Annotated in this window: 56 protein-coding genes and 2 pseudogenes (1 of these 58 running past the window's edge); 34 read left to right on the plus strand and 24 right to left on the minus strand. The window is 70.5% G+C overall.

Going from position 1 to position 56,169, the window contains the following annotated elements; all coding sequences use genetic code 11:
* Positions 1-136: 136 nt before the first annotated feature.
* Complete coding sequence (argG, locus tag AC07FT_RS10870; RefSeq protein WP_471197028.1) at positions 137-1,585, minus strand: argininosuccinate synthase; 1,449 nt, start codon at positions 1,583-1,585, stop codon at positions 137-139.
* A 310-nt stretch (positions 1,586-1,895) separates the two neighbouring features.
* On the opposite strand from argG, the gene AC07FT_RS10875 reads away from it, so the two are divergent.
* The 4 genes from AC07FT_RS10875 (at position 1,896) to AC07FT_RS10890 (ending at position 5,302) form a co-directional block, all read left to right on the plus strand.
* Positions 1,896-2,924 (plus strand): methyltransferase, encoded by a 1,029-nt coding sequence (locus AC07FT_RS10875; RefSeq protein WP_479175744.1) that lies wholly within the window; start codon positions 1,896-1,898, stop codon positions 2,922-2,924.
* 581 nt (positions 2,925-3,505) lie between these two features.
* Positions 3,506-4,009, plus strand: coding sequence for a lamin tail domain-containing protein (locus AC07FT_RS10880; RefSeq protein WP_479176196.1), 504 nt, complete (start codon positions 3,506-3,508; stop codon positions 4,007-4,009).
* Positions 4,010-4,210: 201 nt separating this feature from the next.
* The gene (locus tag AC07FT_RS10885) at positions 4,211-4,441 is read left to right on the plus strand and encodes a hypothetical protein (RefSeq protein ID WP_471197023.1); all 231 of its coding nucleotides are present in this window, start codon (positions 4,211-4,213) and stop codon (positions 4,439-4,441) included.
* Positions 4,442-4,669: 228 nt separating this feature from the next.
* On the plus strand, positions 4,670-5,302 hold the full coding sequence (locus AC07FT_RS10890; protein WP_479175746.1) for a DUF4232 domain-containing protein: 633 nt from the start codon (positions 4,670-4,672) through the stop codon (positions 5,300-5,302).
* A 31-nt stretch (positions 5,303-5,333) separates the two neighbouring features.
* Here the strand turns inward: AC07FT_RS10890 and AC07FT_RS10895 are convergent, their stop codons facing one another.
* The 10 genes from AC07FT_RS10895 to AC07FT_RS10940 all read right to left on the minus strand — a co-directional run bounded on the left by AC07FT_RS10895 (position 5,334) and on the right by AC07FT_RS10940 (position 16,817).
* Positions 5,334-6,350, minus strand: coding sequence for a lactonase family protein (locus AC07FT_RS10895; protein WP_479175748.1), 1,017 nt, complete (start codon positions 6,348-6,350; stop codon positions 5,334-5,336).
* Between the two features lie 110 nt (positions 6,351-6,460).
* The gene (locus AC07FT_RS10900) at positions 6,461-8,860 is read right to left on the minus strand and encodes a glycosyl hydrolase family 28-related protein (protein WP_479175750.1); all 2,400 of its coding nucleotides are present in this window, start codon (positions 8,858-8,860) and stop codon (positions 6,461-6,463) included.
* Between the two features lie 42 nt (positions 8,861-8,902).
* Positions 8,903-10,138 carry an enolase C-terminal domain-like protein gene (locus AC07FT_RS10905; protein ID WP_479175751.1) on the minus strand — a complete coding sequence of 412 codons (1,236 nt, stop codon included), beginning with the start codon at positions 10,136-10,138 and terminating at the stop codon, positions 8,903-8,905.
* Positions 10,139-10,239: 101 nt separating this feature from the next.
* The gene (locus tag AC07FT_RS10910; RefSeq protein ID WP_479175753.1) at positions 10,240-11,040 is read right to left on the minus strand and encodes an SDR family NAD(P)-dependent oxidoreductase; all 801 of its coding nucleotides are present in this window, start codon (positions 11,038-11,040) and stop codon (positions 10,240-10,242) included.
* Between the two features lie 85 nt (positions 11,041-11,125).
* Positions 11,126-12,019: an aldose epimerase family protein gene (locus AC07FT_RS10915; protein WP_479175755.1), complete on the minus strand. Its 894-nt coding sequence runs from the start codon at positions 12,017-12,019 to the stop codon at positions 11,126-11,128.
* On the minus strand, positions 12,016-12,711 hold the full coding sequence (locus tag AC07FT_RS10920; RefSeq protein WP_479175757.1) for a bifunctional 4-hydroxy-2-oxoglutarate aldolase/2-dehydro-3-deoxy-phosphogluconate aldolase: 696 nt from the start codon (positions 12,709-12,711) through the stop codon (positions 12,016-12,018). The genes AC07FT_RS10915 and AC07FT_RS10920 overlap by 4 nt, the downstream gene beginning before the upstream one ends.
* Positions 12,708-13,553: an NAD-dependent epimerase/dehydratase family protein gene (locus tag AC07FT_RS10925; protein WP_479175759.1), complete on the minus strand. Its 846-nt coding sequence runs from the start codon at positions 13,551-13,553 to the stop codon at positions 12,708-12,710. Before AC07FT_RS10925 ends, AC07FT_RS10920 begins: the two co-directional genes overlap by 4 nt.
* A gap of 5 nt (positions 13,554-13,558) precedes the next feature.
* A complete protein-coding gene (locus tag AC07FT_RS10930) occupies positions 13,559-14,467 on the minus strand; it encodes a carbohydrate ABC transporter permease (protein ID WP_479175760.1) in 909 nt (302 codons plus the stop codon).
* Positions 14,464-15,468, minus strand: coding sequence for a carbohydrate ABC transporter permease (locus AC07FT_RS10935; protein WP_471196996.1), 1,005 nt, complete (start codon positions 15,466-15,468; stop codon positions 14,464-14,466). Before AC07FT_RS10935 ends, AC07FT_RS10930 begins: the two co-directional genes overlap by 4 nt.
* Positions 15,469-15,479: 11 nt before the next feature.
* Positions 15,480-16,817, minus strand: coding sequence for an ABC transporter substrate-binding protein (locus tag AC07FT_RS10940; protein ID WP_479175762.1), 1,338 nt, complete (start codon positions 16,815-16,817; stop codon positions 15,480-15,482).
* 182 nt (positions 16,818-16,999) lie between these two features.
* On the opposite strand from AC07FT_RS10940, the gene AC07FT_RS10945 reads away from it, so the two are divergent.
* The 3 genes from AC07FT_RS10945 (at position 17,000) to AC07FT_RS10955 (ending at position 20,194) form a co-directional block, all read left to right on the plus strand.
* The gene (locus AC07FT_RS10945) at positions 17,000-17,809 is read left to right on the plus strand and encodes an IclR family transcriptional regulator (RefSeq protein WP_479175764.1); all 810 of its coding nucleotides are present in this window, start codon (positions 17,000-17,002) and stop codon (positions 17,807-17,809) included.
* Between the two features lie 125 nt (positions 17,810-17,934).
* A complete protein-coding gene (locus AC07FT_RS10950) occupies positions 17,935-18,894 on the plus strand; it encodes a sugar kinase (RefSeq protein ID WP_479175765.1) in 960 nt (319 codons plus the stop codon).
* Positions 18,895-18,898: 4 nt separating this feature from the next.
* Positions 18,899-20,194, plus strand: a complete 1,296-nt coding sequence (locus AC07FT_RS10955; RefSeq protein ID WP_471196985.1) for an enolase C-terminal domain-like protein — start codon at positions 18,899-18,901, stop codon at positions 20,192-20,194.
* 45 nt (positions 20,195-20,239) lie between these two features.
* Here AC07FT_RS10955 and AC07FT_RS10960 read toward each other — a convergent pair whose 3' ends face one another.
* The gene (locus AC07FT_RS10960) at positions 20,240-20,923 is read right to left on the minus strand and encodes an SDR family oxidoreductase (protein WP_479175768.1); all 684 of its coding nucleotides are present in this window, start codon (positions 20,921-20,923) and stop codon (positions 20,240-20,242) included.
* A 29-nt stretch (positions 20,924-20,952) separates the two neighbouring features.
* On the minus strand, positions 20,953-21,996 hold the full coding sequence (locus AC07FT_RS10965; RefSeq protein WP_479175770.1) for a zinc-dependent alcohol dehydrogenase family protein: 1,044 nt from the start codon (positions 21,994-21,996) through the stop codon (positions 20,953-20,955).
* A gap of 108 nt (positions 21,997-22,104) precedes the next feature.
* On the opposite strand from AC07FT_RS10965, the gene AC07FT_RS10970 reads away from it, so the two are divergent.
* The gene (locus tag AC07FT_RS10970) at positions 22,105-23,022 is read left to right on the plus strand and encodes a LysR family transcriptional regulator (protein WP_479175771.1); all 918 of its coding nucleotides are present in this window, start codon (positions 22,105-22,107) and stop codon (positions 23,020-23,022) included.
* A 120-nt stretch (positions 23,023-23,142) separates the two neighbouring features.
* Here AC07FT_RS10970 and AC07FT_RS10975 read toward each other — a convergent pair whose 3' ends face one another.
* Positions 23,143-23,424, minus strand: coding sequence for a DUF1272 domain-containing protein (locus AC07FT_RS10975; protein WP_479175773.1), 282 nt, complete (start codon positions 23,422-23,424; stop codon positions 23,143-23,145).
* Between the two features lie 124 nt (positions 23,425-23,548).
* Positions 23,549-23,938: a hypothetical protein gene (locus tag AC07FT_RS10980; protein ID WP_479175774.1), complete on the minus strand. Its 390-nt coding sequence runs from the start codon at positions 23,936-23,938 to the stop codon at positions 23,549-23,551.
* A gap of 301 nt (positions 23,939-24,239) precedes the next feature.
* Here AC07FT_RS10980 and AC07FT_RS10985 point away from each other — a divergent pair, with 301 nt between their 5' ends.
* Positions 24,240-24,632 carry a hypothetical protein gene (locus tag AC07FT_RS10985; RefSeq protein ID WP_479175775.1) on the plus strand — a complete coding sequence of 131 codons (393 nt, stop codon included), beginning with the start codon at positions 24,240-24,242 and terminating at the stop codon, positions 24,630-24,632.
* Positions 24,633-24,668: 36 nt separating this feature from the next.
* On the opposite strand, the gene AC07FT_RS10990 is transcribed toward AC07FT_RS10985, so the two are convergent.
* Positions 24,669-25,871, minus strand: coding sequence for an MFS transporter (locus AC07FT_RS10990; RefSeq protein WP_479175777.1), 1,203 nt, complete (start codon positions 25,869-25,871; stop codon positions 24,669-24,671).
* 47 nt (positions 25,872-25,918) lie between these two features.
* Between AC07FT_RS10990 and pdxR the strand changes: the two genes are divergently transcribed.
* The 6 genes from pdxR to AC07FT_RS11020 all read left to right on the plus strand — a co-directional run bounded on the left by pdxR (position 25,919) and on the right by AC07FT_RS11020 (position 32,391).
* A complete protein-coding gene (gene pdxR, locus AC07FT_RS10995; RefSeq protein WP_479175779.1) occupies positions 25,919-27,322 on the plus strand; it encodes a MocR-like pyridoxine biosynthesis transcription factor PdxR in 1,404 nt (467 codons plus the stop codon).
* Between the two features lie 241 nt (positions 27,323-27,563).
* Positions 27,564-28,463 (plus strand): alpha/beta fold hydrolase, encoded by a 900-nt coding sequence (locus tag AC07FT_RS11000; protein ID WP_479175780.1) that lies wholly within the window; start codon positions 27,564-27,566, stop codon positions 28,461-28,463.
* A gap of 685 nt (positions 28,464-29,148) precedes the next feature.
* Complete coding sequence (locus AC07FT_RS11005; RefSeq protein WP_479175782.1) at positions 29,149-29,922, plus strand: CPBP family intramembrane glutamic endopeptidase; 774 nt, start codon at positions 29,149-29,151, stop codon at positions 29,920-29,922.
* Positions 29,923-29,936: 14 nt separating this feature from the next.
* Entirely contained in the window at positions 29,937-31,220 is a 1,284-nt protein-coding gene (locus AC07FT_RS11010; protein WP_479175784.1) for a sensor histidine kinase, read from the plus strand.
* Positions 31,172-31,816 (plus strand): response regulator transcription factor, encoded by a 645-nt coding sequence (locus AC07FT_RS11015; protein WP_471196941.1) that lies wholly within the window; start codon positions 31,172-31,174, stop codon positions 31,814-31,816. The genes AC07FT_RS11010 and AC07FT_RS11015 overlap by 49 nt, the downstream gene beginning before the upstream one ends.
* Positions 31,817-31,962: 146 nt before the next feature.
* Positions 31,963-32,391, plus strand: coding sequence for a DUF6003 family protein (locus AC07FT_RS11020; RefSeq protein ID WP_479175786.1), 429 nt, complete (start codon positions 31,963-31,965; stop codon positions 32,389-32,391).
* A 74-nt stretch (positions 32,392-32,465) separates the two neighbouring features.
* On the opposite strand, the gene AC07FT_RS11025 is transcribed toward AC07FT_RS11020, so the two are convergent.
* Positions 32,466-32,810 carry a hypothetical protein gene (locus AC07FT_RS11025; RefSeq protein ID WP_479175787.1) on the minus strand — a complete coding sequence of 115 codons (345 nt, stop codon included), beginning with the start codon at positions 32,808-32,810 and terminating at the stop codon, positions 32,466-32,468.
* 369 nt (positions 32,811-33,179) lie between these two features.
* Here AC07FT_RS11025 and AC07FT_RS11030 point away from each other — a divergent pair, with 369 nt between their 5' ends.
* The 3 genes from AC07FT_RS11030 to AC07FT_RS11040 all read left to right on the plus strand — a co-directional run bounded on the left by AC07FT_RS11030 (position 33,180) and on the right by AC07FT_RS11040 (position 37,671).
* Positions 33,180-33,497, plus strand: a complete 318-nt coding sequence (locus tag AC07FT_RS11030) for a DUF6204 family protein (protein WP_471196932.1) — start codon at positions 33,180-33,182, stop codon at positions 33,495-33,497.
* A 413-nt stretch (positions 33,498-33,910) separates the two neighbouring features.
* Entirely contained in the window at positions 33,911-36,511 is a 2,601-nt protein-coding gene (rph, locus tag AC07FT_RS11035) for a rifamycin-inactivating phosphotransferase (RefSeq protein WP_479175788.1), read from the plus strand.
* Between the two features lie 293 nt (positions 36,512-36,804).
* Positions 36,805-37,671, plus strand: coding sequence for an HD domain-containing protein (locus AC07FT_RS11040; RefSeq protein WP_479175790.1), 867 nt, complete (start codon positions 36,805-36,807; stop codon positions 37,669-37,671).
* A 75-nt stretch (positions 37,672-37,746) separates the two neighbouring features.
* Here the strand turns inward: AC07FT_RS11040 and AC07FT_RS11045 are convergent, their stop codons facing one another.
* The 3 genes from AC07FT_RS11045 to AC07FT_RS11055 all read right to left on the minus strand — a co-directional run bounded on the left by AC07FT_RS11045 (position 37,747) and on the right by AC07FT_RS11055 (position 39,087).
* Entirely contained in the window at positions 37,747-38,115 is a 369-nt protein-coding gene (locus AC07FT_RS11045) for a DoxX family protein (RefSeq protein ID WP_479175792.1), read from the minus strand.
* Positions 38,116-38,222: 107 nt separating this feature from the next.
* On the minus strand, positions 38,223-38,885 hold the full coding sequence (locus AC07FT_RS11050; RefSeq protein ID WP_479175794.1) for a TetR/AcrR family transcriptional regulator: 663 nt from the start codon (positions 38,883-38,885) through the stop codon (positions 38,223-38,225).
* Between the two features lie 37 nt (positions 38,886-38,922).
* On the minus strand, positions 38,923-39,087 hold the full coding sequence (locus tag AC07FT_RS11055) for a hypothetical protein (protein WP_479175796.1): 165 nt from the start codon (positions 39,085-39,087) through the stop codon (positions 38,923-38,925).
* Between the two features lie 112 nt (positions 39,088-39,199).
* On the opposite strand from AC07FT_RS11055, the pseudogene AC07FT_RS11060 reads away from it, so the two are divergent.
* The 8 genes and pseudogenes from AC07FT_RS11060 to AC07FT_RS11095 form a co-directional block, all read left to right on the plus strand.
* Positions 39,200-39,583, plus strand: a pseudogene (locus AC07FT_RS11060) (amidohydrolase family protein); the annotation flags it as partial.
* Positions 39,584-39,686: 103 nt separating this feature from the next.
* Positions 39,687-40,142: an amidohydrolase family protein gene (locus tag AC07FT_RS11065; protein WP_479175797.1), complete on the plus strand. Its 456-nt coding sequence runs from the start codon at positions 39,687-39,689 to the stop codon at positions 40,140-40,142.
* Positions 40,139-40,342 (plus strand): annotated as a pseudogene (locus AC07FT_RS11070) (FAD-dependent monooxygenase); the annotation flags it as partial. The gene AC07FT_RS11065 and the pseudogene AC07FT_RS11070, both read left to right, overlap by 4 nt.
* Before the next feature lie 41 nt (positions 40,343-40,383).
* A complete protein-coding gene (locus AC07FT_RS11075) occupies positions 40,384-40,572 on the plus strand; it encodes an aromatic-ring hydroxylase C-terminal domain-containing protein (RefSeq protein ID WP_479175799.1) in 189 nt (62 codons plus the stop codon).
* A 126-nt stretch (positions 40,573-40,698) separates the two neighbouring features.
* Positions 40,699-41,802 (plus strand): VOC family protein, encoded by a 1,104-nt coding sequence (locus AC07FT_RS11080; RefSeq protein WP_479176198.1) that lies wholly within the window; start codon positions 40,699-40,701, stop codon positions 41,800-41,802.
* Entirely contained in the window at positions 41,799-42,776 is a 978-nt protein-coding gene (locus AC07FT_RS11085) for a fumarylacetoacetate hydrolase family protein (RefSeq protein ID WP_479175801.1), read from the plus strand. The genes AC07FT_RS11080 and AC07FT_RS11085 overlap by 4 nt, the downstream gene beginning before the upstream one ends.
* Complete coding sequence (gene mhpA / locus AC07FT_RS11090; protein WP_479175803.1) at positions 42,773-44,320, plus strand: bifunctional 3-(3-hydroxy-phenyl)propionate/3-hydroxycinnamic acid hydroxylase MhpA; 1,548 nt, start codon at positions 42,773-42,775, stop codon at positions 44,318-44,320. The genes AC07FT_RS11085 and mhpA overlap by 4 nt, the downstream gene beginning before the upstream one ends.
* A gap of 52 nt (positions 44,321-44,372) precedes the next feature.
* Entirely contained in the window at positions 44,373-46,337 is a 1,965-nt protein-coding gene (locus AC07FT_RS11095; RefSeq protein ID WP_479175805.1) for an acetoacetate--CoA ligase, read from the plus strand.
* Positions 46,338-46,371: 34 nt separating this feature from the next.
* On the opposite strand, the gene AC07FT_RS11100 is transcribed toward AC07FT_RS11095, so the two are convergent.
* Positions 46,372-47,358, minus strand: coding sequence for an ArsR/SmtB family transcription factor (locus AC07FT_RS11100; protein WP_479176200.1), 987 nt, complete (start codon positions 47,356-47,358; stop codon positions 46,372-46,374).
* Between the two features lie 70 nt (positions 47,359-47,428).
* Between AC07FT_RS11100 and AC07FT_RS11105 the strand changes: the two genes are divergently transcribed.
* The 3 genes from AC07FT_RS11105 to AC07FT_RS11115 all read left to right on the plus strand — a co-directional run bounded on the left by AC07FT_RS11105 (position 47,429) and on the right by AC07FT_RS11115 (position 49,354).
* On the plus strand, positions 47,429-48,337 hold the full coding sequence (locus AC07FT_RS11105; protein ID WP_479175806.1) for an aldo/keto reductase: 909 nt from the start codon (positions 47,429-47,431) through the stop codon (positions 48,335-48,337).
* A 64-nt stretch (positions 48,338-48,401) separates the two neighbouring features.
* On the plus strand, positions 48,402-48,911 hold the full coding sequence (locus AC07FT_RS11110; RefSeq protein WP_479175808.1) for a DinB family protein: 510 nt from the start codon (positions 48,402-48,404) through the stop codon (positions 48,909-48,911).
* An 83-nt stretch (positions 48,912-48,994) separates the two neighbouring features.
* Positions 48,995-49,354, plus strand: a complete 360-nt coding sequence (locus tag AC07FT_RS11115) for a hypothetical protein (protein ID WP_479175810.1) — start codon at positions 48,995-48,997, stop codon at positions 49,352-49,354.
* 31 nt (positions 49,355-49,385) lie between these two features.
* On the opposite strand, the gene AC07FT_RS11120 is transcribed toward AC07FT_RS11115, so the two are convergent.
* Entirely contained in the window at positions 49,386-50,384 is a 999-nt protein-coding gene (locus tag AC07FT_RS11120; RefSeq protein WP_479175812.1) for a hypothetical protein, read from the minus strand.
* Positions 50,385-50,616: 232 nt separating this feature from the next.
* Positions 50,617-51,594, minus strand: coding sequence for an SGNH/GDSL hydrolase family protein (locus tag AC07FT_RS11125; RefSeq protein WP_479175814.1), 978 nt, complete (start codon positions 51,592-51,594; stop codon positions 50,617-50,619).
* Positions 51,595-51,808: 214 nt separating this feature from the next.
* Between AC07FT_RS11125 and AC07FT_RS11130 the strand changes: the two genes are divergently transcribed.
* Positions 51,809-52,549, plus strand: a complete 741-nt coding sequence (locus AC07FT_RS11130) for a DUF6193 family natural product biosynthesis protein (protein WP_479175816.1) — start codon at positions 51,809-51,811, stop codon at positions 52,547-52,549.
* Between the two features lie 54 nt (positions 52,550-52,603).
* Here the strand turns inward: AC07FT_RS11130 and AC07FT_RS11135 are convergent, their stop codons facing one another.
* Positions 52,604-53,494 carry an NAD-dependent protein deacetylase gene (locus tag AC07FT_RS11135; RefSeq protein WP_479175817.1) on the minus strand — a complete coding sequence of 297 codons (891 nt, stop codon included), beginning with the start codon at positions 53,492-53,494 and terminating at the stop codon, positions 52,604-52,606.
* Between the two features lie 313 nt (positions 53,495-53,807).
* Between AC07FT_RS11135 and AC07FT_RS11140 the strand changes: the two genes are divergently transcribed.
* The 4 genes from AC07FT_RS11140 to AC07FT_RS11155 form a co-directional block, all read left to right on the plus strand.
* The gene (locus AC07FT_RS11140; protein ID WP_479175819.1) at positions 53,808-54,461 is read left to right on the plus strand and encodes a hypothetical protein; all 654 of its coding nucleotides are present in this window, start codon (positions 53,808-53,810) and stop codon (positions 54,459-54,461) included.
* A gap of 84 nt (positions 54,462-54,545) precedes the next feature.
* Positions 54,546-54,944: a cupin domain-containing protein gene (locus AC07FT_RS11145; RefSeq protein ID WP_479175821.1), complete on the plus strand. Its 399-nt coding sequence runs from the start codon at positions 54,546-54,548 to the stop codon at positions 54,942-54,944.
* A 65-nt stretch (positions 54,945-55,009) separates the two neighbouring features.
* Entirely contained in the window at positions 55,010-55,885 is an 876-nt protein-coding gene (locus tag AC07FT_RS11150) for an alpha/beta fold hydrolase (protein ID WP_479175822.1), read from the plus strand.
* 100 nt (positions 55,886-55,985) lie between these two features.
* Positions 55,986-56,169, plus strand: the start of a protein-coding gene (locus AC07FT_RS11155; protein ID WP_479175823.1) for a helix-turn-helix transcriptional regulator. Its footprint extends 683 nt past the window's final position; only the first 184 of its 867 coding nucleotides appear in the window; it begins with the start codon at positions 55,986-55,988; the stop codon falls past the right edge of the window.

The following is a 56,169-nucleotide window of genomic DNA, read 5'->3' on the forward strand; positions in this document are numbered from 1 at the left end:
TACCCCCCCCCCCCCCCCCCCCCCCCCCCCCCCCCCCCCCCCCCCCCCCTCCCCCCCTCCCCCCTCCCCCCCCCCCCCCCCCCCCCCCCCCCCCCCCCCCCCCTCTGCGGTGGTGCGTTCCGCTCGACGTGGCGGGTCAGTCCGTGCCGGACTCCATGGCGGCGCGGTCGAGCACCTCGTCGTCTTCGGTGGACCCCTCACCGCGGGAGGCGATGGCTTCGGCGCCGCCTTCGGGCATGGTGCCGATGAGTCCGGTCGCGGCGGCCTGGGCGGCACCGATGGTGGGTTCGGCGGTGCCGATCAGACCGAGTCCGGCGTACTGCTCCAGCTTGGCGCGCGAGTCGGCGATGTCGAGGTTGCGCATGGTGAGCTGGCCGATCCGGTCCATGGGGCCGAATGCCGAGTCCTGGGTGCGCTCCATCGACAGCTTGTCCGGGTGGTAGCTGAACGCCGGGCCGGTGGTGTCGAGGAGGGAGTAGTCCTCACCGCGCCGCAGTCGCAGTGTCACCTCGCCGGTGACGGCCGCGCCCACCCAGCGCTGCAGCGACTCGCGCACCATGAGCGCCTGCGGGTCCAGCCAGCGCCCCTCGTACATCAGCCTGCCGAGGCGCCGTCCCTCGTCGTGGTACTGGGCGAGGGTGTCCTCGTTGTGGATCGCGTTGACCAGGCGCTCGTAGGCCGCGTGCAGCAGGGCCATGCCCGGTGCCTCGTAGATGCCGCGGCTCTTGGCCTCGATGATCCGGTTCTCGATCTGGTCCGACATGCCCATGCCGTGGCGGCCGCCGATGGCGTTCGCCTCCATCACCAGGGCGACCGGAGAGGCGAACTCCTTGCCGTTGATCGTCACCGGACGGCCCTGGTCGAAGCCGATCGTCACATCCTCGGGAGCGATCTCGACCGAGGGGTCCCAGAACCGTACGCCCATGATCGGCTGTACGGTCTCCACGCCCGTGTCCAGGTGTTCCAGCGTCTTGGCCTCGTGCGTGGCACCCCAGATGTTGGCATCGGTGGAGTACGCCTTCTCGGCACTGTCGCGGTAGGGGAGATCGTGGGCGAGGAGCCACTCCGACATCTCCTTGCGGCCGCCCAGTTCATGGACGAAGTCCGCGTCCAGCCAGGGCTTGTAGATCCGCAGGTGCGGGTTGGCGAGCAGGCCGTACCGGTAGAACCGCTCGATGTCGTTGCCCTTGAACGTCGAGCCGTCGCCCCAGATCTGTACGTCGTCCTCGAGCATCGCCCGGACCAGGAGCGTTCCGGTGACGGCGCGGCCGAGCGGGGTGGTGTTGAAGTAGGAGCGCCCTGCCGAGCGGATGTGGAACGCCCCGCAGGTGAGAGCGGCCAGGCCCTCCTCCACCAGCGCCGCGCGGCAGTCGACCAGGCGCGCGATCTCGGCCCCGTAGGTCTTGGCCCGCCCGGGCACCGAGGCGATATCCGGCTCGTCGTACTGACCGATGTCGGCGGTGTAGGTGCACGGGATGGCGCCCTTGTCGCGCATCCACGCGACGGCGACCGAGGTGTCGAGGCCGCCGGAGAAGGCGATGCCGACGCGCTCGCCGACGGGAAGGGAGGTGAGGACCTTGGACATGGCAATAGTATGCAGAGAATTGCATGATCATGCAATGCCCGGATCATCGTGCGCTGGGCACCCCCGGCGCACCTGCTCCGACGGATGGCTCGTTCTGGCCTTGCCGGCCCCGCGTGGCACTCGCCCGGAGGTGCGGAGTGGACGGCAAGAGCGTGCCCGGCGCACGCGACGGCGGCGGAATCCCCCGGCCGGGACCGGCAGGCTGCGGCAGCCAAGCGGAACCTTCATCCACTTTCCGCCATCCCCACAGGAGACAACTCTCCGCCGCGCGAATCGCGTTGCGCCCCATACGGAAAACGGAGCCCCCACAGTGTCATTGCCGCCGACCCCCGCACAGCCCCAGGACTACGAGCGCATGATGGCCATGGTCACGGGGTTCTGGGTGACCCAGACGGTCCGTGCCGCGGCCCTCTACAGGCTGGCCGATCACCTCGCGCAGGGCGCCGACACCCCCGGTGCGATCGCCGAGGCCGAAGGCATCGACCTCGACGCGGCGCGGCGCCTCATGCGGACCTGCGCCTCGCTCGGCCTGATGACCAGCGCGGACGGCGGTGCCCACTACAGCGGCACATCGCTCCTCAGTACCCTCCGCAAGGAGGACCCGAACTCGCTGCGCGGGTTCGCCATCTCTCAGGCGGCTCCGGGTCACTGGCTCCCCTGGGGGCGGTTCGCGGAGGCGATACGCACCGGGGACCATCAGGTCACGGCGGCCCACGGAGACACCACGATCTTCGACTACTTCGCCCGCCGGCCCGAGGAGGCGGCGCTGTTCACCGAGTCCATGGGCAATCTCTCCCGGGCCGCGGCGCAGGCCATCGCGGCGGTCATCGACACATCGGAGGCAGGGCTGGCTCTGGACCTCGGCGGGGCCAACGGTGAGGTCGTCCGGGCGATGATGAAGGAAAACCCCGACCTGCGCGGTGGCGTCTTCGACCTGCCGCATATCGTCCCCGACGCCGCGGCGGCCGCTGAGGAGGACGGCCTCTCGGAACGGTTCACCGCGATCGGCGGGGACTTCTTCCAAGAGGTCCCTCCGGCTGACCTCTACGTCCTGAAGTACATCCTCCACGACTGGGACGACGAGGACTGCGTACGCATCCTGAAGAACTGTCAGACCGCGCTGCGGGAAGGAGGCAGGATCGTGGTCGTGGACCACCTCATCCCCGAGGTCGGCACCCCCGGAATCGCGCCGCTGATGGACATGAACATGCTTGCCATGACCGGTGGCAGGGAACGCGAGACCGCTGAGTTCGACGCGCTGTTCGCCGCTGCCGGTCTGCGCCGTACCGCCATCACCCCGGCCGGTGGATTCGCCGTCATCGAGGCGACACCGGTCTGACGCGGGTGCGGATGATGCGGATGTGTTGCCGCCCGGCGCGGGGGAGTGCGTAGCCGAACGCACGGTTCGATGGAGTCATCAGCATGCGGCCGGGGCCCCACGGGAGCCCCGGCCGGTGAACCCGATCCGCGTGAAGCCCTGAGTGGGAACGCCCACCCACTCGAGCGGCTGGAAGCCACATGAGGGCCGGCGCGATGCCCGGACGGCGTGAGTCTGCTGACGGTGCGTCTCACTCGAATGCACGACGCTCACTTCACATTCTCACCAGGCCGAACGGCGCGTAGCTGTTACTCACTTTCGGGTGAACGTCTCCCGGTGCACGGGGTGGCGCGCCATGGCGGTCCCGGGCCACGGGGCAGCGGCTACAACGATTTCCGACCCGATAGCCCGTCAACCTCATGCATTCGACGCATAAATGGACATTACAGTCGACAGTCATGGCGATGTGGGCGATTCGTAACAGGGTTCACCTTTCCTCCATGAAGCGGGTGCAGGGTGGGCAAGGTGTGACTGCGCGGCCAACCGGCCGCCACCACCCGCACAACCGGATCCGACCGGCCCAAGGCAACTGCCGGGTCCGGATGTGCCCGCACCATGCAGGGGGACCTGTGTCCAAGTCCATCATCGCCCGCCGTCTGACCGCCGCCGCCCTGAGTGCCGGTGCCCTGACCGCGGCCCTGACGGTGCCGGCCTCAGCAGCGGCCGCGCATCACCCGCACCGGCCGGATGTGCAGATCACCCGTGTCCAGTACAACTCGCCGGGCTGGGACGACCGCTCCAACCGCTCCCTGAACGATGAGTGGGTGGAGATCACCAACAACGGCCGTCGCGCGGTGAACCTCGACGGCTGGACCCTGTCCAACCGGGACGGCGACACCTTCGCCTTCCGCCACTACCGTCTGGACGGCCGCTCCACCGTCCGTGTGCACACCGGCATCGGCTTCGACCGGAGCCGTGACGTGTACCAGGACCGGCGTGACTACGTCTGGGACAACCGTTCCGACACCGCCACCCTCCGCAACGACCACCGCCGCTTCGTCGACGCCCAGTCCTGGGGCCGCCACCACCACGGCGGACGCCACTAACACCACACGGCGGTGCCGGTAGTCAGGGCCTGGCCACCGGCACGCCACCCTCACCACGGACGGCGCCTCACCCCCGACCGGGGTGCGGCGCCGTCGCCCATGAATTCCCTTCCCGCGTGAGTGCTCACTCTGTAACATGATCTTCTGTATTCGATCATGGGGTGCCTGACCCGCATCCCGCCTGAAACGGGGAACCATCAAGTGAAGAAGCTCCTGAGCGCCGCCGTGGTCGCGGTCGCCGCCACCCTCGCCGCCGCACCGGCGGCCAACGCCGCTCCTTTCATCAAGCTCGTCGCCGGCCCCTTCGCGACCAAGGCGAAGTGCGACTCCGTCCGGGCGAGCTCCTACCGCGGTCCGGACTTCAAGTGCCAGCACTTCGACGCCACCTCGGACGGTGAGATCCGGAAGGGCTGGTACGTCCGCGAGTACTGATCCGACAGGTGACAGGGGGTCGACGACTGGTGTCGTCGGCCCCCTGTTCCGCGTGTGCTATGCGGGAGCGCCCTGAGGCTGTCAGCGGGGCGCGTTAGTGAGGCGTTAGCGGTGCGGCAGCGGTACGGCAGCCGTTCGCCAGTGGGGCCGGACAGTCTTGTGGCGTACCGCAGGACGACCGCACGACCACCGCAGCACCGCCCATACGACCCGCAGGGGGAACCACCGATGTCGATCTCCACCGTCAACGCCCGTACCGTCCGTACCGCCGTCGCCAGTGTGACGCTGATGGCCGCCGCCCTGACCCTCGCGGCGTGCAACAACGACGACGGGGAGGGGGTCAAGCGCTCCGGCTCCGCCGAGAGTTCGGCCGCCGCACCTCAGAGCTCGGACACCCAGAGCGGTGATGAGCAGGACGCGCCCGCCGGTGGCGGCGCACAGGACACGGGTGGCAAGGGCGGTACCTGTGATCCCAGCAAGGTGTCGATGACGGTTTCCAAGGTGTCCCGGCCGATCAACCACCTGCTGCTGAAGGCGACCAACAACTCCGGCGTCACCTGTGATCTTCCGGGCTTCCCCGCGCTGCGGTTCGATGACGCGCAGGCGGCCACCCCGGTCATCGAGGAGAGCAAGCCGCAGGCGGTGGTCTCCCTCGCGCCGGGCACGTCGGGCTACGCGGGCATCCTCACCTCCAGCGCCGACGGTTCGGGCAGCGAGGGTACGAAGGTCAGCGAGCTGAGCGTGTACCTCGAGGGCAAGGACTCCGCCACCTCCGCCTCCCTGCCCGGCGGCTCGGTCTACATCGACAGCAGCGCGAAGGTCACCTACTGGCAGAGCGAGAGCGCCAACGCCCTCGACTGATGGGCGAAGGGCAACACCGAAGGGGCCGGTGTCAGGCGGGTACGACGCACACCGGCGACGGCACGTGCAGCGGCGGCGCGCCACTGGGGACGGGGACGCCGTCGGGCCCGATCGCGAACGTGGTGACCGTGTCGCTGCGCTCGTTGGTGACATGCATCCAGGCCCCGTCCACGTGCAGATCGCGTGGTCCCGCTCCACCGGAGGGGACGTCCGCGACAGGTTCGAGCGCGGCGCCGTCCTCGCGCACCAGGTGGGTGGTCACCACATCGGCGCCGCGTGTGGAGGTGTAGACGTACTCGCCGCCGATCTTGATTGCGGCGCAGTGGGCCGCGTCGTCTGAAGGCGCGGCCATGGCCGGTGACTCCGCGGTCACCTCCAGGTCGGCGTATCCGCCGCGCGGGGACAGGACGAGCACGGTGGCCGCCAGCTCGGTCACCACGTAGACGTACCCGCTCGGGTGGAGAGCCAGGTGCCGTGGCCCGGAACCGGAGGGACAGGCCGTCTCTCCGAGGAGCCGCAGCCGTCCGTCCTCGAGCCGGAAGGCTCTGATGAGATCGCTTCCGAGGTCGGCTGTCAGGACGGTTCCGTCCGGCGCCTGTACGGCCATGTGCGCGTGCGGCCCCTCCTGCCGTACCGGGTCCGGGCCGCTGCCGTGTCCCTCCGCGGCGTCCGGCTCCCCGGTGAACAGGCCGTGGGAGTCCAGCCCCGTCGCTCTGACCGTGCCGGACCCGTAGTCGGCGATGAGCAGGTGTCCACCGTCCGCCGTCACGGACACATGACACGGCAGCGCCCCGGCGGCCCGGCGTCCGGTCTCGTGGAGCCGTCCGTCGCGCACCGCGTAGGCGGCGACACCGCCCGCCTGCTGTTCCCGCACCGCGTACAAGGTGTTTCCACCCGGGCCGACGGCCAGGTAGGAGGGGCAGACCGCCTCGGCCGCGAGCTCGGGTCCCTCCAGCGAACCGTCCGGTCGCCGCCGCACACGGTAGATGCCTTCGCCACCGCCCATTCCGGAGGTGTAGCTGCCGATCCAGAACGCCTGTCCGCGCAATTGTGGTCTCCGTGTCCGGTGAATGGCTGGTGCCGACCGAGGAACGCGGGGAACCTTCGTCGGTCGGCACCGGGGCCTTCATGGGTGGTGGGCGTTGTGCCGGCCGGCCGTCAGCCGGCCTTCTCGAAGGTGGCGGTGAGGGTGTGGTCGGCGTCGACGGTGAGCTGGTACTCGGCGTCGGTGGACACCACGGAGTCCTTCTCCGTCCAGCCGGTGAAGCGGTAGCCCGAGGCGGGCTTGGCGACGAGGGTGACCTTGCTGCCCTCCTCGTAGGTGTGGGGCTCGGTGAGGTTGCCGATCACCTTGGCGGTGCCCCCGGAGTCGGGCGACGCCGAGACCTGGATCGAATGCTGGACCATGTTGATCGCCATGACCCCGTAGAGCTCGACGTTCCCGGTCGAGGTGGCTCCCGCATAGCGCATGGTGTTCACGGCGAGGGCCTGGCCCGACGCGGCCGAGACGGTGTGGCCGCCTTCCCCGAGGTTGTCGGTGCCGAGATTGAAGGCGCTGGCCGAACCGGAGCGGACGCGCAGTCCGTCGTGCGGGCCGTAGCCGAAGACGTTGAGCATGCTGAGGTCCTGGGCGCCGTTGACATCGACCAGTGTTTCCTGCTTGCGGGTGTACTTGTCGATGACCAGGGGGAAGACGGCACCGTCTTCGCCCAGCCAGCCGGGGATGCCGTAGTCGAGGCGGAAGGCCGAGTTGCCGTTGGACAGGACGCCTTCGATGCGGCCGCCTTCGTTGCCCCCGACGCTGATGCCGTGGTTGAGGAAGACGCCGTCCACCTTGCGGATGAAGAAGTTGTCGGCGTCGGAGTCGGTGAAGTCCAGGCCGTTCCAGGGGTTGGCGACACCCATGTTGACGACATAGTTCCGGTCGGCCTTGGCGCGGACGGCGTAGGGGTAGGGGACCATGCCCTTGGCGTCGAACGGGTTGTTCTCGGGGTAGAACACACGCAGTCCGCGGGTGCCGGCGGAGTCCCCGTCGAGGGTGATCAGGGCCGTGTCGGTGTCGGGGTTCGAGGTGTCGCGGCCCTCGTAGCCGAGCAGTACGGTCCCGTGGCTGTTGCCGATCTGGTCGCGGTTGGGTACCGAGGAGGAGCCGCGCAGTTCGACGTTGGCCGGCACCTTCAGGTGGCTGTTGATCCGGTACCAGCCGGCCGGCAGGTAGACGATGCCGCCGCCTGCCGCCCCGGCGTCGTCGAGGGCCTTCTGGATGGCCGGTGTGGCGTCTTCGGTGGGCAGGGACCCGAAGCCGTGCGGCGCGTTGTAGGGGTCCGCGGCCACGTTGTAGAGCTTGGCGCGGCTGACCTTGGGCTCGGTGACGGGCTTGTAGACGGGCGGCTCGTCCTTGAGCACGGGGACGTCGCCCTTGACGGCTCCGCTGGTCGTGGTGCCGGTGAGCTTGACGTAGCCGCCGCCGTTGTTGTCGACCGCGTAGTGCGAACCCTTCAGGGTGCTGTTGCTGAAGCCCGCGCCCCACCGTTCGTCCGATCTTCCGACCCGGACCGCCGTGTCGGTGTCGGTGATGGTGGTCTGGAGGAACACACCGGCGAACTCGATGCGCTGGCCCTTGACGATGTCAATGCCGACCTTGTAGTGCGCTGCCTTCAGCTTGTAGAACTGTTCCCACTCCAGGTCGCCGAGGGTGAAGGCGGTGGCGTTGGCGCGGGTCCACTTCTTGATCGCGGCCTCGGAGGGCGCGTTGTACGCCGATCCGGCCTGTGCCCAGTACTTGGGGTCGAAGTCGATGTTCTCCCAGGTGCCCACGTCCGCGCCGTTATAGGCGACAGCGCCCTTGGACAGCACGGTGCCCTTGACGTCGCGGATGGTCGCGATCTCGTGGACCTGGCCGTACTTGGGCTTCGTACCCTTGTCGTTGGGTGTGTCGCTGATGCCGATGCCACGGTAGGAGTTGAGCATCGTCACATCCTCGACGGTGCTCATCATGTAGTTCTCTTCGCCGCCGACGGCCCGGCCGGGTATGTCGAAGGTGTACCCGTAGGGCACCGGCTTCTCGGCGTTCTGCCGTGGGTAGAACACGGTCATGCCGACGACACCGGCGCTGCCGCCGATCCGGAACAGGCTGGGGCCGTCGTCTCCGGAGGCCAGGTCGGCGAGTACGACGGTGCCGTAGTCGCCTTCGCCCCGCTCCGGATCGCGGTGGTCACCGCGCAGGGTGCAGTAGGCACCCACCTTCAGGGTGTCGGTGACCCGGTAGCGTCCGGCGGGCAGCCACACCGTGCCCCCGCCCGCCTTGTAGCAGTCGTCGAGAGCCTTCTGGATGGCGGCCGTGGAGTCGCGCTTGCCGGTGGCGTCGGCGTCGTAGTCGGCCACGTCGAAGTCGGCCACCACGTGGTCGTCGGTGGGGAACCGCGTGTCGATCAGCCGCGGTTTCGGGGTGGGGGTCGCTGCGGACGGCTCGGCCGCGGAGGCGAGCGGGAGCAGCGCGGCGGTGATGGCGGTGCTGGCGACCACGGAGGTGGCCAGCCCCAACAGACTCGGTCTCATCAGGTGCTCCTTGGAGGTGGATCGGATGGAGGTGGATACGGGCTAGCCGACCGGGCGTGCGGTACGCGTGGGGTCGGCCCAGCTGTGGTTGGGAATGTGCGGGTACCAGCCGGGGCGGGTGGGATCGCGGTCGTACGGGTAGTCGCCGAGTTCGCGGTAGCGGGCCGCGTAGTGCTCGACCTTGTCGCGGTCGAGGGTGACACCGAGGCCGGGGCCGTCGGGGACGGTGATGGCGCCGTCCACGTAGCGGAACGTGCCGCCGACGATGATGTCGTCGCGCAGATGGTGGTAGTGGCTGTCGGCGGAATAGGTGAAGTTGGGCAGTACGGCGCCGAAGTGCAGCATGGTCGCGAGCTGGACACCGAGCTCTCCCGAGGAGTGCACTCCGACCGGCTGCTGGAAGGTGGCGCAGGTGGCCGCGGCCTTCAGACAGGCCCGGATCCCGCCCCAGAACGTGGTGTCGAGCAGGATCACATCCACGGCCGGGTCCCGGAGGTTGCAGGCGAGTTGCTCCGGGTTGACCACGACGGTGTTCGTGGCGAGGGGGATGGCGATGTCACGGCGCAGCTGGCGCAGTCCGTTCAGGCCCCAGGTGGGGTCTTCCAGGTAGTCGTTGTTGAGGTCGGCGATGCCCGCGGCGAACCGGCGCGCCTGGGCGAGGCTGAGGACACAGTTGGGGTCGTAGCGGACCGGCTGCCCCTCGACACCGCGGGCGAGCTCCCGGAAGACATCGAGTTCGTACTCGGGCGGATACACCCCGCCCTTGAGCTTGTGGCTGGTGAACCCGTGCCGGGCGCGCAGGTCGGCGGCGTGTTCGAGGAGTTGTTCCGCGGTGCGGATCTCGCCGCTGCCGTCGGGGTTGGGGTAGCGGAAGAACAGATAGGAGGCGAATGGCACCCGGTCGCGCAGTTTGCCGCCCAGGAGTGCGTGGACCGGCAGATCGGCCGCCTTGCCGATGATGTCCAGGCAGGCGAACTCCAGCGCCGCCAGCAGCTGGGTGCGGTTGTTGTACAGCGAGGCCGTCGGGTTGGCCACGATCAGCTGCAATGCCTCGAGGTGGTGGGGGTCGTGGCCGATGAGGTAGGGCTCGAGGCTCTTGAGCGCCGCCTCGGCGCTCTGACCGCCGCCGCCGAGCTCGCCCAGACCGCTGATCCCCTCATCGGTGTGGACTTCGACGAGGGTGCGGACGAAGCGGCCCCAGTGGGCGCCGTTGGAATGGCGCAGGGGCGCTTCGAGGTCGAGGGTGACGGTGGTGGCCGACAGGCCAGTGATCTTCATACTGATCCGTCCGGACGGTGAGAAGGGTGCAACGGGAAGGGGGCAACCGGGGCAACGGGAAAGGGCGTGGGTGGGGTGGAGGGGCGTCCGGCGGATGCCGGTCAGGGGCCGCCGGGGCGGCCCGCCGTGAGACCTCCGTCGATGGTGTGCACGGCACCGGTGATGAATCCGGCCCGGGCACTGGCGAGGAACGCGATGAGTTCGGCGACCTCATCGGCGCGGCCGACCCGGCCGAGCGGATGCGCCCGGCCGAAGCCGCGGATGGTGTCATCAGCCGTGTCTTCGGGCTGGAGTTCGTGGGCGGCCCGCCGGAGCATCGGGGTGTCGATCGAGCCGGGGCAGACGCAGTTGACCCGGATGCCCTCCGCGGCGTGGTCGAGCGCCATCGACCGGGTGAGCGAGACCAGCGCGCCCTTGCTGGCGGCGTAGGCGGCCACGTTGCGTTCGGGCAGTGCCGCCTGCACCGATGCCACGTGCACGATCGATCCGCCGTGGCCGCGCATCTGCGGGACCAGCCGGCCCGACAGGGCGAACGCCGAGTGCAGGTTCACCGCCATCACCTGCTCATAGGCGTCATCGCCGGTGGTTTCGACCGTGCCGTACCGCTGGATACCCGCGCTGTTGACGAGAACGTGGACGTCGCCGTAGGTGTCCAGCGCCGCGCGTGCCAGCGCCTCGACGCCGTCCGCGGTGGCGAGGTCGGCCTCGACGACGACGGCGTCATGGCCCTGGAGGGCCTCGCGGGCCGCCGCGACGGTCTGTGCGCCGACCCCGGCCAGCGCGACCTTCGCGCCGCCCGCGGCGAGCCGGAGGGCGGTGGCCAGGCCGATGCCCTGCGTTCCGCCGCCGATGACCGCGACCTGATCGGTGAAGTCCGGTGGGATGGTGAGCGGTGTGGTCACTGCTCCGGTCTCCTCTGTGTGCGGAGGTGGCCGCCGACGGCCGAGCTCGGCGACACCGGTGGGTCGGTGTGCCGGATGGGTGGCCTCAGGGCCGCTGTCCTGGGATCCGGCGGAGGGTCAGTGTGGTGGTGCGCTGTTCGCCCGGGGCCACCACCTGCCCGCCCAGCCGGTCGGGAAGGTGTTCATAGGGACCACAGGCGGGTTCGATCGCCACCGTGTCCACCGTTCCCCACCAGGGGAACCCGGAGGTGGTGCGGCGCTCCTGCCAGATCCACAGATGGTCGAAGACCTCGGCGTCCCAGGCGAGTTCCACCCCGAACGCCAGCTCCTCGTTGTACAGCCGCGCTGTCCGCACGCCCGAGTCCAGGACGGTCAGCGGCCGGGCCAGCGGGGGCCGGTCCGGTACGCCGGGCGGCGGATGGAGAGGGAACTCCTGGGTGCCGGTGGCGTCGTCCAGCTCCAGCCGGCAGCGTCCGCCGACCAGTTCGGGGCCGAACGCGGGGTGCTCGGTCCAGGCGAAGGCCGCGGGGCGCGCGGAGAAGTTGTACACGGTCTGGGTGATGCGCAGCCCGGTGTCGTCCACGGCGAACTCGCGCCGCACCTGCAGAGGAGCCGTGCGCAGGGTGACGGTGAGGGTGCAGTGGCCGGTCCCGGTGTCTTCCACCTCCCATGCGCGCCAGGCGGCCTCACCGTGGAAGGGGTGCTCGACTCCGTCCAGGACCCTGGCGTCACCGGCGTGGGGGATCAGGGTGTGCCAGCCACCGGGGTAGCGCCGGTGCCATTCGGCACCGGAGTCCGCGGCGCGCATGGCGCCGTGGCGCTGATCCGCCCACGGGGTGCGCAGCAGCAGTTGGGTGCCGGTGGCGCGATCGGTGAGGGTGGTGAGGGCGGCGCCGGACGGGTCGACCGTCGCGGTGAACGTCTGCCCCGCCAGGCTGATCTCGGGCGTTTCGACGGCGCCGCCGTCCGGGCGGGTCATGAGGGCCCTCCGCCGGTCGCCGCGGTCTCGCCGGTCGTGGGTGCGCCGATCTCGGACAACTGGTCCTGGAGGGTCCGGATGCCGTCGGGCTCCAGCGTGGTGAGCGCGCCGCCGAGACCGACGGCGAGTGCTCCGGCACGCAGCCAGGACGCGGCGGTGTCGGGGGTGATGCCGCCGGTCGGTACCACGGGTGTGCCGGGGCGTACGTCGAGCAGCGCGCGGAGATGGCCGGGGCCCACGCCGGCGGCCGGGAACAGCTTCACGATGCCACGGGCCGCCACCTGGGCGAGCTCGCTCGGGCTGAACGCTCCCTCCAGGAAGGGCACATCACCGGCGGCGTCGCGGGCGTCGGGTGTCGCGTAGGGGCTGACGAGGAAGTCGGCGTCGAGGGCGACCGCGCGGGCCGCGTCCTCGGCGGTCGTCACCGTGCCCACGCCGAGCAGAGTGCCGGTGAAGAGGGAGTCGCCACGGGCGTCCGCCAGGACCCGCTCCCAGCCGGGAACGGTGGTGGTCAGCTCGATGACCCGGAGCCCCGCGGAGTGGCACAGGGCCATCCGGTCGGCCAGCTCGGACGCGGTCGCGGTGCGCAGCACCGGCAGCAGCCGCTGCCGTGCCAGGCGGTCGCGCAACTCGGTGGTGGCGGTGTCCAGCACCGATCCCTGGCGGTTCTGGGAGGTGGCGCCGGATGTCATCGGTGCCCCTCGTGGTCGGTGTGGCGCGGGGTGAAGCCGAGCAGCGCGCGGCACCGCGCGTTGTCGAAGACGCTGTCACGGCCGGGCAGCGCGGCCCGGCGCCGGACGCCGGGGTGCAGCCGGGTCAGCAACTCCTCGGTGGGCTGGTCCGACATCGTGGTCGGCGCGGTGACGTTCAGTACGTGCGCTCCGTGCAGCGGTGCGCACAGGGCCAGCCGGAACGCCTCCGCCGCGTCGCGGGTGTCCAGCCAGCCCCACAGTTCGCGCCGGGTCGAGGCCGGGTCGTCACGGGTGCGCCGGACGTGCTCGGCGAGCCGTTCACCGGTGCCGACGAACGGCAGCCGCAGCGCGATCACGTCCATGCCCCAGCGGCGGTGTGCCATCGCCGCGGTTGCCTCCGCCGCCTGCTTGGACAGTGCGTAGGGGTCCTCGGCGAGGATCGGATGGTCCTCGTCCACGGGCACGTAGACGGGTGGTACGTCCCGGTCCGCCCATGCCAGGCCGAGCACACTGAGGCTGGAGGCGATGGCCGCGCGGTGGATTCCGGCCCGTCCCGCTTCGTCCAGCACCAGGTAGGTGGTGTGCGCGTTGGCGGCGAAGATCTCGTCGTCCGGGTAGCCGTGCGGGCTGGGGATGGCGGCCAGGTGCACCACCGCGTCCACACCGGTCATCAGACCGGTGACGAACGCGCGGTCGCGCAGGTCGCCGACGTGGTGGCGGCCGGGTGCGCCGGGCGGCGCGGAGGTGCGGTCGGTGCCGGTGACGGTGTGTCCGGCCGCGGTCAGAGCGGTGCACAGATGGCGGCCGATGTGTCCGTTCGCACCGGTGACGAGGATGTGCATGGGCTTCATCCCTTCACCGCGCCGATCAGTCCGTTGACGAAGTAGCGCTGGAGGCAGGTGAACAGGATGATGACGGGAAGGACCACGATCAGGGCTCCGGCCATCAGCACGTTGTACTGGGGGACGCCGCTGGTCGTGAGGTTCTGCAAGGCGACCGGCAGGGTGAAGGTCGTCGGCTCGGTCAGCGACACCCGGGTGAGCAGGTATTCGTTCCAGGTGGGGATCGCGGTGAGCATCGCGACCGTGACCAGGGCCGGACGGATGGACGGCAGATAGACCTGGAGGAAGGTGCGAAGTTCCCCCGCCCCGTCCATCGTCGCGGCTTCGCGCAGCTCACGCGGTACGCCCGCCATCGCGGTGGTGAGCAGGAGGATCGACAGCGGCGCGGTGCCGTTGATCAACGGCAGGATGAGCCCGAGATGGGTGCCGAGCAGACCGGCCTCGTTCTCCAGCAGCACGATGGGCAGCAGCACCGTCACCGAGGGCACGAACAGCAGCGCGACGAAGAAGCGGTACAGCACGGTGCGGCCGGGGAAGCGCAGCACTCCGAAGGCATAGGCGGCCAGGCTGTAGAGCACCAGCACGCCGAGCACGGTCAGGCCGGTGACCTTGAGGCTGTTGAGGAAGTAGCTGAGGAAGTCGAGCTGGTTCCAGGTGTGGGTGAGGATCTCCAGCGTCGGTTGGTGCGGTACGAAGGCACCCGGGTCCCGCATGTCCTGGTCGCTCTTGAGGCTGCCGGAGACCATCCAGGCGAACGGGGACAGGCTGACCACCGCGTAGCACAGCAGCAGCGTGTACACGATGACGCGGGGAAGGAGCGGTTTGCCCGAGCGGGGCCGGCCGTGGGCCGGACGGACGCGGGCGGGGGCACCGCCGGCCGTGCTCGGCGTCATGGTGGTGGTGGGTGTTGTCATGTGGTGCTCCGCAGGGCCCGCAGGTTCAGGGCGGCGAGCAGGATGGCGATCAGGAACAGCAGCCAGCCCAGTGCGCTGGCCAGGCCGAGCGTCGGCTGCATCTGTTCGAGGAATGCCAGGTGGTAGGCCTGCAGGCCGAGGACGTTGGTCTTGCCGCCGGGAGCCCCCTCAGGGCCTGTCATCACCAGGAAGGTCTGGAATCCCTGGAGCGCCTCGCGCAGGTTGAGCAGGATCACGGCGGCGGTGATGGGACGCAGCAGCGGCCAGGCGATGTGCATGTTGGTCCGCCACCACCCCGCTCCGTCGAGGGAGGCGGCCTCCAGCATCGCCGGGTCCAGCGACTGGAGTCCGGTGAGGTAGAGGAGCATGCCGACCGGCACCGCCGTCCACACCATGACCACGATGACCGTGGGCAGCGCCGTCGCGGGGTTGCCCAGAAACCCTTGTGGCTGTGCCAGTGTGCCGAGCCCGAGGGCGCGCAGGAGCTCGTTGACCCCTCCGTCGGGCCGCAGGACGTACTGCCAGGCGAGGTAGACCGCGATCCCGGAGGTCACGTAGGGCAGGAAGAACACGGTGCGCATCATCGTGCGCAGCCGTACGGCGTTGTTCAACAGGACCGCCAGCGGGAAGCTGATGGCCACCGTCAGCAGCGGTACGGCGATCATCACCACGAGGGTGTGCAGCGCGGCCGAGCGCACGATCGGCGCGTAGACGGGGCTGCGGTAGAGGAGGTCGAGGTAGTTGTCCAGGCCCACCCAGGTCCACTCCGGGGAGAACCCGTTCCAGGTCGCCCCGGACAGGGCCAGTCCGTAGCCGAGGGTGTAGAGGCCGAGTGCGAGGAACAGCAGCACGGCGGGGGTGAGGAACGCGTAGGCGGTGACCGCCTCCCGGACCCGTCGCCGCGGGCCGCGCCTGGTGGATCCGGTGGACCCCGCGGGCGTCGTCTCCTTCGACGCCCGCGGTGCGGCGGAAGCGGGGGGTGGGGTTTTCGATACCGACAAGGACGCCATGCTCACTTCCCGGCGGCCCAGTAGTTCTTGATGAGCGTGTCGAGCTGCTTGCCCGTCTCGCGTGGTGAGGAGCGCTTCAGCGGCGACATGTTGACCAGTGCCGCTCCGGCCTTCTCCCAGTTGGCCGGGTACTGCGCCGGCATGAAGCTGGTGTCGTTGGGGTCGTAGACCTGGCTGCCGGAGGAGAAGACCTTGGTCAGCGAGGCCAGTGTGGGGCCGACGACGCCGGCCGGGTTGTCGCCCAGGTCCACCGCGGGCAGATCGGTGGCGGCCTTGGCGAACGCGCCCGCGACATCGGGCTTGGCCAGGAAACGCAGCCACTTGAGGTCGGCGGCCTCGTTCTTGGACTGGGTGGTGATCGCGAGGCTGGTCAGGGAGAAGGCCGCCAGACTGCGGTCCGCGGCCTTGCCGCCCTTGGGCGCCGGGATCGGGAACGCCTCCACCTCATCGGGCTTCATCCCGAACTGCCGCAGGCTCGCCAGAGTGAAGGTGCCGCCGATGTCGAAGGCGGCGTCGCCCTGGGCGAAGGACCGGTCGGCGGCGTCGATCGACAGCGACTGGGATCCCGGCGCCCAGTACGGGGTCAGCTTGTCGTAGAGCGACAGGACCTTCTGGCCGTTGGGGGAGGCCCATGTCCTGCCGGAGTCGCGGCCGAACAGGCCCTGGTAGTCGGCCTTGCCGAGGGCACCGAAGGCCATCGGCTCCAGCGCCCAGTTCAGACCGGTGGACGCGGTGCCCAGGCCGACGGTGATGCCGCCCTTGCGCTTGTCCTTCTTGGTCGTGGCCTTCAGCGCCGCGACCAGGTCCTCCCAGGTCTTGGGGACCGAGGAGACGCCCGCCTCGGCCAGCTTGGCCTTGTTGGCGTAGACGATGCCGAAGGTGCCGACGGTGAACGGCACGCCGTAGCGGGCACCCGTCTTGATACCCGGATAGGCCGATCCCCGCTTCTTGGAAGCGGCTTCCAGACGGGGGGTGACGACACCGGCCTTGCGCACGCTGGGGACCATCCCGCGGGTCCAGGCGGCGTCGACCTTGTCCGACAGGTCGGTCAGCAGCCCCGCCCCGCCGTAGACGAAGTCCTCGCCCTGGGTGTGCACCTCGAGCACGTCCGGGAGGCTGTGCGTCTTGGCGGCGCTCTGCAGCTTGGCGATGTAGGCGTCGTCCGGGGTGACTGCCTGAATTGTTACGGATATCCCGGTCTGCTTCTTGAAGCGCGCCGCCGCGTCCTGGAGAGGTTTGACGTGGGACTGCTTGAACGTCCACATCGTGATCGATTTGCCGTCACCGGCGCTTTTGCCTGATCCGCCACAGGCGGCCAGCGGCAGCAGAAGTGCTGCCACAGCCGCGGCGGCAGCGGTGCGTCGGCCGTGACGGCCAGAGTACAGGTGCATTGAGCCACCCCTTGCGTTCATGGTTGCGAACGGCGTTCTGTTATGGGAACATAAGTGGCGACAGGTGAAGCGTCAAGGTTTCTTGCGCCTTACATTCACCGTTCGTCACCAACTCGTAATCGGGAGGGCACGTGAGCGAGCAGGGCAACCGCACGCGGAACAACGGGGGTCGCGAGGCGGCGCCGAGCGGCGTGAAGTCGGCATTGCGCACGCTGGAGGTGCTGGAGCTGCTCGGCTCCAGCCGGCGGCGGCATTCGCTGGCCGAGATGTCCGCGGCCCTGTCGATCCCCAAGAGCAGCCTGCACGCGATTCTGCGGACGATGGAGGCGCGGGGCTGGGTGGAGACCGACGACAGCGGCATCATGTACAACCTCGGCGTACGCGCCCTGCTGACCGGCGCCGCCTACGTGGAGACCGACGACATCATCACGGTCTCCGCCCCGGTGCTCGACCGCCTGGCCGCCGAGACCGGCGAGACCGTGCACCTGGGCCGCCTCGACGGGAGCGACGTCGTCTACCTCGCCAAACGCGAGTCCATCCACGCGGTGCGGCTGTACTCGGCCGTCGGCCGCCGGCTCCCGGCGCACGCCACCGCCCTGGGCAAGGCGCTGCTGGCCGCGCTCGACCCCGGCGAGGTGGACCGCCGGCTGGACTGGCCGCTGAACTCCCTGACCGGCGCCACCATCACCGACCCCGAGCGGCTGCACGAGGAGCTCGGCCACATCCGCGACCGGGGCTACGCGACGGACGACGGCGAGAACGCCCCGGAGATCCGGTGTGTCGCGGTGGCGCTGAGAAATCCCGCGGCCGGTATCAACGCGCTCAGCTGCTCGGTCCCGAAGACGCGCGCCTCCGATGAGCGCATGGCCGACCTGGGCGAGACGCTGCTGCGCGCCGCCCGCGACGTGGATCAGATCGCCCACCGCCTGCGCGCGCGCTGACCCCTCCCGCTTCGCGCCCCGGTCAAGGCCCGCTGGGGCGCGAGGTGCTGATTGACAGACAGACCTCCCGGCTCATATGTTCGGAGAGGTGTACATCATTCATATAGGCGAACGGTTGGCGGGCGATGGACGTCTTCACACTCGGTGAGGCCATGGTCTGCCTCTCGCCGACCACGGGCCTGCTCGACGCCGCCGCCCATCTGGGTTGCTCGGTGGGCGGCGCCGAACTCAACACCGCAATCGGACTCTCGCGTCTGGGCCACCACGTCCAGTGGACGTCCCGCGTCTCCACCGACCCGCTCGGCTCGCGCCTCCTCGCGGTGCTGGAGGCCGAGGGCCTGACGACGAACAGGATCCGGCGCTCACCGGATCTCCCCACGGGGCTGATGCTCAAGGACAGGCCGACCACCGAGGCCCGGGTGCTGTACTACCGGCGTGGGTCCGCCGCCTCCGCGCTGACCGCGGAGGACATCGACGAGGACGCCGTGAGGTCCGCGCGGTTCGTGCACCTCACCGGTATCACCCCCGCCCTCGGTCCCGGCCCCGCCGCCGCGGCGGAACGCGCCCTGGCCATCGCGGGCGCCGCCGCCGTACCGGTGAGCTTCGACCCCAACTTCCGCCCGCAGCTGTGGAACGAGCGGCAGGCCGCCGCCGTGTACCGGCGGCTGCTGCCCTCGGTCGACCACCTCCTGTGCAACGAGGCCGAGGCCCGTCTCATCACCGGCCACCAGGACCTCGACCGCGCGGTGTCCGCCCTGGCCGACTCGGGACCACGGCACGTCATCGTCAAACGCTCCGCCGACGGGGTGACGGCACTCTGCGACGGCGAGCAGGTGCGCGTCCCCGCCTGGCACGTCAGCGACCTGGTCGATTCCGTCGGAGCCGGAGACGCCTTCAATGCCGGATGGCTCCACTCCCGGCTGACCGGGCTCGGCGTCCGGACCGGTCTGCGGCTGGCCGCCTTCGCCGCCGCCCAAGTGGTGCGGCACGCGGGCGACTACGAAGGCTTCCCCTCAGCCACGCTCATAGCCGACTGGCTCGCCGAACACGACCGACAGCCCGACCCCGCTCCGCCACAGAGGTGATCCCATGAACCACGGGCCGACCGACCCCACCGGCTCCCCGATCCTCGCCCCGGCCCCCTGGCACGAGGTGCGCGAGAACAAACTGCGCGTCACCGCCGTCCGCACCTTCCTCACCGCGCCGCAGGGCTGCCCGTATCTGATCGTGCGGGTGGAGACCAGCGAGCCCGGACTGTACGGACTGGGATGTGCCAGCGATCCCCAGCGCACCCGCGCCATCCGCGCCATCGTGGACGACTACCTCGGTCCGCTGCTCCTCGGCCGTGACCCCCGCGACATCGAGGACATCCACCGGCTGCTGCTCAACAGCGCCTACTGGCGGGGAGGTTCACTCGGCGGCAACGCGCTGGCCGGTATCGACGTGGCGCTGTGGGACATCAAGGCCAAGGCGGCCGGACTGCCGCTGTACGACCTGCTGGGCGGGCGTGCCCGCCACGCCGCCACCGCCTACACCCACGTCAGCGGAAGCGACCCCGACGAGATCGCCGGACTGGTGCAGGCCGCCCGGGACAGCGGTTTCGAGCACGTCCGCGTCCAGGTCGCCCTGCCCGGCGCCGACGCCTACGGCACCCATCCCAGCGATGCCGCGCAGGCCGCCGCGATCGCCAACCGCCAGGTCCCCTGGGACGGTGAGGCATATCTGCGCATCGTCCCCAAGACGCTCATCGCGGTCCGTGACCGCGTCGGCGACGATGTCGAGCTGCTGCACGACGCCCATGAGCGGCTCACCCCCGCTCAGGCGCGCCAGTTCATCAGCGCGGTGGAACCGGCCCGGCTGTTCTTCCTGGAGGACGTGCTCAGCCCCGAGGACAGCGGACACTTCCCGCACCTGCGGGCGGCCGGCACCGTACCGCTGGCGATGGGCGAACTGTTCAGCGACCCCACCCAGTACCTGGAGCTGATCACCTCCCGCTCCATCGACTACGCCCGGATCCGGATCCCCACCCTCGGCGGACTGACCCCCGCCCGCAAACTCGCCGCGGTCTGCGAGATGTTCGGTGTCCGCCTCGCCCCGCACGGCCCCGGCGACGTCAGCCCGGTCGGACGCGCTGCCACCGTGGCACTCGATGTCAACGCGCCCAGCTTCGGCATCCAGGAAGCCGCCGAGTACACCGACGCCACCCAGGAGATGTTCCCCGGAACCATCAGCGCACAGCACGGCGCGCTGTACCCCGTCGAAGCACCCGGCCTGGGTGTCGACTTCGACGAAGCCGTCGCACGGCGCCACCCCCCGACCGCACCACTGGAGCACGACCGGTGGGCACTGCTGCGCAATCGCGACGGCAGCGCGCAACGTCCCTGACCGTGGCCACCGGCCGGGCCTGCCGCAAGGCCCCGGGCCCGGCCGCTACCCGCGCCCGGTCGCGCCGGTGCGGTGGCGCGCGGCGCGCGCCACCGCACCGGTGATGGGATCAGGGCCCTGGGCCACCTCCAGGACGAGCCCGGCGGTGGCTGCGGTGTCCAGGAGCGCCACCAGCACCCCGGCGACATCGTCGCGGGTGATCTCGCCGACGCTGCGCTCCGCCGTGATGCGCACCGCACCGGTCCCGGGGGTGTCGGTGAGGGCCGCGGGCCGCAGGATCGTCCAGTCCAGATCCTGCGCCATGAGGTGTTCGTCGGCTGCGGTCTTGGCGTGGACATAGGCCGCCCAGACGTCGTCGGCGTGAGCGGGGGGCGGACTGCCGGCGCCCCGGGTGGACACCATCACATACCGCCGGATGCCCGTGCGCAGAGCGGCTTCGGTCAGCAGGACGGCGGCCCGGTGGTCCACGGTGTGCTTACGGGCCGCACCGCTGCCCGGTCCGGCACCGGCTGCGAAGACGACGGCATCGCACCCGGACAGGGCCGCCGCCGCCTCGTCGCACGAAGCCGTCTCGAGGTCGCGGACGACGGGCCGGACGCCGTCGGCCACCAGGTCCTCGCTGTGGGCGGGGTTGCGGACGAGCCCGATGACACGGTCTCCCCGGGCGGTGAGCAGTCGGCCCAGACGCCGGGCGATCTGCCCGTGCCCGCCTGCGATGGCGATCTTCATGAACTCTCCTCGGTGCCGTTGGGAAGCTGTCAGAACGTGATGCGGACCTTCAACGCCGATCGTTCGTCCATCGCGCGGTAGCCATCGGGAACACCGTCCAGGCCGACGGTGTGGTCGAACACCGGCCCCGGGTCGATGACACCGGCCAGTACGTCGGCGAGGAGCTCGGGTATGTGGGCGCGGGCCGGGGCCACACCACCGGCCAGGGCGACGTTGCGGTTGAACATCTGGCGGAGGTCGACGCCCGCGCTGCCGCTGTGGGGGACGCCGACATAGCCGACCGCGCCGCCGTCCCGGGCGATGGAGATCGCGGTGCGCATCGCCTCTTCGGTGCCGACGGCTTCCAGTACGGCGTGTGCGCCCAGGCCGCCGGTCAGCTCCCGGACCGCCTCGATCGCCGTCTCACCGCGTTCGGCGACGACGTCCGTGGCGCCGAACGAACAGGCGATGTCGGTACGGCTCGGGTGACGGCCGAGCGCGATGATCCGGTCGGCGCCGAGGCGGCGCGCGGCGAGCACGCCGCACAGACCGACGGCGCCGTCGCCCACTACCGCGACGGTGGATCCAGGCCGTACCCGGGCCGAAACAGCGGCGTGGTGTCCGGTGCTCATCACGTCGGACAGCGCCAGCAGTCCCGGGAGCAGCGCGGTGTCGGCGGCCGCGTCCTCGGGCAACCGCACCAGTGTGCCGTCGGCGTACGGCACGCGGACGGCCTCGCCCTGCCCGCCGTCGGAACCGACCTCGCCCCAGAAACCACCGTGCGGACAGGAGGTCTGCAGCCCCGCCCGGCAGTGGACGCACACACCGTCGGACCAGACGAAGGGCGCGAGGACCAGGTCACCGGGTGTGAAGCCGGTGACCTCCGAGCCGCTCTCCTCGACGACGCCGAGGAACTCATGGCCGATCCGTTGCCCGGCCACCCGCGGGGCGACACCCCGGTAGGCCCAGAGATCGCTGCCACAGATACAGGCGTTCAGCACACGCACCACCGCATCGGCGGGGTGCTCGATCCGGGGGTCCGGGACCTCCTCGATCCGGATGTCATGAGGGCCGTGGATGACGGTGGCGCGCACGGAAAGCAGCTCCTGATGCTGAGTGACGGGGGCAGGCCGCTCAGCGTCGTCGCCAGTGCCACCTCATGTCCAGCTACAACACCTACACCTTTCACTTAAGATGAACTGATGCTCGATCTCCGACGCCTCGTTCTGCTGCTCGACCTGGCCGCCTACGGCACGGTGACAGCGGTGGCCGAACTCCACAGCGTCACCCCCTCCGCCGTCTCCCAGCAGTTGCGACTCCTCGAAGAGGAGACCGGCGCCCGCCTGCTGGAACGCACGGGCCGCACCATCTCCCTCACCGCTGCGGGCCATCAGCTGACCGAGGACACCGAGCAGGTGCTCGCCGCACTCGAACGGGCCGAGAGCCGCCTGCACCACGGCGCCGCGGAACCGGTCGGGCGGCTCGACCTCGCCTGCTTCCCCAGCGGCCTCGCCCCGCTGGCCGCTCCCCTCAGCCGGTCACTGGAGCACACACATCCCGGACTGCGCCTGCACATCACCGAGGCGGAGCCCATCGACGCGGTGCGTCTGCTCCTCCAGCGGCGCGCCGACCTCGCGCTGGTCTACCGTTACGCCAACCTCGCCACCCCGGCTCCGCCCGGGGTGGAAACACGCATCCTCGCCATCGACCCACTGGTCGCCGTACTGCCGCGCGAGCACCCGGCGGCAGGCACCGAAGGCCACCCGGTCGAACTGCGGAACCTCGCGGACGCACCGTGGATCGCCGCCCCCGCGCACACCGCGTGCGGCGCGGCCGTCCTCCAGGCCTGCCGGTCTGCCGGATTCACCCCCGAGGTCAGACACACCTGCACCGACTTCAACGCCATGATCGCTCTCGCCGCGAAGGGCGGCCACCCGGTTCTGCTTCCCGAGATGGCCACGAAGCACCTTCCGGCCACGCTCACCGCTCGGCCCACCACCGACGCCACGCTCGCGCGCACCATCGACATCGCCCTCCGGCCCGGTACCCCGCAGGAACCGGCGATCACCGCCGGCCTGACAGCGCTCGAGGCCATCGTGGAAGAACCGCTTCGCCGATGAGCGCGCTCACATGCCGAGGGCGAGGGTTCGGTGATCCGAACGCGAAGGCCGACGAACGTGAGACCCGGCTCGGCCCCGGCACACCGGCCGGCCGGTCATGCGCTCACTCACCGCCAACGATCACTGACCCGAGCGGCTGATCGTCTGCCCGGCGGCGGGGGCCGACGCACGGCGGGGGCGGGCAACGAGTTCACCGCCGCAGTTGGGACACGTATCCCGCATGGCGTCGCCGCAGGACACACAGAATGTGCACTCGTACGAACACATGCGGGCCGGTGAGGTCTGCGGCAGCGCCGCTTCGCATCGTTCGCAGCGGTCACGCATCTCCAGTGCCATGGCTCTCCTCGTGGGATCAGGTTTCCATCGCCCGGGTGTCGGCACCGGACGAAGCCGAGTGCCCATTCTCAGAACAGGGATCGTGACCTGAAAGTGTCGACAGGGACAGCTTTACGCAGGATCCGGCCACCCTCAGAGCGCCTGAGCGAGCGGTTGACGACACCTCTTCGGCCCCCTTGGAACCGATCATCTAGTCGGTGAGAACCGCCTCCACCGCGCCGGGGACCAGCACCACCTCCTGGAGCGTCCAGCAGTCCGAACGCTCGGTGGCCACTTCGGCGGCACACCCACGGCAGACGAGATTCGGACCGTCGCAGCCGTCCAGACCACAGCAGCCGTTCAGCCGTCCGCGCAGTGAGGTGTGCTCGGTCCCACGTATATCGGTCCGCGCCAGCACGATGCCGTTCAATCCCGCCCGGCGAAGGCCCAGGGCAGCCCCCGCGACCAGCGGCCGGAACACGCGCTCCCCGGCCTCCGGCGGATCGTAGGCGAAAGTCCCCGACCGCATCCGCGGCGGGCACTCCTCACCCTCCGGCAGCTCGAAGGGTGCCGGGGTGTGGTCCGCATCGGGAAGTGGCATCTCTTGTACGGGCGCGGTGACATCACCGTGACAGCGACGGCAGCGGAAGATGACCATGCGCGCCATTGTCCGCCCCGGGCGGGTCCGGCGCCTCCGAATTCCAGGGCCCGGCATCTCCACGGCGATCTCACCCGGGGCAGGGGCCGGCATCGGCCGTGCGGCTGACGAGACGATCCTTTGGCGCCCTCTTGGGCCCGGTCCCTGTGACGATGGCCGTGGGTGCGGGTACGCGTCCATCGGCGAATGGCACTCCGACGTGCGGGGCCGTAGCCGCGGGCACCAAGCGGAGAGGAAGGCCACAGTGAACGACACGGAAGAGACCGCGCCGGCCGGTGAGGGGCCGACGTGGGTCCAGGTGGAGGTCTCCGGCTGCCCGCCCGGGGACGCGCAGACCGTCTTCACCACGCTCGACACCATGTTTCACACCGACCGGGCCAGAGACGACGAGCCCCGGGACCCGGAGGCCACGGGCACGATCGTCTGGGCCGTGACCGTCGATGTCGCCCAGGCGCCCGCCCCGGCGGCGCCGCCCCGGCTCACGGAGCCGGTGACGGTCAGCGCCCAGGGCGGCTATTGGGCCGTCGACCGGCTGCGGGCGGGTCTCGCGTCCGCCTTCGCGGTCCAGGACATCGGGTCCGTTTCCGGAGATCAGGAGCGGGAGGCCGAGCTACGGCTGGACAACCGTGAGGTGTGACAACGGTGAGGTGTGAGAAGCGCAAGCACGTCGCGGTCACCGTGGCGGCGGCTCCGGCACCTCGCCGGCGGTGCGCCGGTCGGCCAGCACCGGGCCGAGGGCACCCAGCATCACCACCGCGGTCAGTATGAAGGCCCAGGGGTAGCCGGTACCCGCCACGACCCAGCCGAACGCGACGGCGCCGACGCCCATCCCCGCGTCGTAGGCGAAGTTCCACAGGGCGCTGACCGTGCCGTATCCCGTGGCGGGCACGCGCGCGTACATCAGATTCAGCGTGGCGTTCTGGGCGATGCCGAAGCCGATGCCGAACACGCCGACCGCCACCACCACGACCACCGGGCTGCCGGTCGACGCCATCAGCAGCGTCCCGGCGGCCGACAGCAGCAGACCGGGCAGGACCAGACCGGCGGGGCCGTGCCGGTCCGCGTGCCGCCCCGCGAGCCAGCGGGCCAGCGTGGCCGCCGCGGGCTGAACGAACAGCGCCACCGACACGAGCCCCGTCGCCGAGGCGGGGACCGCCAGCGGCAGGAAGGTGACGATGATCCCGGCGGCGAGGGCCGTGGCCGCGAACGTCACGGCGGGGCGCAGCAGTTCGGCCGTACGAAGCCCCTCGGTCATCCCGAGTGGCCGCCCCGAGGCACGGACCCGGTCGGGCAGACCGGGCACCGTGAGGATCGCGGCGAGCGCGGCCACGGCCCCGGCGGTGAAGACCACCCCGTAGCCCGCGTGGGAGGCCAGCCACACACCCAGGGGCATCGCCAGGACCGAGGGCACACCGCTGACGATGCCGACCAGGGCCAGCCCCTCACCGCGCCGTTCGGCCGGGATGAGCGAGGCCGTCAGCGCGCCGCCCGCGACCACGGTGAACGCGAAACCGAGACCGCGCAGCAGGCAGACCACGACGATCCACCACAGATCGTGGGAGACGGTGAAGGCCAGCGCCGGTGCGCCCAGCAGACCCAGGCCCACGGCCAGCACGGCCCGGTAGCCGTAGCGGTTGACCAGGGCAGGCGTGGCGAGCTCGCCCAGCACGGTCGTGAGCATCAGCGCGCCGGTGGCCGATCCGGCCGTCCCGCCGCCTCCGCTGCCGCTCGCGGCATAGCCGGGGACCACCGGCAGCAGCAGGTGGAAGCTGGTCGAGGCGCCCAGTACCGACACGAAGCGCAGCAGCAACGGCCGTGTCACCAAGGGCGGACGCGGCGCGAGCGGCGGGGGAGTCGGGTGCTGTGTTTCCGTCACGTCAGGACGCTAAGCGCCCGACCGGATCGCCGATAAGGTCCACTTCCATGCCGCCGGAATGGTCCAGTTCCCCGCCCGACCTGTTGCTGACCGTCGACCGGTCCTGTGGTCGGCCGCTGCGCGCGCAGCTGGAGCACGGACTGCGTGACGCGATCCGCTCCGGCCGTCTGCGGGTCGGTGAACGGCTGCCGTCGTCCCGGGAACTCGCGCGCACGCTCGGCCTGTCCCGGGGTCTGGTGCAGGAGTGTTTCGCCCAACTCCAGGCCGAGGGCTACCTGGTCACCCGTCCGGGATCCGCGACCCGCGTGGCGGCGGGCGCCACGGCCCCGCCCCGCGTCTCTCCGCCGCGGACCGCCGCTTCGCGACTGGTGGCCGACTTCCGGTGGGGCGTACCGGACTTGGCGTCCTTCCCCGTCCAGGACTGGCTCCGGGCCCTCCGCGAGGCGGCACGTGCCATGCCGACGGCCGCGTTGGACTACGGCGACCCGCGCGGCAGCGTGGTGCTGCGTGAGGTCCTGGCCGGGTATCTGCGCCGGGTGCGCGCCGCCGCGGCCGACCCCGACCACATCATCGTCTGCAACGGCTACGCCCAGGGCCTCGGCCTGGCGCTACGGGTCCTCGCGGCCGGCGGTGTGCACACCGTGGCCTTCGAGGACCCCGGCTCACCCGCCACGGTCGGCGCGGCCACCGCCGCGGCGGGCCTGCGGGCGGTTCCCGTGCCGGTGGACGAGGGCGGAATCGACCTCCGGGCGCTCGCCGCCACCGACGCCCGTGCCGTCGTGGTGACCCCCGCGCACCAGTGGCCGACAGGGGTCGCCCTCGCCCCCGAGCGCCGACTGGCCCTGCTCGCATGGGCCAGGGACCATGACGCGATCATCCTGGAGGACGATTACGACGCCGAGTTCCGGTACGACCGCGACCCCGTCGGCGCGCTCCAGGGCCTGGCCCCGGACCGTGTCATATCGCTCGGCACCGTCAGCAAGTCCCTCGTCCCCGCCCTGCGCATCGGCTGGATGGTCTGCCCGCAAGAACTCACCGGACCGATCACCGAGCAGAAGCACCGCAGCGACCGCGGTACACCCACACTCGACCAGCTCGCCCTGGCCAGGCTGATCGAGTCCGGACGCTTCGACCGCCATCTGCGCCGGATGCGCACCACCTACGCGGCCCGTCGCACCACCCTGCTCGCCGCCCTCGCCGAACACGCCCCCGGACTGCCGCTCACCGGGCTCGCCGCCGGCTTCCACGCCGTCGCACACCTGCCTGCCGGTGCTGACGAAGACCACGTCGTCACAGCCGCCCGCGCCCGCGGCATCGGGCTGTACGGCATGAGCGCCTGCCGCGCCTCGCACGCGGTCACTCCCGCGCAACTCGTCCTCGGCTTCGGAGACGTCGGCGAACGCGCCATCACCGACGGGATCGCGGCCGTCGGCAACCTCCTCACCGGCTGAGCGGGTGCCACCGCGGGTCCTTCCGGCGGCAGGGGGGAGGAGATCCGGCGGCCCGGAGCCCCGGGGCGGTCACGGTCGCCCGGCGGAAGGTGAGTAGTGAGTGCTCACCGGTCGCCCCGTGGATCACCCCGACCATGGAGACCTTCACCAGTGTGCTGAGACGCATGGCCCTGGAGCCCGGGTCAGGGTTCCGCCCGGCCGTCACCGACCACTCCGCCCACGCGAGGAACGCGAGGATCGCATGTCCGAGAAGATCGTCGATGCCGGTGAGCTGAAACTGTGGACCGAGGACTTCGGCGACCCCGCCGCCCCCGCCGTTTTGCTGATCACCGGAGGGAACGCCCAGGCCATCGGATGGCCGGACAGCCTGTGCCACGGACTGGCGGCCGACGGCCGGCACGTCATCCGCTACGACCACCGCAACACGGGCAAGTCCAGTCTGGTGGACCTCGGGAAGAACCCCTACGACTGCCATGACCTGGCCCGTGACGCCGTCGCGGTGCTGGACGCCTACGGCGTGGACGCCGCGCATGTCGTCGGTCTCTCCATGGGCGGCCTGGTCGCCCAGCTGATGGCCCTGGACCACCGTTCCCGGGTGTCCTCGCTGACCCTGGTCTCCACCAGCTCGGCGCTCGCCGCGAACCCCTCCGCCCTGACCGGCGAGCCCCTGTTCTTCTCCCCGCCACCGCACCCGCGATTCCTGGAGCAACTTGCTTCCTTGTACGCCGAGTTGGCGGCCACGCCACCCACCACCCGCGAGGCGTTCATCGAAGCCCGCTTCCGGATGTACGCCTTCGTGGCCGGGACCACCGAATACGACCTGGGGGAGTGCCGTCGCACCCTGACCCGGGAGTTCGACCGCGCGATCGACCCGATGCGCCCCGACCCCAGCGGGCCGGTCCTCACCGCCACGGCCGCCATGGGTGACCTCGCACCCCGCCTGCGCACGCTCGATGTGCCGACCCTGGTCATCCACGGGGTCGATGACCCGATCGTCCCCGTCGAGCACGGCCGGGCACTGGCCGAGACCATCCCCGGAGCGCAGAGCCTGTTCCTCGGAGGCTACGGGCACGCTCTGCCGAACGCCGCCGTCGTCGAGCGGTGGCGTGGGGTGATGGCCGACTTCACCGGCACGGTCTAGCGGACCGCGCGCCCACCGGCATCGGCAGGGAAATCGGGCAGGAAGCCATTGAGTCATGTACCCAAACATGCGGTGACCAGCGCGAAAGCGCCTGGACCCATGGGTGGAGGAGTGGGGTGGAGTTCTCGCGGCCGAGCACTGCCGGTCCACGGAGTGCCTGAGCTGCCCCGAGCGGACGCCGTCGCCACCGGACGGCCTGGCAGGCGTACGCCCCCCACCCGTCCACTCGGCTTCAGGGGCGGCAGGTGCGGGGCGGCCCGGAGCACTGCAGTCGGAGAAGCCGTTCTCGGGCGTCGGATGCTCAAGGTCATGGTCGAGCTGAAGGAAGCCCACGGCGACGACGACCACCCAGGCGACTCACGCCAGCATCATCAGCCATAGCAGCAGTGTTCTCACGGTGCGGCTGTCGATCCGCGGCCCGGGCTTCGTGGGCTGTGGTGAGACTTCGCCGGTAACTTCCGGGCCAGGAGGGTCAGGCAGGAACATATGGTGCTCCTTCATCCAACCCCTCTGATTCCGTGCGCAGTTGTATGCCCCTCGGTCATCCTGGCCGTTCGGTGATCAGCGCGTTGCCCGACCAGCTGGTGTCGGTGGCGGACCCGCCGCCGGGGGTGGTGCTGGGTACAGGGTGATCGGGCAACCAGCTGCAGTCCGTACTCAACGGCCGCCCGGCATCGTCTTGGGCATGCAGACGAGACAGCGGTGGAAAGCACTGGCAGGGGTTTACGGGACGGTCGCGTTCGTGGCGGCCGGGGTGCTGGCAGCCGTGCAGCCGGCCACCGGCATTCCCACTCAGGTCGTTCAGCTGACCCAGTTCGGTCCGGCACTGGCAGTGGCCGTGGTGGCACTGGTGTGGCCGTCCCGGGCCCGCGGGCTCATTTCCGGATCCGCCGGGGGAGGGGCGGCCCCGGGGTTGCCGTTGCTCGCCACCGCCCCCTTGATCATCTTCCTGTCGGCCGGCGCGTACGCCCTCCTCAGCGGCGCGGCCCATGCCACCAACCCGCTCACCCTCCAGCACCCCTTCCTCCTCATCGTTCTCGCCCAACTGGTCGGGGCGTGCGGTGAGGAGATCGGCTGGCGCTGCTTCCTGCAGCCGCTGCTGCGCACCCGCTTCGGCCCGCTCACCGCGTCGGCGGCGGTCGGGGTGCTGTGGGGCCTGTGGCACGTCCAGGCGCTGGCGGGCAGCCCGGCCTACGCGGCGGGGTTCCTGCTGGCCACGACCGCGATGTCCGTGGTCCTGGGCCTGGCTCTGGACCAGGCACGGGGACTCCTCCGCCTGCTCTGCGCGGGCACCTTCCACGCCTTGGTCAACCTGGGCATGCTCTGCTTCATGGACGAGGAGACGGGCAGGGCGGCACCGATGGTGCTGTTCGGCCTGGCGTGCACGGCGGCGGCGGTGCCCTGGGTGTGGCGCGCACGGCGGACCACGGCGGTTACGATCACGGCGATGGCGGGGTGAACGGGGCGGGGGTCATGACGGCGGTGCGTTTCCGGCGCGAGCGATGGGTCGCCCTCGGGCGCTGTCAACTGCTCGGGCTGAACGGTCTCGCGGTGATCGGCGCCGGGATGCTGGTCGGCGGGGCGTTGCTGCTCATACCGCTCGGCGTCGGCTTCTGGGCCCTGCCTCCGGCCGCCCGGCTGCTGCGCCGCGTAACCGACCGGTACCGGGACCGCGCGGCCCGCTGGTCCGGCCGGCCCCTGAGCCCTCCCGACCCCCTCCCGCACGACACGGACACCACGGCCCGGCGCGGGAGTGCCGCGATCCTCGCGGACGACGGCTTCTGGCACGACCTGCGCTGGGCCTGGCTGGAGCCGTGGACGGGCGGAGTACTCGCGGCGGTCCCGCTCGCGCTGGCCGAGTACGGGCTGTTCGGTGCGCTGGTCCAGCCCTTCGTATGGCGTCGGCTGGGCGACGGCAACTGGTACGCCTTCGTACCCGTCACGACGCCGGCCACCATGGTCACCGCCCTGCTCCTCGGACTCGCCCTCCTGGTGGCGGGGCTGTGCCTGGCACCGGTCGCGACGGCGCTGCACGCCCGTCTCACACACCGCCTGCTGTCCGCCCCGCGCAACACCGAACTGACCCGCCGGGTGGCCCGGCTGGCCGCCACACGTTCCACCGCCCTGGACGTCCACGCCGCAGAACTCACCCGGATCGAACGGGACTTGCACGACGGCGCGCAGGCCCGTCTGGTCTCCCTGGGGCTCACCCTGGACGAGGCCACGGGGCTGCTGGACACCGATCCGCGCACCGCACACGCCCTGCTCCTCGACGTCCGTGCCGCCTCCGAGCGTGCGTTGCAGGATCTGCGCGACCTGGTCCACGGGATCCACCCCCCGATCCTGGCGGACCGCGGGCTGGCCGACGCGGTCCGCTCGCTGGCTCTGGACAGCCATCTGGACGTGGACGTGTCCGTGGACCTGCCCCCGGCGCGACTGCCCGCCCCCGTCGAATCTGCGGCCTATTTCGCGGTGTCCGAAGTCCTCACCAACGCGGCCAAACACGCGGCGGCGACCCGCGTCGACATCGTCCTCTCCCACGACGGGCGCCGGCTGCGGGTGAACGTGACGGACGACGGCCACGGCGGGGCGGACCTGTCGGCCGGTACCGGTCTGCACGGTGTCCGGCGCCGGTTGGATACTTTCGACGGCACACTCGCCCTGCACAGTCCGCCGGGCGGACCGACCATCGTGACCCTGGAGATCCCGTGCGCGTCGTCCTCGCCGAAGACCTCTTCCTCCTCCGAGACGGCCTGACGCGTACCCTGCGGGAACACGGCTGCGAGGTCATCGCCTCGGTCGACAACGGGCCCGCGCTGGTGAAGGCCCTCGCACAGACCGACCTGGACGTCGCCGTGATCGACATCCGGCTGCCGCCCACGCACACGGACGAGGGGCTCAAAGCGGCCCTCGAGGCCCGCCGCCACCGCCCCGGACTCCCCGTCCTGATCCTCTCCCAGTACGTCGACCAGCTCTACGCCCATGAACTCCTCGCCTCCGGCGAGGGCGCCGTGGGCTATCTGCTCAAGGACCGCGTCACCCACACGGCACAGTTCATCGACGCCCTGCGCACGGTCGCCGCGGGCGGCACGGTGATGGATCCCCAGGTCATCGCCAAGCTGCTCACCCGCAGCGAGAAGCGGGGCCGCACCGACTCCCTGACCCCCCGCGAACACCAGGTCCTGGGGCTGATGGCCGAGGGCCGTTCCAACACCGCCATCGCCCAGACCCTGCACATCAGCGAGAGCGCGGTGGCCAAACACATCGCGTCGGTCTTCGGGAAACTGCGGATCGATCAGTCACCGGAAGACAACCGGCGGGTGCTGGCGGTGCTCGCGTACCTGAAGGGATGAACCCTCCATACGGCTGCGGCCAGGAAGCCCGAGGCGTGGCCGGAACCCGTGAGGAGCCGAGTGGCGGGGGAGGAGCGGCGGGGTTCCGCGCGGCTAGGATCGCCCTGTCCTGACCGGTTGACTGATGTGAGAGCGACGTACTCGACGTGGCTGATGACGCCTACCTCGTCCTGATTCCCGATGCCCGTCCGCGGCTGGGAGCCCCGCTGGCCGCGGTGGGCCGACTGGAGTGCCTGGACACACCCGCGGTGCGGGCCTGGCTCCAGGCCCATGACATGACATCGAATTCGAGCCACGTGCGCATCCTGCCGCCCGAGGCGGAGGCCTCGATTCCCGAACAGGCGGAGCGCCTGCCGCTGCCGCTCACCCCGGAAGAGACCGAGACCGTTCGTCAGGCGTGTGCCACGGACGCGATCGCCGCTGTCGAGACCCGGCTGAAGGACTTCCGGCACACCGCGGAGGACCGTGACCGGCTCGTTCACCAGGCGCTGGCCACCGGCCTGCCGGTGCACCGGATCGCGGAACTGACCGGTCTCGACACCCAGATGGTGGGGGAGATCGCCGAGCGCTCATAGCCCTCGGCCGGTCACATAACGCTGCAGCGGCCCTGGAACCGTGGGTTCCAGGGCCGCCCACTCAAAGGCGCTGGTCAGTGGTGGAGCAGGCCACCGTCACCGGCGAGGTTGGCGCACTTGGAACCGATGTTGATGTCACCCACCGGAGCCGCTCCCCCGACCGGGGCGATCACACCGGTCGTGGTGTCGCACTGGTTGGCCTGCAGATCGGCGGAGCCGGTGCTGACACATTCGGAGCCGATGTTCACATCGCCGGTCGGCGCCACCGCACCGACCGTGGCGACGTCGCCCACGGTCGTGTCACAGTGGCTGGCCCTGGTGGGCACGCCGCTGTTGCCGTAGGCCGAGGCGCTGGCCGCACTGCCGATGATCAGAGCGCCGGCGGCGGCGCCGAGGAAGACCTTCTTGCCGATGTCCACTGGAAACCTCCGTATGTTTGTCCGTGAATTCGGGGACGTCTTCACAACGAAGATCGTCAGCGGAGGATTCGGGGGTTCTGTACCGTTCACCCATCCAGCGCTACGGAGCCCCATGGCCCGGCCGGGCCAAGGGTCCCCGCGAATGGTCGGCAGCCTTATGGATTCGCGAGGCGAACGTGATGTGAGGTATTCGCTCGTTCTGCTGATTCAGCCTGACGTGAGTTCGCGGGAATATGCCGGCCGGTGACGGATGGTCATGAAGTGCGTCGCGGATCGGCGCGCCCGACCCGCGGAGCGCGTCATGGAGCCGATGGTGAGACCGGCGGAACAGCGGACGGGAGACGGTGTTCGCGCACTACAGTTGGCCGTATGACCACCTTCGTCGTCACCCTCCCCGGCACGTTCACCACACCGCTGACCGAGCAGGAGCGCGCCACGCTCATGAAGGGCCTGCGGCCCGCCGACCCCAGCCGTACCGATTTCGAGCCGGCGGCCGAGCTCGATGTGCTGACGGTCGACACCGAGAACTCGACCTTCACCGTCCGTCTCGAAGTCGAGGCGGACAACAGCAACGAGGCCGAACGAAACGCGCGGCAGATCGCGTCAAGCGCTCTCCTCGACGCCGGGCGTACCCAGCGGACGGCTCCCATGGGTGAGGCGGCCATCACCGGTATCGAGGCTGGATAGGGTCACGCGCCGCACTTTCGTGAACAGGGTCGCCCGCCGGGAGCCAGGGACGGGGCTTTCCGTTCTTCGGCTCGGCGTGACGCTCGGGCCGTGCCGGTAACGGGCGCGCCGCCTCTTCGTGAGCAGGGATTGCCGGATTCAGCGGCCGGCACACAGCAAAGGCAAGGAGAGTCCTCTCCTTGCCTGTCTTAATTTATAGCGCACTGGGGGGCTTGCGGCAAGGCCCGGGGGGTGCCGCAAAATCGTCGGCCGAAGCCACAACCTGCGGAATTGGGGGGCACGACGGGCGTGTGTTGTCGATGTATGACGGCGACGGGGACGGGCCTGACAAGAGGTTCGACGGAGCTGGTGGCGCCGGTGGTGCGACCGGCCAGTGCAGTGCAAGGGAACACGACTGCCTCGGAGGCATCGCGATGATCGAGCAGTACGTGTGTGATCTTCAGAAGGCTGGCGAGGCGCAGGCCCCGGTCGTCGGTGGCAAGGGCGCGCATCTGGGCCGGCTGTCGCGCATCGATGGCATCCGGGTGCCGGCCGGCTTCTGTGTGACGACGGACGCCTTCCGGCGGGTCATGGCGGAAGCGGCGCCGTCGATCAAGGACCGGCTCGACCAGCTGTCGCGTGTGGACCCGGACGACCGGGAGGCGATCCGCACGCTCAGCGCGCAGATCCGCCGGACCATCGAAGGGATCACCATCCCGGGTGATCTGGCCGCGGCGATCACCGGCGCGCTCGCTCAGGCCGGCGAGCAGGCCGCCTATGCCGTGCGTTCCAGCGCGACGGCGGAGGACCTGCCGACGGCCTCCTTCGCCGGCCAGCAGGACACGTACCTGAACGTCGTGGGGGAGGCGGCTATCCTCCAGCACATCAGCCGGTGCTGGGCCTCGCTGTTCACCGAGCGGGCCGTGACGTACCGCCGGCGGAACGGCATCGACCACCGTACGGTCCAGATGGCCGTGGTCGTGCAGCAGATGGTCTTCCCGCAGGCCTCCGGCATCCTGTTCACGGCCGACCCCGTCACCGGCAACCGGAAGGTGGCCACCGTGGACGCCGGCTTCGGTCTCGGCGAGGCCCTGGTCTCGGGGCTGGTGAACCCCGATGTCTTCACGGTGCGACACGGCGAAGTCGTCGCGAAGGCGATCGCCGCCAAGCAGCGTGCCGTTCACGCCCTGCCGACCGGCGGTACGCAGGAAGTGGCGATCGACGCGTGGCGGCAGGAGCAGCCGTCTCTCACGGATGCGCAGGTCGTGCAACTCGTAGAGCTCGGACGGCGGATCGAAGCGCACTTCGGCCGCCCGCAGGACATCGAATGGTGCCTGGCCGACGACGGCTTCCAGATCGTTCAGAGCCGGCCGATCACGACGCTGTTCCCCATCCCCGAGATCGGCGACCAGGAGAACCACGTCTACGTCTCCGTCGGCCATGGGCAGATGATGACCGACGCCATGAAGCCGCTGGGGTTCTCCATGTGGCAGCTGACGGCCATGGTGCCGATGCACGAGGCCGGTGGGCGGCTGTTCGTCGACGTCACCCGGCGCCTGGCCTCGCCCGCCGGCCGCGCCGGCCTCCTGGACCTCATGGGGAGAGGCGATCCGCTGATCAGGGACGCGCTGGAGACGGTTCTCGACCGTGACGATTTCGTCCCCTCGCTCCCGGACGTGAGCCCCGGCGGGCCATCGGCCGGCGTCGCGCCCGCCCCGATCGAGACCGATCCGGCCGTCGTCACCGAGCTGATCGAGCGCAGCCGGGTGTCCATCGCCGCTCTGGAGCGCGAGATCCGGACGAAGAGCGGACCGGCGCTGTTCGACTTCCTCATGGAGGCCTTCGAGGAGCACAAGCGCGTCCTCGGTGATCCGCTGAGCATGCAGGCGATCATGGCGGGGATGGAGGCCACGTGGTGGCTCAACGACACGTTGCAGGAGTGGCTGGGCGAGAAGAACGCGGCTGACACGCTCACGCTGTCCGCCCCCGACAACGTCACCTCGGAGATGGGACTGGCGCTGCTCGATGTCGCGGACGTGATCCGCCCGCATCCGGAGCTGGTCGCCTTCCTGCGGGGAGTCGAGGACGACGGCTTCCTGGACGACCTGGCGAAACTTCCGGGAGGGGCCGAAGCGCGCGACGCCATCGAGGACTACCTCGCCCGCTACGGCATGCGCTGCGTCGGCGAGATCGACATCACGAGGCCGCGCTGGCGCGAGAGCCCCGCCACCCTCGTGCCCGTGATCCTCGACAACGTCAGGAACTTCGAGCCGGGCGCCGCCGAGCGGCGCTTCGAACAAGGGCGGCAGAAGGCACTGAAGAAGGAGCAGGAGGTGCTGCGACGCTTGCGGGCCCTGCCGGACGGGGACCGGAAGGCCGATGAGACCAAGCGGATGATCGACCGGGTGCGAACCTTCATCGGGTACCGGGAGTACCCGAAGTACGGCATCGTCAGCCGCTACTTCGTCTACAAGCGGGCCCTGATGGAGGAGGCCGAGCGCCTCGTGCGGGCCGACGTGGTTGCTGAGCGGGAGGACGTCTTCTACCTCACGTTCCAGGAGTTCCACGACGCCGTGCGCTCACACCAGGTGGACGGCGGGCTCATCCAGCAGCGCAAGGAAGCGTTCCGGTCGTACCACGCGCTCACACCGCCCCGGGTACTCACCTCGGACGGCGAGGCCCTCACCGGGGCGTACCGGCGCGACGACGTACCGGCCGGGGCCCTGGTCGGCCTGCCGGTCTCCACCGGCACCGTCGAGGGACGGGCCCGCGTCATCCTCGACCTGGCGGAGGCCGATCTCGAGGCGGGCGACATCCTGGTCACGACCTTCACGGACCCCAGCTGGTCGCCGTTGTTCGTCGGAATCGCCGGCCTGGTGACCGAGGTGGGTGGCCTGATGACCCATGGGGCGGTGATCGCCCGGGAGTACGGCTTGCCGGCCGTGGTGGGTGTGGAGCAGGCCACCCGGCTGATCCGGGACGGGCAGCGGATCCGTGTGCACGGAACCGACGGGTACATCGAGATCCTGCCGTGACCGTGGCCGACCACACCGACACGTAACCGTTCGCCACTTGGGAAGTGCCTCTCCGCCACCACGTACAGGACCCGCGGTGCGCCCTGTCGTCGCGGCGCAGAGGCACTTCGCCGTCTCATCCGCGATCCAGCCATCGCCCAACGCTCTGGAGTGACCCGGTGGACAGCCAATTCGATCAGAGCTCGCCGCGGAGCTCCGGGGAACACACGGCACGGCCTGTTCCGACCAACGTCGTAGGTCTGTCCGGGGTGTTCACCGACCCGCTATGGCGGATTTCCGTACGCCTGAACCCCGTGGAAGCCGACCTGCTGCGTACCGGACCGCTACGGCGTCTGCACTTCGTCGCGCACGCGGGAGCCTCGACGATCAGCACCTTGCAGTCGTACTCCAGGCTGGAGCACACCCTCGGTGTCCTCGCGCTGGTCGCGCACTTCCGGCCGGAGGACGAACTGCTGCGGGTCGCGGCGCTGTTGCATGACATCGGCCACCTGCCCTTGAGTCACACCTTCGAAGGCATCGCCGACCTCAACCATCACGCCATCGGTTTGCAGCTGCTGGGGACCGATCCGATCCGTTCCGTGCTGGAGAAGTACGGGATCCACACCGGGGCCGTCGTCGCCGCGCTCGGCGGGCAGTCCCCTTCTCCACTCACCCATCGCTCCGGCCTGCTGAATCTCGATACCGATCCAGCGGTCATGCTGGGCCGACTCGCACTCAAGGACTCCGCGGTGTCGGCGGACCGTGAGACCGCCGCATCACTGGTCGGTCTCATCTGCGCGGAAGCCCGGCTGCACACCTCATGGGACAACGTGGGTCCGGTCTCGGTGGTCCGGCGCCTGGCCCGCCGACTGCTCGACACCACGACCCTCACCCCTGACCAGCTCGCCCGGATGACTGATCCGCAGCTGTGGTCCGCGTTCGACTCCTGCGCCGCCACGCGGGCGGAGAGCGCCATGATCCGGTACGAGCTGCACCGGTTGAGGGTCGTGGCCGGACACGCCCCCGGGGACCGTTCCGGTTGGGATTTCTCGCTGCGCAAGATCTACAGCTCCGCGCCGCTGGTGAGGGAGCAGCCGATCGAGGTCTCCGCGCCCGAGCTGGCGGCTGAATTGGGCGCGCTGAGGTCGCTGTCCACCGACTTCCACGTCTGGTGGAGCTGAGTTCCGGCGTCAACAGGTCGGTTGCCGCACGGCGCGGCAACCGAGCGACGCGTCACGACGGGACCACGCCACGGCTCACCAGATGCCGTGGTGGGCCAGGCCCACGGCCAGGGCGGCCACCGGCAGACAGAAGAACACGGCCCAGGGGCCCAACTGGTGGTCACCGACCCGCAGATGGGCGTACAGCGCGCCCAGGAAGTACAGCACGAGGCCCGCGGCGGCGACCGTGCCCAGCACCGGCACGGCGAACCCGGCCAGCAGTCCCAGCGCACCCGCCGCCAGCAGGGTGCCCAGCGGGCGCATCCAGGACCGAGGCACGCGCAACTTGTCCGCCTGGCTCTTGGGGTATTCATGGCCGATGAAGTTGGCGGTGGCGGCGAGGCCGTTGACGGCCACGGTGAGGAGGGTGACCACGAGGTAGGTGGCGAACACGAAAGTCTCCATCTGTGCGAGAACGACAGCTGTTGCTCGTCTCTTGGACGAGCCGGCTGCCCCAGAACGTGACATGACTCGTGCCACGTCCGTGGCGACGCACATCGTGGCGATGCGACTCAGTCGCGCGGTGCCAGGGGCAGTGGGCGTCGTGCCACTTCCCGGGCCTCGTCGGGCGGCAGGCCGAGCATGCGCAGGATCAGTGCGGCCAGTTGCTCGGCGACGTCGGGGCCCGAGATGTCGGGCCGGACGGATTCCAGCTGGAGCAGTCCGAGGAGTGAGCCGCCGATCGCGGACAGTGCGATGCGGGGGTCCTCCACGGAGAAGCGTCCGGTGGCCATCCCCTTCTCGATATCCCGCAGGGCCCGGGGCGCCAGGCCGGTGTCGGCGTGCAGCTGCTCGAGGCCACGCCGCCGTAGTACCTGCGCCAGCTGCGGATGGGTCTCGATCATCCGCAGGGTCATCCGCACGCTGGCCGTGAAGATCTCCGCCGGATCCTCGAGGCCACCGGTAACGGCGTCGATCAGCTGCCCGTACTCCTCCAGCGCGTCCATCACCGCCGCCTCGAAGAGCGCGCTCTTGCTCTCGAAGTGGTTGTAGAAGGAGCCGAACCCGACATCCGCGCGATCCGCGATCTCCTGGATGCTCGGCTCGGTGGCCGTGCCCTCCGCCAGATAGGCGCGCGCCGCACCGATCAGCGCGGCGCGGGTCCGCGCCCGGCGGCGGTCGAAGCGGTTGCCGGAGCGTGTGCCCCGGCTCTGGGTCGGCGGCTCATCAGGCATGAGGTCAGAGTACTGGAGCGTGCCGCGTATCTGACGATCACATCAACATTGATGGTGTGTTGACATAGTGCTCCATCAACAGTGATGATTTCATCGAATTGCAGAGGCCCCGGGGATGAGAGGGCAGGTCGGGCGGGCTGCCGGCCGAGTCCGCCGGGACCAGCGGGGAGCGCTCCTGCTCGGTGCGCTCGCGTTCGTCCACCTCGCCCTTCTCCCTCGAAGTCCACCTCAGTCCTCCGCTCCTCGTCGCACCCTGCACCCTGCCCACCGCCTTGGACGGCGCGTCTTGGCCGCGCAGCAAGGAGAGCCCGCAGATGAGTCGTATCGACGTACATCACCACCTCCTGCCGCCGCCCTACACGCGATGGCTGCGCGGACACGGCATCCACCAGGCCGGTGGCCGTGAGCTGCCCGAATGGAGTCCGGAACGGGCCCTGGCGCTGATGGACACCCAGCGGATCGGGGCGGCGGTGCTCTCGCTGTCCGCACCCGGTGTGCACCTGGGCGACGACCAGGAGGCCCGGGCCATCGCACGGCAGGTCAACGACTACGCCGCGGCCCGCGTCGCGGACCATCCGGACCGGTTCGGTTTCTTCGCCACCCTGCCGCTGCCCGACCTGGACGGAGCGATGGCGGAGGCGGAGTACGCACTCGGTGAACTGGCCGCCGACGGAGTGGCATTGCTGGCCAACGCCGCCGGTACCTATCTGGGCGACCCGCTGTACGAGCCCCTGATGGCGCTGCTCGACGAGCGGGGCCGCCGTCGTGCACGTCCACCCCACCGAATTGCCCGCGCCACCCATGCCCGGGATTCCGCCGTTCGCCGCCGACTTCCTTCTGGACACCACGCGGGCGGCGATGAACCTCGTCCTGCACGACGTGCCCCGCCGCTACCCGAACCTGAGGATCATCCTGGCGCACGGCGGGGGCTTCCTTCCGTACGCCGCCCACCGCATCGCCGTCGCCCTGTCCGGCCAGACCGGCCGTGACCCGGCCGCCCTCCTCACGGACCTGTCCTCGTTCATCTTCGACACCGCCCTGACCAGCAGTCCCACCGCCCTGCCCAGCCTGCTGGCCTTCGCCCGGCCCGGCCATGTGCTCTACGGCAGCGACTGGCCCTTCGCCCCCGACCCCGCCGTCAGCTACTTCACCGCTCTCCTCGACGACCACGACGCCCTGCCCGCGGCCGACCAGGACCGGATCGACCACGGCGACGCCCGCGTCCTCTTCCCGCGACTCGCCGAGGAGCAGCCATGACCGACGCCGATGTGCCCGTCCTGATCGTCGGCGGAGACGGCGCCGGACTGACCGCGCCCATGCTGCTCAGTACGCTCGGCGTGGAAAGTCTGCTGGTCAGTGCCTGGCCCGGGACCTCGATCCTGCCCAAGGCCCATCTGCTCAACCAGCGCACCACGGAAACGCTGCGCGAACTCGGCCTCGGCGAAACCCTCTACGCGGCAGGCTGTCCGCCGCGGCCCTCGGCACGCCCCTCGACGCCGTGCGTATCGGCCACCTCGACGGTGACTGCCGCGATCCGCGTTCGACCTGGACCCGGCTGCGAGGGCACGGCGCCGACGGCGCGGTGCTCATACGGCCCGACCGAGTCGTCGCCTGGCGCTCGCCCGGCGCCGAGGACGACCCGTACGCCGCGCTGAAGCCGGCTCTGCACCATCTGCTCGCCCGTTAGCACCCTGTGAGGAGTACGGCCGTGATCCACGACGACCGCGAGCACGCCCCGGATGGCGGGCGGGACCTGCCCCGTGGGCCCGCCGCCCATGACCGGGCTCCGTCCGGGAAGGATCCGCACCGCGGACTGCACAGTGAGCGGGGGGCGCTCCGCGGCGAACATCCCGGCCGGGCCCGCAACCCCGTCATCAAGGTGGCGGCCCTGGCCTGGCTGGAGTTCGAGAAGCCCGATCTGGACCGGGCCGAGGTCTTCGCCCGCGACTTCGGGTTCACGATCGCCGCCCGCACCGACCGGGAGCTGTGGCTGCGCGGCACCCGGGCGGGCACGCCCTGCACGGTGATCCGCAAAGGCACCGCCTCCCGGTTCATCGGCCCGGTGTTCCGGGCCGCCGAACGGTCCGACCTGGTGCGTCTGGCCCGGGTCACCGGCCGTGACGTGCGAGCCCTCCGGGACGCGGGGGCGCCCGGCGGCGGCGAGGCGGTCGACCTCCTCGACCCCTCCGGCTTCCCCGTCCGCGTCGTGCACTGCGCCCAGGAGCTTCCCGCGCTCCCCGAGCAGCAGCCGCTCATCCTGAACTTCGGGACGCGTCAGCCGCGGACGAACGCCACGCAGCGCCCGCCCCGCGAACCGTCCCGGATCCAGCGGCTGGGCCATGTGGTCCTGGAGACCCGAGCGTTCACCCGGGCCCTGGACTGGTATCTGGACACGCTCGGCATGATCGTCAGCGATTTCCTCTTCCTGGACGGACAGCGTGACCGTGGCCCGACCATGGCGTTCATCCGCTGCGACCAGGGCGGCGTGGCCGTCGACCACCACACCCTGGCCATGCACCTGGGCCCCGGGACCGGCTATGTCCACTCCGCCTACCAGGTCACCGACCTCGACGCGATCGCCGCGGGGGGCGAGTACCTGGCCGAGCGCGGCTACCAGCGCAGTTGGGGCATCGGCAGACATATCCAGGGCAGCCAGCTCTTCGACTACTGGCGCGACCCCGACCGCTTGATGCTGGAGCACTTCGCCGACGGCGACCTGTTCTCCCACGATGTCGAACCGGGCTGGGCGGCCCTGTCGGGCAGTGGCCTCGCCCAGTGGGGACCGCCGGTCACCCGCGACTTCCTCGGTACCCGTCCGTCACCGGCCAAGCTCCGCGAGGTGCTCACGGCCCTGCGCGGCGACAACGAACTCGATCCCGCCCGCCTGGTGGGCCTGATGAAGGCGATGAACTCATGAGCACCAACGTCCTGCGTACCGCTGACGGCTGGTGGGCGGTACGTCCACCCGGTTCCGCTCCCGGCCGCCCCGGGGAGACACCGTCCGGTCATGCCGTCCGGATCGACACCAAGGCGGTCACCACCGCCGAACTGCTCGCCGACCGCGCTGCCGTGGACGAGGCGGCCGCCTCCGACGCACCCGGCACACCCGTGGCGGACCTGGCGACGCTGGCCCCGGTCACCACCCCGTGCCGGGTCATCGCCCAGATGGTCAACTACCGAAGCCACGCACGGGATTCGGGCTTCACCGACAAGGTCCCTCCCACCTTCTTCCGCAAGGCGTCCGGCTCGGTCAGTGGCCCCGGCGAGACCATTCTGCGGCCCCCGCACGTCCGGTTCCTCGACTACGAGGTGGAACTCGGCCTCGTCATCGGCGCACACCTGCCGGTGGGGACCACCGTCACCGAACGGGATCTGCCCTCGTACGTCGCGGGGCTCGTCGTCACCAACGACGTCAGCGCCCGCGATGTCCAGTTGACCAAGGGGCAGTTCTACGAGAGCAAGTCGTACCCCACCTTCACACCCACCGGACCCCACCTCTCCCTCGTCGGCCCGGAGGACTTCGACCACCTGCCGAACCTCAGGCTGAGGCTGTCCGTCAACGGTGAGCCGCGCCAGGACCGCACGCTCACCGACATGATCGTCCGCCCCGCGCAGGCGCTGACCCTGCTCTCCCGCTTCCAGCGGCTCGACCCCGGTGACCTGCTGCTCACCGGAACCCCCGGGGGTACGGCGCTGACCGCCCCACCCAAAGCGGTCGAGAAGATCGCGGCGCTGCTGCCGCCCGCCGTGAAGTGGAGAATGTTCTTCAAGAACCAGGCGGGGAACCCGCGTTACCTCCGGGCGGGCGATCTCGTCAAGGCCAGTATCGCCACGCCCGACCGACACATCGACCTCGGTGAGCAGCGCACCGCGGTCGGCGAAGCGGGGTGACCACCGTGTCCCGCGTGCCCGTGGTGATCGTCGGCGCGGGCCCGGTGGGCGTCACGGCCGCACTCCTCCTCGCCAGGCGCGGAGTCCGCACCGTCGTCCTGGAACGTCACACCGATCCGTACCCGCTGCCGCGCGCCGTGGCCATGGACGACGAAACCCGCCGGATCCTCCAGGCCGTGGGCATCCACGAGGAGTTCGCCGCGGTCGCCCGCCCCGCCAACGGCCTGCGGCTCGTGGACGCCCGGCACCGGGTCATGGCCGAGGTCCGGCGCGACGACCCGCACGGATACCACGGCTTCCCGCAGACCACCCTGTACGACCAGCCCGAGCTCGAACGGCTGCTGCGTGTGGCGTTGGCCGGACACCCCGCGTGCGAACTGCGCAGCGGAACGGAGGTGACCGGAGTCCACCAGGAGGGGGAGGGGCCGGTCCGCGTGACCTTCCGCCGTACGGGAGGCGAGGACGGCGAGGAACACCTGTGGGCCGACGCGGTCCTCGGCTGCGACGGCGCGGGCAGCCTCGTCCGTGAGGCGATCGGTGCCGGTATGGAGGACCTGCGCTTCGAGGAACGCTGGGCCGTCCTCGATGTGCGCACCGAACTCCCCGTACGGACCTGGGAAGGTGTGGACCAGGTGTGCGACCCGGTGCGGCCCGCCACCTTCATGCGCATCGGCGCGGACCGCTACCGCTGGGAGTTCCGGCTGGCCGAGGACGCGCCGGAGCCCGGTCGTGCCCGGCTGCGTGAACTCGTGGCGCCGTGGGTGGATGTGCCGGCCGACTTCCAGGGTTTCGAGGTGCTCCGGCAGACGTCGTACACCTTCCGGGCCCGGCTCGCCGAACGGTGGCGCCGCGGCCGTGTCCTCCTGCTCGGCGACGCGGCTCACCAGACCCCGCCGTTCATCGGACAGGGCCTGTGCGCGGGGCTGCGCGATGCCCACAACCTGGCCTGGAAGCTCGCGCTCGTCCTCCAGCAGGGCGCCAGTGAGAGCCTGTTGGACACCTATCAGGGCGAACGGGCGCCCCACGCACGGCATATGATCCGGCTCGCGGTGGCGACGGGTTGGGCGATGACGGGCGGCCGCGGCCGGGCCGCCATCGTACGCCGCACGGCCCTGGGCGCCGTCTGCCGCGTCCCGGGCGTGACCGCGATGGTCGCCGCCCACCACGCCCCACCCCTGACCGCAGGCCCCCTGGTGTGCCGCACACGGCCCGGACGCGGTCTCGCGGGCACACTCTGTCCGCAGCCGTGGATCACGGCAGGTGGCGGGCGTGGCCGTCTCGACGACGTCCTCGGTGACGGCTTCGCCCTCCTGAGCGCGCGGCCTCCGGCACCGTCCGTACGGGCCGTCGCCAAAGCGCTCGGCGCACGGGTCATGGCCGTCGAGGGGGCCCTCGCCGCATGGCTCCGTGCGGGCCGGGCCGACGCCGTACTCCTGCGCCCCGACCGGGTCGTACTCGACACCGTCCCACCAGGTGCCGCACACTTCACCGGCACCGCGGTCTGGGCGCCGTTGCTGGCCCCCGACCCCGCGTCCGTCCCCTGACCCGCCGCACTCGCCTCACCGTCTCATCCGCCTCGACGAGGAGCACACGGCCATGCCCACGCCCGAACCCTTCTGGACACCCGACCCGGACGAGATGGCGACCAGCCGCATCGCGGAGTTCGCCCGCGGTGTCGGTCTGGACGCCACCGACTACACCGCCCTGCACCACTGGTCCGTCACCGACCTCGAGGGATTCTGGGGAGCTGTCTGGGACCACTTCGCCATCGAGGCGGCCACCCCGTACGAGCGGATACTCGCCGAGGAGAAGATGCCGGGAGCGCGATGGTTCACCGGCGCCACCCTCAACTACACCCAGCACGCCCTGCGCCACCTGGACCCGGACGCGCCCGCGATCGTCGCGCTCGACGAAACCGGCGCGAGCTACGAGGTGACGGGGGAGAGCCTGCGCGCCCAAGTCGCCTCGACCGCCGCCACACTGCGCGAACTCGGCGTCGGCCGCGGCGACCGGGTCGTCGGCTACCTGCCCAACACCCCGCACGCCATCGTCGCCTTCCTCGCCACCGCCAGTCTCGGCGCGGTCTGGTCGGTCTGCGGCCAGGACTACGCACCCCAGGCCGCCGCCGACCGCTTCGCCCAGCTCGAACCCACGGTGCTCATCGCCGCCGACGGCTACCTCTTCAACGGCACCACCCACGACCGGCGCGAGGCGGCCCTCGGCCTGAGCCGCGCCCTGCCCACGCTCAAGGCCACGATCCTGGTGGACCGGGTCGGCCTGCCCTGGCCGACCGACCGTCCCGGGCATTCCGTCGACTGGGCGGAGGCGGCGGGCCGCTCCGAGCCACTGCGGTGTGTCCCGGTGCCGTTCGACCATCCGCTCTGGATCGTCTTCTCCTCCGGCACCACCGGTCTGCCCAAGGGTATGGTCCACGGACACGGAGGCGTCCTGCTCGAACACCTCAAGACCCTGGGCCTGCACTCCGGCCTCGGACCGGGCGACCGTCTGCTCTGGTACACCACCACCCACTGGATGATGTGGAACATGGTGGTCTCCACGCTCCTCACCGGTGCCACCGCCTGCACCTACGACGGCAGCCCCGTACCACCCGGACACCCGGACCTGCTGTGGGAACTGGCCGCCCGGCACCGCGTCACCCTTTTCGGCACCAGCCCCCAATACCTGCTCGCCATGGCCAAGTTGGGCATCACACCGTCCGTCCACGACCTGTCGTCCGTCCGGGCCATCGGCTGCACCGGCTCCGCCCTTCCGGCCTCCGCATACCCCTGGGTCCGCGACCATGTGGGCGGCCATGTGAGGGTGGCATCCGGCAGCGGTGGTACGGACGTCGTCGCGGGCTTCGCGGGCAGCGCCTCCACGACCCCGGTATGGGCGGGAGAGCTCTCCGCCCCGAGCCTCGGCGTGGCCCTGGCCGCGTACGACGCCGACGGCCGCCCGGTCGTCGACCAGGTCGGCGAGCTGGTGGTCACCCGCCCCATGCCGTCCATGCCGGTGTCCTTCTGGAACGACCCCGACGGCAGCCGCTACCACGCCGCCTACTTCACCACCTACCCCGGGATCTGGCGGCACGGCGACTGGATCACCCTCACCTCCCACGGTTCGGTCATCGTGCACGGGCGCTCCGACTCCACCCTCAACCGCAACGGCGTCCGCCTGGGCAGCGCCGACATCCACGATGTGGTCGAACGCCTCCCGGAGATCACCGAAGCCCTCGTCATCGGGGCGGAGGAACCCGACGGCGGCTACTGGATGCCCCTGTTCGTGGTCCTGGCCGACGGTGCCGTCCTGGACGACGGGCTGCGCGAGACGATCCGTTCGGCCATCCGCACCGGCGCCTCGCCGCGCCACGTACCCGATGAGATCCTCCAGGTCCCCGGGATCCCGCACACCCGCACCGGCAAGAAGCTCGAGGTCCCGGTCAAGCGCCTGCTCCAGGGAGCCCCGGCCGCGGAGGTGGTCAACCCCGGCGCCGTCGACGCACCCGACCTCATCGACTACTACGCCCGCCTGGGCGCCGGCCGGCACCGGTCCCGCCACTGAGCGGGCGGACACGGGGCGGCGGCGCGGTGGTCGGTCAGCGAGTGGCGGCGAGAACGGATTCGGCCACGGACGTGCGGGCGTAGAGCACGGAGCGGCCCGCCCGGTGGGCGCTGACCAGCCCCGCGTTGCGCAGTGCCGTGAGGTTCTGGGACACCCCGGCGGCCGAGAGCCCGGTGCGCCGGGCCAGTTCGGTGGTGGAGGCCGGGGTTTCCAGTTCCGTCAGCAGCAACGTCCGGGAGCGGCCGAGTACGGCGGACAGGGCGTCCGCCCGGGGGACGGGCCGCGATTCCCACAACGTGCCCGTGCCGCGCGCCGGATAAGCCAGTTGCGGCGGCTCCGGGGGCGCCACGCTGGTGAACGGGCTCGGCCCGGTGAAGACCGAGGGAATCAGCAGCAGCCCCGCGCCCGCCGCCTCCCGGGACAGCGGGCGCCGTCGGCGATCCAGCCGCAGCGCATTGTCGTCCCAGCTCACCGACGGATGCAGGGCGTTGAAGAGACGGCCGACGCCGTGCTCGGCGACTTGCCGGCTCCGGTGGAAGATGTCGGCCTCGAGCAGCGCCCGCATCCGGGCCCAGTAGGGCGCCAGCGCCAGTTCCCAGTAGTGCTCGATCTCCTCCGCGACCCGCGGCAGCCGGGCCCCCGGGTCGGCGTACAGACTCCGCGTCCGGGGACCGAGACGTCCCTGCTCCTGCCCCAGCCGGTCGAGATCCTGGCGTACCCGGGCGGCGGACGTGGCAACGATCCCGGTCAGCTCCTCCGGCAAGGTGGGGGCGGGCCGGGTGGGTGCCGGGTTGAGGAAGTCCGGAACGTACCCCGCGGGCGGCACGAGCTCCGCGAGCCAGCCACGGTCGAGCCCGGCGGCCGCCAGCCGTGGCCGCACCTGCTCCACCCAGGTCCGGTGCACCGGATGAGCGGAGCCGGAGTGCAGCAGCCGGAGACTGGGCCCGACCTCCCACATCGGCGACACGGCGAACCGCATCCGCACCAGATCACTCACCGAAAGAGCCAGCTCCGCCTGCATGGTCACCCCCAGGATTCAGCTATGCCTTAATCAATGGCCCGGCAGCCTATCCGAGGGAAATCATCCCGGCATGACCTCCCAGACGATCAACGCGGCCGTTTCCGGTACCTGGACCTTGGGCGACCTGCCGGTACACCGAATAGGTTTCGGCGCCATGCGCCTGGCGCAGAACGGGAAGGCGTTCGCGCCCGGCGCCGCTCCCGGCGACCGCGGCCGGGCGATCAGTGTGCTGCGCCGAGCGCTTGAGCTCGGGGTGAACCACATCGACACCGCCGCCTTCTACTTCTCCTCCCTGCGCTCGGCCAATGAACTGATCAACAGTGCTCTGGCCCCGTACCCCGACGATCTCGTGATCACCACCAAGGTCGGGCCCGGCCGGGACCTCTCCGGCCAGTGGCTGCCCCACGCCGGTCCCGGCCAACTGCGCGGCCAGGTCGAGGAGAACCTGCGCCAGCTGGGTCGGGACCACCTCGACGTCGTGAACCTGCGCGTCCTGGGAACCGACTCGATCGCCGAGCGTTTCGACGCCCTGGCCCGGCTCCGCGACGCCGGGCTCATCCGCCACCTGGGACTTTCCAACATCACCCCCGACCAGCTCGCCGAGGCCCAGGCCATCGCCCCCGTGGTCTGTGTGCAGAACCCGTACGGCATCGGCGTACGTCCCGATCAGGACGCGTTCGTACGCGCCTGCGGTGAGCAGGGCGTCGCGTTCGTGCCGTTCTACTCGATCGCCGGGGCCGGCCGTGACGCGGGCGCAAGCGGCGCCGAGAGCCCCGAAGTGCTCGCCGTCGCCCGGGCGCACGGGGTGAGCGCCGCGCAAGTACGGCTGGCGTGGACCCTGCACCAGGGCCCGCACGTGCTGGGCATCCCGGGGACGGGCAACCTGGACCATCTGCTCGCCAACGTGGCCGTCGGCGCACTGCACCTCTCCGAGGAGGACATGACCCTCCTGAACTTCGCACACTCGGGCGGCATATGAGCCTGGGTGGCGCTCCACTCGGGCGGGATCACACGGCGGTAGCGGGGCGGCCTATCGTTACGGCATGGTCTTCCACCCGTCGGCAGAACCCGGCGTCCTCCACGCAGCGCTCCGCGACCAGTTCGAGGCATTCCTCGACGAGCATCGGGCCGCGCTGCACGACAGTCTGAACGGGCTGACCGAAGAACAGGCACGCCGGTCGCTGGTGACGTCCAAGACCACCCTGCTCGGCCTGGTCAAGCACGCCACCTTCGTCGAGAAGGTCTGGTTCGACGAGGCGATCACCTGCCGGCCCCGTACCGACATCGGCATCCCCGGCTCGCCCGACGAGTCCTTCGACCTCGAAGACGACGACACGGTCGCCACCGTCCAGCGGGCCTACCAGCAAACGTGCGAGGCGTCCCGTCAGGCCACGGCACCACTGACGCTGGACGACATCCTGCGGGGGAACCGCCGCGGCCCGCTGCCGCTGCGCTGGGTCTACCTTCACACCTTGCGCGAACTGGCCCAGCACTGCGGCCACGCCGACATCCTGCGCGAGCAGATCCTCGGCGGCACGGCCCAGGGCGGTTGAGACAGACGGTCGTGCGCCGACCGCCGCCCGACCGGTTACCCGCACGCAGCGGTGGTCATACGGAGGTCTATGCTGTCGGCCCCATGGCGACTTCCCACGATGATGACCTCGAGCGCAAGCGGAGTCTCGCCCTGCGCTGGGCGACCTCCACCCCCGCTGAGCGCCGCGCGATGCTGCGCGAGGAGCGGACACGCAACGCCCCGCGCTCGGCGCGCCATGCCATGGTGTGTGTGGGTGCGCTCCTCGTGGTGGCGTCGATCGCGGGCGCGTTCATGACGATCGGCAGTGGCGGGTCCGGCGCCCTCGGCGCTGCCTTCGGGGTGACGGCCGTGCTGTGCGGAGTGGCCGCCGAACTGGGCCGTCGGGGCCGTACACGGCTCGCGTTCTGGCTGATCGTCGTGGCCATGGCCGGTGCGATGCTCATCGAGGCCCTCCAGCGCTGACGCCCCGGCCCAGCTGCGTGATGGGTAGCGCTCATGCGCTCGTCCGGAGCCAGTACGAGCGGGCGGCGATGGTCAGTGCGAGCCCGAATACGGCGAACGCGGTCATGCCGATCCAGGTGACCAGGAGCGCGTCATCGGGGGTGGGGAAGTCGCCACGTCGCATCGTCACGGCGTCCGCCGACACCAGTGCGGCGTAGCCGAGGCCGAACAATCCGTACGGTGCGAGGGTGGCGGCCCCGATCAGGGCCGGGGTCAGGGGGAGCCACCGGGGGACTCGGCGGCCGCGCGGAAGGGGCGTCCAGCGAGGGAAGACCTGGCCCCAGGGCCGGACCAGCCCCCAGAGGAGGAAGGTGCCGAGCGCGGCCAGCAGCGTGGTGGCGTCCAGCCCCCAGGACTCCAGGGTGAGCCAGATTCCCGAGGCACCGTTGCGTTGAGAGATCGTGCGCATCTCCTCGCCGGATACACCGGCGAAGGTCCCGCCGGAAACCCAGACGCACTTCATTCCCATATAAGGGAGAAAGGCCAGCGTGCCGGCACATGCGGAGAGCAGAACCGGCCGGGGAGCGGCGGAGGGTGTCGGGGCCGGGTGCGCGACGGCCGGAGGGCGATCGGCGCGGGCGGTGGCCCCGAGCAGGAGTGTCCCGGCCGCTGCGAGCATGTGGTGCGTCGCGGCGGCCCAACTGTCCACTCCCTGGCCGAACATCACGGTGATGATGTCCATCAGCAGACCGAACGCGGCAAGCGCGGCCAGCCCGCACAGCACCCGGAGCAGCGCCCGCAGCGTCGGCCGCAGCCCGTGGCGCACCACGGCCGCACAGGTCGCCGCGGCCACTGTCCCTGTCGCCATGACAACCCACCCCAGCGCGGGAGGCGCGGTGTCGTCGCCGAGGCGGAACAGCGGGGTCCGACTCAGTGCGCAGGCCAGTCCGAAGGCGGCGTAGGCCACCGCCCAGAGCATCGTCGCCCAGCTCACCCACCACGGCCACCCCGTGTGCCGGGGTGGCTTCGTCATCAGGCCATCAGCGGTCATACGCCGAATATCAGGTCTGCGATGGCAGCCTGGCGTCGGCCGCCCGAACGATCCCGCTCCCTCTGCCGGGTGAGTGCTGATCGGACTCAGGTATGGGGTACGAAGGACGATTCCCTGACCGGCCCCGGGAGGCTTGGAGAGGTCCGAGACGGGTCCCTGACGACGGATCTGCCTCCGGCCGTGGGCCGGAGGCAGATCACCGCGGATCTCGGACGGGGGAGGCCGAGCGCGGTCAGCTCACGCCGATGGTGTCCAGCATCGCCGTCTCGATGTGATCCGCGGCGTTGCGATGGCCGCGGGCATTGGGGTGCACGAGTGCCGCCTGGTCGGGGACCCGGGTGAAGAGGCCTTCCACCCACTTGCCGGTGTCGCAGACGCTGTGGTTCCGGGAGGACGCGTAGAGGTCGACGAAGCGGGCCTCGTCCTGTGCGCCAACCGACTTCTCGATGGCCTTGTTCAGGGGTTCCAGGACATCCTGCCGCAGCCAGTCCAGGTCGCCCTGGGTGATGGGGCCGAACTGTTCCAGGTCGTTGTACTGGCACCTGGAGGTGTCCTCGGGGATGACCGTGGGGTAGCCGACGGCCAGGATCTTCGCGTGCGGGGCCCGCTCGTGGAGCACGGTGAGCATCTCGTCGTAGTCGCCGCTCACCTTGTTCAGGCGGTTCGGGATGTCGTCGGCCAGCTCGTCCCGGCACGGGGTGCCCGTGCCGCCGCTGCCCGAGCCCAGTTGTACGCACTGGAAGAGGATGTCGGCGAAGCCGAGGGTGTTGCCGCCCGCCCCGACGGTGACCACGTCGGTACCGGCGCCCACCGCTTCGGACTGGGGTGGCACAGCGGGGAACGGATAGTCCGGGTCCTCGGAGAAGGGCGGCAGGTGACGGCCGATCGGCTCCTGAGCTCGGAAGGTGATGTCCTCGATCGTGGCGGCGCCGCAGCTGACGTTGGTCAGCTCGAAGAGGGAGCCCAGGTCACGGTCGATGACCTGCGGATAGGACTGGTCGGTGCGCTCGCAGCCATCACGCGGCACCTCGAAGGTGTCGCCCGCGGCCGGGATGACCCCGGCGGTGTAGGAGTCGCCCAGGGCGACCCACTGGTGGGCCGCCGCAGCGGCGGACGGTTGTGCTCCGGCGATCTGCGCGGGCGTGAGGGCGCCTGCGGCGAGAACTGCGGCCGAGCCCAGCAAGGCCAGACGAGCGGGGAAACGTGCCACGGATCCTCCAGGGGTGTGACGTCTGTGTCGCTCGGACCCTAGAGAGGTCGCCAGCAAAGGCACTTGATCTCATCCGGAGAGTTACTCGAGCGGTGTCTCTGTCCACGCGGGAGCCGAAGCGGAGCGCGCATGAGCCGATCATTCCAGGTCCGTGTTCCGGGTGGCCGCCTGTGGGGGTGGCTGCCATGCCACGGGGCCTGACAGACTCGATCACATGCCCGAGCAGTTCCCCGCCGCAGCGCCGGACGCCGCCCTGCGCGCATACGCGATGCTCTATCCCGAGGTGGTGCGGGCGGGGTCCCTGCTGGACGCTTTGCAGGCGGAAGTCGACCGTGCGGGCTACGGGATCACGGTCGAGCTGGTGTCCTCGCCGGGTTGGCGTCATGTGGCGGCGAAGGTGGCGGTCGGCGACCGGTCGGCGAATGTGCTGATGGCGCGGCAGGTGCGCAGTTTCTCGGTCGACTGCTGGACCGGCGGTGTTCACATGGCCACCGGTAGCACCGAGGACCTGTCCGAGGTTGCCGGGGCCTTCTACTCCTGGTCGCGGGTATCCCGGGTGGGAGTACTCGTGACGCGGTGGTCTTTCCTGCGGACCTGGGAGCTCGCGGAGGCGCACGAACGTGGCGAGGCCGTGCCGGTGCGATGGCGCCAACTGCGCGAGGCCACCGCCGGTACGCGGGACAGCGCGTTGCACGGGCTGGTCGAGGCGGCCTTCGAACAGCCCTGGCTTCGCCTTCTGTCCCCTGGCCGGAGCATGCGTTGGCTCACCTTCAGCCGCCGGGCCGCGCCGCCCATCTGCCGTGATCTGCCCGGGGCCATGCCGATCGGGGGCGACCGCTATCGCGTGCGGTTCGCTGACGGCAGCGTGCGGGAGGTGAACGGCGCCGCGCAAGCCGTCGCGTTGATCATTGATGGCCTCCCGGACGACGCTGTCCCGTGGCCTTCCGATGGGTGAGGCGACGACGCGTCGCTGCCGGTCCCGCGGCGGTCGGTCGGTGGTGCTACGTGTCTACGGGCCGTCCGCGGAAAGGCCCAGTCGGTCGGCCACGGTGGTGAGCGTCGTTCCCAGTGGGAGCGCGACCCGGGTGAGGGCGTGCTGGTCGCCCCGGGTCGGGTCCCGGTTGATGATCAGCACGGGTTTTCCGGCCCGGGCCGCCTGACGGACGAACCGGAGCCCGGACATCACAGTCAGCGATGATCCCAGTACCAACAGCGAGGTCGCTTCGCCGACCAGCTGTCGGCAGTGCTCGACCCGCCGCGGCGGTACGGTTTCGCCGAAGAACACCACATTGGGTTTGAGGATGCCGCCGCAGGCCGTACAGGGCATCACGCGGAAGTCCCCGACCTGTTCATCGGTGAGGTCGGCGTCACCGTCCGGGTTGATTCCCGCGGCCACCGGCTCGAAGCCCACATTGGCTTCCTCCAGCCGCCGGGCGAGTTCGTGGCGTGGACTGAAGGTGCCGCAGGAGAGGCAGACGACCCGGTCCAGGCTCCCGTGGAGTTCCACGACACGCTCACTGCCGGCGGCCTGGTGCAGGCCGTCGACGTTCTGGGTGATCACACCCGACAGCAGACCGTGCCGTCCGAACGCGGTCACCGCCCGGTGCCCGGCATTGGGGCGGGCGCGGCCGAAGGTGCGCCAGCCCAGGTGGCTGCGCGCCCAGTACCGGCGCCGGGCGTGGGTGCTGGCGGTGAAGTCCTGGTAGGTCATCGGGGTGTGCCGGCTCAGGCTTCCGCCCTCGCCCCGGTAGTCAGGAATGCCTGACTCGGTGGAGATGCCCGCCCCGCTGAGCACCAGCACACCGCCAGTGCTCAGCGCATCGGCGATCGGCTCCACATCCGTGGTGCCCGGCGGCAGGTCCTCGGTGGGGGCCCAGCTCAGAGTGGGGCGCATGCGCATGCCGCCAGGGTACGGAAAGGTGCCGCCTTCCGTCGTTCTCGCCGATCATCGCGATGGACACACCGTGCTGGTGTGGCGCCACGGCCCCGACAGGGTCGACCGACCACACGCCCGTTCCGCTCGAGACCTCCGCACGAGAGGGAACGGGCAACGGTGCGACCGTCCCCTGCTCACAGCTGTGTTAGCCGGACGTTAGCGATACGGCAGCCTTGCGATTCAGGGGGTTAGCGGAGCGGCAGCCTCCCGATAGTGGGCCCGACCAGGGTGGGTGACGTACCGAAGAGGCAACACCGACTGTCCCGGGGGGACCGAAATGAGCTCCAGCGTCACCGTTCGCACCGCACGTCGTCGCACCCTGCGCGTCGCCGCCGCAGCCCTGATCGCCGCCGCCGGCCTTTCCCTGACCGCCTGCAACAACGACGACACCAGCTCGAAGGCCGCTGACCGCGCGACCACGGCGGCCGCCGAGCCCGGCAGCGCGGGTTCCTCCGGCGGAGCGCAGGACTCTGACGCCAAGGCCGACTCCAAGGCCGGCGCGTCGGCCAAGGCGTCATCCCCGGCCCGCACCCAGACCCTGGCGGACGGCAGCACGGCCAAGATCTACAAGCTCGGCGAGCAGCGCTACCAGGTCAAGATCGTCAGCAAGGGTTCGGTCGTGGCCACGCTGGAGACCAAGGGACACGATGCCGGGCTCGACGCCAACGGCATGTACGTCGTGCTCACCCTCGGCGGCGAGGTCCACTCCTGGATGGGCGGCGAACACCAGGGGGCGGGTACCTTCCAGCTCGCGGGCGGTTGGACGGCCAAGGTCACGAAGACCGGCGACGCCCGGTACCGTGCGCAGATCCTCGGCAAGGACGGCTCGGCCATGGCCACGCTGGACGCGAACCAGCACGACGTCGGCCTCGACGCCAACGGCGTGTACATCGTGCTCAGCTCCGGCGGTGTGATCAGCTCCCACGAGTAAACGCCTGTCCGACCGCGGCGGTGGAGTCACCTCAGGTGGCTCCACCGCCGCGGTGCGTTCGGGGCAGCTGCTAGCGTCCGGACCGTGAACGACAGCGTGTACGTGGGCAATGCGGGCAAGGACGCGGCACTGGACCGAGGATGGATCCTCGGGCACTTCAAGGACGACGGCGATCCGCGCCACAGCGAGTCCGTGGAGATCAAATGGGGTGTCCACCCCCGCGGCGACCGGCGAGCGCAGTGGGTGCGTGGTGAGGAACGCACAGCTCTCCTGGTGCTCATCAGCGGCCGCTTCCGCGTTGAACTGCCCGGTCGTGACGTCCTTCTGGAAGAGCAGGGTGATTACGTCGTGTGGGGGCACGGAGTCGACCACTCGTGGTTCGCCGAAGAGGAATCGGTGGTGCTGACCGTCCGGTGGCCGTCCGTGCCCGGCTACGCGGTGGATGAGAACGCTCGGATCGGCGCCGACGCCGCGCACACGTAAATCCCGTGCATCCGGGACTCCCGGCACGTAGTGTCGCCGCTGCGTGTCCGATGTGGCGAGTTCCGATGTGGCGAGTGAGGAAAGGCCGAGGCGGCGTGGGGCTGGAAGAACCGGTTCGATGGACGGGGTCGGGGGTCAGACTGCGTCGGGTTTCGCAGCGCGAGGGACGGTGGAACTGGCTGTTCGTCCCGGGGGGACCTGGGCTGGGCTCGGAGTCCGTGCTGGGGCTGGCTCGTGCGGCCGATGTCCCGGGCACGGTCTGGCTGGTCGACCTTCCGGGAGACGGTTCCAACCGTGGTGTGCCACAGATTCCCGCTCGCCCCTGGCCCGATGTGTTGGTCGAAGCGGCCGACGCACTGGACGAGGTGGTCATGGTCGGCCATTCCACCGGGGGGATGTTCATGCTGTCCGTCCCCGAGCTGGGCCCACGGCTTGCCGGTATGGCCCTGGTCAGCAGCGCACCCCACGCCGGATGGCGTACGGCCTTCGGGCAGTGGGCCGAGGCCCATCCCCTCCCCGGCCTGGCGGAAGCGGCCGACGCCTACGGACAGGACCCGGGTGACCAGACCCTGGGCGCGCTCACCCTCGCCGCCGCCGAGTGGAACTTCACCCCCGAGGGACTGGCCGCAGGCCGAGCCGTGCTGGCCGATCTCCCTTACTGCCATGACGCGGTGGCCTGGGCAGACACCCACTTCGACGAGACCTACCAAGCCCGCTGGACACCGCGCGACAGCAGGCTCGCGACACTCATCCTCAGCGGTGCCGAGGACCACGTGGTCGACCAGCGCCTCTGGCAGGACGACCCCGCCTTCGACCAGCCCCACGTGGTGCGCCGCACGATCCAGCGGGTCGGCCACTTCCCGTGGATCGAGAATCCGCGAGCGGTCCGTACGGCCTTCGCGGACCTGACCTCACTGCTCGACGGCAGCGGCAGCATGTGACGGGCGGATCGAGCGGACAAGGGTGTCACCATGTCCCTGGTCAATGCGCGGGATGCCTTCCCCGATCCCCCATGCGGGAACGCCGCCTAAGGTGGGCCCCATGGCCAGTGCTCATTCGTCCCCGTCCCACGACGGCCGTCGCCCCGAATTGCGGGAGTTCTTGCGCAGTCGCCGAGCCCGGGTCTCGCCGGGTGATGTGCAGATGCCGGACAGCGGCCGACGGCGCACGCCGGGGCTGCGGCGCGAAGAGGTCGCGGTGCTGGCCGGCGTCGGGGTGTCCTGGT

This window comes from Streptomyces sp. NPDC045899 (genome assembly GCF_056431485.1).

What these genes read in the sequence shown, in the direction of transcription:
- AC07FT_RS10970 (WP_479175771.1), top strand. Translation starts at nt 22,105, where the DNA reads ATGCTCGATCTCCGACGCCTCGTTCTGCTGCTCGACCTGGCCGCCTAC.
- AC07FT_RS11065 (WP_479175797.1), top strand. Translation starts at nt 39,687, where the DNA reads ATGCCCGGGATTCCGCCGTTCGCCGCCGACTTCCTTCTGGACACCACG.
- AC07FT_RS10960 (WP_479175768.1), bottom strand. Translation starts at nt 20,923, where the DNA reads ATGAAGATCGCCATCGCAGGCGGGCACGGGCAGATCGCCCGGCGTCTG.
- AC07FT_RS10880 (WP_479176196.1), top strand. Translation starts at nt 3,506, where the DNA reads ATGTGCCCGCACCATGCAGGGGGACCTGTGTCCAAGTCCATCATCGCC.
- AC07FT_RS10955 (WP_471196985.1), top strand. Translation starts at nt 18,899, where the DNA reads ATGAACCACGGGCCGACCGACCCCACCGGCTCCCCGATCCTCGCCCCG.
- AC07FT_RS10930 (WP_479175760.1), bottom strand. Translation starts at nt 14,467, where the DNA reads ATGACAACACCCACCACCACCATGACGCCGAGCACGGCCGGCGGTGCC.
- AC07FT_RS11045 (WP_479175792.1), bottom strand. Translation starts at nt 38,115, where the DNA reads ATGGAGACTTTCGTGTTCGCCACCTACCTCGTGGTCACCCTCCTCACC.
- AC07FT_RS11030 (WP_471196932.1), top strand. Translation starts at nt 33,180, where the DNA reads ATGACCACCTTCGTCGTCACCCTCCCCGGCACGTTCACCACACCGCTG.
- AC07FT_RS10890 (WP_479175746.1), top strand. Translation starts at nt 4,670, where the DNA reads ATGTCGATCTCCACCGTCAACGCCCGTACCGTCCGTACCGCCGTCGCC.
- AC07FT_RS10980 (WP_479175774.1), bottom strand. Translation starts at nt 23,938, where the DNA reads ATGCCACTTCCCGATGCGGACCACACCCCGGCACCCTTCGAGCTGCCG.
- AC07FT_RS10975 (WP_479175773.1), bottom strand. Translation starts at nt 23,424, where the DNA reads ATGGGCACTCGGCTTCGTCCGGTGCCGACACCCGGGCGATGGAAACCT.
- AC07FT_RS10920 (WP_479175757.1), bottom strand. Translation starts at nt 12,711, where the DNA reads ATGACATCCGGCGCCACCTCCCAGAACCGCCAGGGATCGGTGCTGGAC.
- AC07FT_RS11135 (WP_479175817.1), bottom strand. Translation starts at nt 53,494, where the DNA reads ATGCGCATGCGCCCCACTCTGAGCTGGGCCCCCACCGAGGACCTGCCG.
- AC07FT_RS10925 (WP_479175759.1), bottom strand. Translation starts at nt 13,553, where the DNA reads ATGCACATCCTCGTCACCGGTGCGAACGGACACATCGGCCGCCATCTG.
- AC07FT_RS11095 (WP_479175805.1), top strand. Translation starts at nt 44,373, where the DNA reads ATGCCCACGCCCGAACCCTTCTGGACACCCGACCCGGACGAGATGGCG.
- AC07FT_RS11110 (WP_479175808.1), top strand. Translation starts at nt 48,402, where the DNA reads ATGGTCTTCCACCCGTCGGCAGAACCCGGCGTCCTCCACGCAGCGCTC.
- AC07FT_RS11105 (WP_479175806.1), top strand. Translation starts at nt 47,429, where the DNA reads ATGACCTCCCAGACGATCAACGCGGCCGTTTCCGGTACCTGGACCTTG.
- AC07FT_RS10900 (WP_479175750.1), bottom strand. Translation starts at nt 8,860, where the DNA reads ATGAGACCGAGTCTGTTGGGGCTGGCCACCTCCGTGGTCGCCAGCACC.
- AC07FT_RS11130 (WP_479175816.1), top strand. Translation starts at nt 51,809, where the DNA reads ATGCCCGAGCAGTTCCCCGCCGCAGCGCCGGACGCCGCCCTGCGCGCA.
- AC07FT_RS11050 (WP_479175794.1), bottom strand. Translation starts at nt 38,885, where the DNA reads ATGCCTGATGAGCCGCCGACCCAGAGCCGGGGCACACGCTCCGGCAAC.
- argG (WP_471197028.1), bottom strand. Translation starts at nt 1,585, where the DNA reads ATGTCCAAGGTCCTCACCTCCCTTCCCGTCGGCGAGCGCGTCGGCATC.
- AC07FT_RS11120 (WP_479175812.1), bottom strand. Translation starts at nt 50,384, where the DNA reads ATGACCGCTGATGGCCTGATGACGAAGCCACCCCGGCACACGGGGTGG.
- AC07FT_RS10950 (WP_479175765.1), top strand. Translation starts at nt 17,935, where the DNA reads ATGGACGTCTTCACACTCGGTGAGGCCATGGTCTGCCTCTCGCCGACC.
- pdxR (WP_479175779.1), top strand. Translation starts at nt 25,919, where the DNA reads ATGCCGCCGGAATGGTCCAGTTCCCCGCCCGACCTGTTGCTGACCGTC.
- AC07FT_RS10915 (WP_479175755.1), bottom strand. Translation starts at nt 12,019, where the DNA reads ATGACCCGCCCGGACGGCGGCGCCGTCGAAACGCCCGAGATCAGCCTG.
- rph (WP_479175788.1), top strand. Translation starts at nt 33,911, where the DNA reads ATGATCGAGCAGTACGTGTGTGATCTTCAGAAGGCTGGCGAGGCGCAG.
- AC07FT_RS10905 (WP_479175751.1), bottom strand. Translation starts at nt 10,138, where the DNA reads ATGAAGATCACTGGCCTGTCGGCCACCACCGTCACCCTCGACCTCGAA.
- AC07FT_RS11150 (WP_479175822.1), top strand. Translation starts at nt 55,010, where the DNA reads ATGTGGCGAGTGAGGAAAGGCCGAGGCGGCGTGGGGCTGGAAGAACCG.
- AC07FT_RS11010 (WP_479175784.1), top strand. Translation starts at nt 29,937, where the DNA reads ATGACGGCGGTGCGTTTCCGGCGCGAGCGATGGGTCGCCCTCGGGCGC.
- AC07FT_RS11140 (WP_479175819.1), top strand. Translation starts at nt 53,808, where the DNA reads ATGAGCTCCAGCGTCACCGTTCGCACCGCACGTCGTCGCACCCTGCGC.
- AC07FT_RS11100 (WP_479176200.1), bottom strand. Translation starts at nt 47,358, where the DNA reads ATGCAGGCGGAGCTGGCTCTTTCGGTGAGTGATCTGGTGCGGATGCGG.
- AC07FT_RS11000 (WP_479175780.1), top strand. Translation starts at nt 27,564, where the DNA reads ATGTCCGAGAAGATCGTCGATGCCGGTGAGCTGAAACTGTGGACCGAG.
- AC07FT_RS11005 (WP_479175782.1), top strand. Translation starts at nt 29,149, where the DNA reads ATGCAGACGAGACAGCGGTGGAAAGCACTGGCAGGGGTTTACGGGACG.
- AC07FT_RS11115 (WP_479175810.1), top strand. Translation starts at nt 48,995, where the DNA reads ATGGCGACTTCCCACGATGATGACCTCGAGCGCAAGCGGAGTCTCGCC.
- AC07FT_RS11085 (WP_479175801.1), top strand. Translation starts at nt 41,799, where the DNA reads ATGAGCACCAACGTCCTGCGTACCGCTGACGGCTGGTGGGCGGTACGT.